At 51.6% G+C, this 56,654-nt stretch carries 57 protein-coding genes (1 of these 57 only partly in view); 28 read left to right on the top strand and 29 right to left on the bottom strand.

Annotated features, from left to right (window positions below):
* Window positions 1-67: 67 nt before the first annotated feature.
* Window positions 68-1,600: a glycosyltransferase family 2 protein gene (locus tag PsB1_RS04580; protein WP_284359380.1), complete on the bottom strand. Its 1,533-nt coding sequence runs from the start codon at window positions 1,598-1,600 to the stop codon at window positions 68-70.
* 287 nt (window positions 1,601-1,887) lie between these two features.
* On the opposite strand from PsB1_RS04580, the gene sucC reads away from it, so the two are divergent.
* From sucC to PsB1_RS04560, 4 genes are all read left to right on the top strand, one after another.
* Entirely contained in the window at window positions 1,888-3,090 is a 1,203-nt protein-coding gene (gene sucC, locus PsB1_RS04575; RefSeq protein ID WP_284359379.1) for an ADP-forming succinate--CoA ligase subunit beta, read from the top strand.
* Window positions 3,091-3,173: 83 nt separating this feature from the next.
* Window positions 3,174-3,464 carry a hypothetical protein gene (locus PsB1_RS04570; protein ID WP_284359378.1) on the top strand — a complete coding sequence of 97 codons (291 nt, stop codon included), beginning with the start codon at window positions 3,174-3,176 and terminating at the stop codon, window positions 3,462-3,464.
* A gap of 105 nt (window positions 3,465-3,569) precedes the next feature.
* Window positions 3,570-4,340: a glycosyltransferase family 2 protein gene (locus PsB1_RS04565; RefSeq protein ID WP_284359377.1), complete on the top strand. Its 771-nt coding sequence runs from the start codon at window positions 3,570-3,572 to the stop codon at window positions 4,338-4,340.
* Between the two features lie 52 nt (window positions 4,341-4,392).
* A complete protein-coding gene (locus tag PsB1_RS04560; RefSeq protein WP_284359376.1) occupies window positions 4,393-4,854 on the top strand; it encodes a hypothetical protein in 462 nt (153 codons plus the stop codon).
* Between the two features lie 19 nt (window positions 4,855-4,873).
* On the opposite strand, the gene pdeM is transcribed toward PsB1_RS04560, so the two are convergent.
* Genes pdeM through PsB1_RS04545 form a run of 3 tightly spaced genes read right to left on the bottom strand, consistent with a single transcriptional unit; the run spans window position 4,874 to window position 8,675 of the window.
* Complete coding sequence (gene pdeM, locus PsB1_RS04555; protein ID WP_284359375.1) at window positions 4,874-5,593, bottom strand: ligase-associated DNA damage response endonuclease PdeM; 720 nt, start codon at window positions 5,591-5,593, stop codon at window positions 4,874-4,876.
* Window positions 5,594-5,601: 8 nt separating this feature from the next.
* The gene (locus PsB1_RS04550) at window positions 5,602-6,813 is read right to left on the bottom strand and encodes an SMP-30/gluconolactonase/LRE family protein (RefSeq protein ID WP_284359374.1); all 1,212 of its coding nucleotides are present in this window, start codon (window positions 6,811-6,813) and stop codon (window positions 5,602-5,604) included.
* An 11-nt stretch (window positions 6,814-6,824) separates the two neighbouring features.
* Window positions 6,825-8,675 (bottom strand): ABC transporter transmembrane domain-containing protein, encoded by a 1,851-nt coding sequence (locus tag PsB1_RS04545; RefSeq protein ID WP_284359373.1) that lies wholly within the window; start codon window positions 8,673-8,675, stop codon window positions 6,825-6,827.
* Between the two features lie 216 nt (window positions 8,676-8,891).
* On the opposite strand from PsB1_RS04545, the gene PsB1_RS04540 reads away from it, so the two are divergent.
* A complete protein-coding gene (locus PsB1_RS04540; RefSeq protein WP_284359372.1) occupies window positions 8,892-9,875 on the top strand; it encodes a cysteine synthase A in 984 nt (327 codons plus the stop codon).
* A 132-nt stretch (window positions 9,876-10,007) separates the two neighbouring features.
* The gene (locus tag PsB1_RS04535; protein ID WP_284359371.1) at window positions 10,008-10,787 is read left to right on the top strand and encodes a sulfite exporter TauE/SafE family protein; all 780 of its coding nucleotides are present in this window, start codon (window positions 10,008-10,010) and stop codon (window positions 10,785-10,787) included.
* A gap of 1 nt (window position 10,788) precedes the next feature.
* On the opposite strand, the gene PsB1_RS04530 is transcribed toward PsB1_RS04535, so the two are convergent.
* Genes PsB1_RS04530 through hisB form a run of 6 tightly spaced genes read right to left on the bottom strand, consistent with a single transcriptional unit; the run spans window position 10,789 to window position 14,365 of the window.
* Window positions 10,789-11,310 carry a GNAT family N-acetyltransferase gene (locus PsB1_RS04530; protein ID WP_284359370.1) on the bottom strand — a complete coding sequence of 174 codons (522 nt, stop codon included), beginning with the start codon at window positions 11,308-11,310 and terminating at the stop codon, window positions 10,789-10,791.
* Window positions 11,307-11,639, bottom strand: coding sequence for a phosphoribosyl-ATP diphosphatase (gene hisE, locus PsB1_RS04525; protein WP_284359369.1), 333 nt, complete (start codon window positions 11,637-11,639; stop codon window positions 11,307-11,309). Before hisE ends, PsB1_RS04530 begins: the two co-directional genes overlap by 4 nt.
* A gap of 11 nt (window positions 11,640-11,650) precedes the next feature.
* Entirely contained in the window at window positions 11,651-12,418 is a 768-nt protein-coding gene (hisF, locus tag PsB1_RS04520; RefSeq protein WP_284359368.1) for an imidazole glycerol phosphate synthase subunit HisF, read from the bottom strand.
* On the bottom strand, window positions 12,415-13,137 hold the full coding sequence (hisA, locus tag PsB1_RS04515) for a 1-(5-phosphoribosyl)-5-[(5-phosphoribosylamino)methylideneamino]imidazole-4-carboxamide isomerase (protein ID WP_284359367.1): 723 nt from the start codon (window positions 13,135-13,137) through the stop codon (window positions 12,415-12,417). Before hisA ends, hisF begins: the two co-directional genes overlap by 4 nt.
* The gene (hisH, locus tag PsB1_RS04510; RefSeq protein ID WP_284359366.1) at window positions 13,134-13,754 is read right to left on the bottom strand and encodes an imidazole glycerol phosphate synthase subunit HisH; all 621 of its coding nucleotides are present in this window, start codon (window positions 13,752-13,754) and stop codon (window positions 13,134-13,136) included. The genes hisA and hisH overlap by 4 nt, the downstream gene beginning before the upstream one ends.
* Window positions 13,755-13,762: 8 nt before the next feature.
* Window positions 13,763-14,365 (bottom strand): imidazoleglycerol-phosphate dehydratase HisB, encoded by a 603-nt coding sequence (hisB, locus tag PsB1_RS04505; RefSeq protein ID WP_284359365.1) that lies wholly within the window; start codon window positions 14,363-14,365, stop codon window positions 13,763-13,765.
* A gap of 277 nt (window positions 14,366-14,642) precedes the next feature.
* Between hisB and PsB1_RS04500 the strand changes: the two genes are divergently transcribed.
* The 3 genes from PsB1_RS04500 to hslU are packed head-to-tail and all read left to right on the top strand — an operon-like array spanning window position 14,643 to window position 18,236.
* Window positions 14,643-16,328, top strand: coding sequence for a putative bifunctional diguanylate cyclase/phosphodiesterase (locus PsB1_RS04500; protein WP_284359363.1), 1,686 nt, complete (start codon window positions 14,643-14,645; stop codon window positions 16,326-16,328).
* A 49-nt stretch (window positions 16,329-16,377) separates the two neighbouring features.
* Window positions 16,378-16,941: an ATP-dependent protease subunit HslV gene (gene hslV, locus PsB1_RS04495; protein ID WP_284359466.1), complete on the top strand. Its 564-nt coding sequence runs from the start codon at window positions 16,378-16,380 to the stop codon at window positions 16,939-16,941.
* Window positions 16,938-18,236, top strand: a complete 1,299-nt coding sequence (gene hslU, locus PsB1_RS04490) for an ATP-dependent protease ATPase subunit HslU (protein WP_284359362.1) — start codon at window positions 16,938-16,940, stop codon at window positions 18,234-18,236. Before hslV ends, hslU begins: the two co-directional genes overlap by 4 nt.
* A gap of 347 nt (window positions 18,237-18,583) precedes the next feature.
* Here hslU and rplS read toward each other — a convergent pair whose 3' ends face one another.
* Together rplS and trmD are read right to left on the bottom strand one after the other, a co-directional pair.
* On the bottom strand, window positions 18,584-18,961 hold the full coding sequence (rplS, locus tag PsB1_RS04485) for a 50S ribosomal protein L19 (protein ID WP_284359361.1): 378 nt from the start codon (window positions 18,959-18,961) through the stop codon (window positions 18,584-18,586).
* Between the two features lie 127 nt (window positions 18,962-19,088).
* Window positions 19,089-19,784: a tRNA (guanosine(37)-N1)-methyltransferase TrmD gene (trmD, locus tag PsB1_RS04480; RefSeq protein WP_284359360.1), complete on the bottom strand. Its 696-nt coding sequence runs from the start codon at window positions 19,782-19,784 to the stop codon at window positions 19,089-19,091.
* A 117-nt stretch (window positions 19,785-19,901) separates the two neighbouring features.
* Between trmD and PsB1_RS04475 the strand changes: the two genes are divergently transcribed.
* From PsB1_RS04475 to PsB1_RS04460, 4 genes are read left to right on the top strand one after another with little or no spacing between them, the layout of a single operon-like run.
* Window positions 19,902-21,314, top strand: a complete 1,413-nt coding sequence (locus tag PsB1_RS04475; protein WP_284359359.1) for a Mur ligase domain-containing protein — start codon at window positions 19,902-19,904, stop codon at window positions 21,312-21,314.
* Window positions 21,314-21,955, top strand: a complete 642-nt coding sequence (locus PsB1_RS04470; RefSeq protein WP_284359358.1) for a LysE family translocator — start codon at window positions 21,314-21,316, stop codon at window positions 21,953-21,955. Before PsB1_RS04475 ends, PsB1_RS04470 begins: the two co-directional genes overlap by 1 nt.
* Window positions 21,956-22,007: 52 nt before the next feature.
* Window positions 22,008-22,550, top strand: a complete 543-nt coding sequence (locus PsB1_RS04465; protein ID WP_284359357.1) for a TetR/AcrR family transcriptional regulator — start codon at window positions 22,008-22,010, stop codon at window positions 22,548-22,550.
* Between the two features lie 17 nt (window positions 22,551-22,567).
* Window positions 22,568-23,344, top strand: a complete 777-nt coding sequence (locus tag PsB1_RS04460; RefSeq protein ID WP_284359355.1) for an SDR family oxidoreductase — start codon at window positions 22,568-22,570, stop codon at window positions 23,342-23,344.
* A gap of 72 nt (window positions 23,345-23,416) precedes the next feature.
* Here PsB1_RS04460 and PsB1_RS04455 read toward each other — a convergent pair whose 3' ends face one another.
* Window positions 23,417-23,866 carry a hypothetical protein gene (locus tag PsB1_RS04455; protein WP_284359353.1) on the bottom strand — a complete coding sequence of 150 codons (450 nt, stop codon included), beginning with the start codon at window positions 23,864-23,866 and terminating at the stop codon, window positions 23,417-23,419.
* Between the two features lie 228 nt (window positions 23,867-24,094).
* On the opposite strand from PsB1_RS04455, the gene PsB1_RS04450 reads away from it, so the two are divergent.
* Window positions 24,095-25,918, top strand: coding sequence for a cation:proton antiporter domain-containing protein (locus tag PsB1_RS04450; protein WP_284359352.1), 1,824 nt, complete (start codon window positions 24,095-24,097; stop codon window positions 25,916-25,918).
* A gap of 823 nt (window positions 25,919-26,741) precedes the next feature.
* On the opposite strand, the gene PsB1_RS04445 is transcribed toward PsB1_RS04450, so the two are convergent.
* The 7 genes from PsB1_RS04445 to bchF form a co-directional block, all read right to left on the bottom strand.
* Entirely contained in the window at window positions 26,742-27,293 is a 552-nt protein-coding gene (locus PsB1_RS04445; RefSeq protein WP_284359350.1) for an isopentenyl-diphosphate Delta-isomerase, read from the bottom strand.
* Window positions 27,294-27,424: 131 nt separating this feature from the next.
* Window positions 27,425-28,252, bottom strand: coding sequence for a putative photosynthetic complex assembly protein PuhE (puhE, locus tag PsB1_RS04440; RefSeq protein ID WP_284359348.1), 828 nt, complete (start codon window positions 28,250-28,252; stop codon window positions 27,425-27,427).
* 46 nt (window positions 28,253-28,298) lie between these two features.
* Window positions 28,299-28,760: a photosynthetic complex assembly protein PuhC gene (gene puhC / locus PsB1_RS04435; RefSeq protein WP_284359347.1), complete on the bottom strand. Its 462-nt coding sequence runs from the start codon at window positions 28,758-28,760 to the stop codon at window positions 28,299-28,301.
* Between the two features lie 101 nt (window positions 28,761-28,861).
* On the bottom strand, window positions 28,862-29,575 hold the full coding sequence (gene puhB, locus PsB1_RS04430) for a photosynthetic complex putative assembly protein PuhB (protein WP_284359346.1): 714 nt from the start codon (window positions 29,573-29,575) through the stop codon (window positions 28,862-28,864).
* Window positions 29,572-30,354, bottom strand: a complete 783-nt coding sequence (gene puhA / locus PsB1_RS04425; RefSeq protein WP_284359345.1) for a photosynthetic reaction center subunit H — start codon at window positions 30,352-30,354, stop codon at window positions 29,572-29,574. The genes puhB and puhA overlap by 4 nt, the downstream gene beginning before the upstream one ends.
* Before the next feature lie 17 nt (window positions 30,355-30,371).
* Window positions 30,372-31,838 (bottom strand): BCD family MFS transporter, encoded by a 1,467-nt coding sequence (locus PsB1_RS04420; protein WP_284359344.1) that lies wholly within the window; start codon window positions 31,836-31,838, stop codon window positions 30,372-30,374.
* On the bottom strand, window positions 31,835-32,623 hold the full coding sequence (bchF, locus tag PsB1_RS04415; RefSeq protein ID WP_284359343.1) for a 2-vinyl bacteriochlorophyllide hydratase: 789 nt from the start codon (window positions 32,621-32,623) through the stop codon (window positions 31,835-31,837). The genes PsB1_RS04420 and bchF overlap by 4 nt, the downstream gene beginning before the upstream one ends.
* Window positions 32,624-32,949: 326 nt before the next feature.
* Here bchF and PsB1_RS04410 point away from each other — a divergent pair, with 326 nt between their 5' ends.
* From PsB1_RS04410 to PsB1_RS04385, 6 genes are all read left to right on the top strand, one after another.
* Complete coding sequence (locus tag PsB1_RS04410) at window positions 32,950-33,876, top strand: cobalamin B12-binding domain-containing protein (protein WP_284359342.1); 927 nt, start codon at window positions 32,950-32,952, stop codon at window positions 33,874-33,876.
* Window positions 33,877-33,970: 94 nt separating this feature from the next.
* Window positions 33,971-35,401 (top strand): transcriptional regulator PpsR, encoded by a 1,431-nt coding sequence (gene ppsR, locus PsB1_RS04405; protein WP_284359341.1) that lies wholly within the window; start codon window positions 33,971-33,973, stop codon window positions 35,399-35,401.
* Between the two features lie 152 nt (window positions 35,402-35,553).
* A complete protein-coding gene (gene chlG, locus PsB1_RS04400) occupies window positions 35,554-36,468 on the top strand; it encodes a chlorophyll synthase ChlG (protein WP_284359340.1) in 915 nt (304 codons plus the stop codon).
* The gene (locus PsB1_RS04395; RefSeq protein ID WP_284359339.1) at window positions 36,465-37,868 is read left to right on the top strand and encodes a BCD family MFS transporter; all 1,404 of its coding nucleotides are present in this window, start codon (window positions 36,465-36,467) and stop codon (window positions 37,866-37,868) included. Before chlG ends, PsB1_RS04395 begins: the two co-directional genes overlap by 4 nt.
* Complete coding sequence (locus tag PsB1_RS04390; RefSeq protein ID WP_284359338.1) at window positions 37,865-39,052, top strand: geranylgeranyl diphosphate reductase; 1,188 nt, start codon at window positions 37,865-37,867, stop codon at window positions 39,050-39,052. The genes PsB1_RS04395 and PsB1_RS04390 overlap by 4 nt, the downstream gene beginning before the upstream one ends.
* A gap of 10 nt (window positions 39,053-39,062) precedes the next feature.
* The gene (locus tag PsB1_RS04385) at window positions 39,063-39,350 is read left to right on the top strand and encodes a hypothetical protein (protein WP_284359337.1); all 288 of its coding nucleotides are present in this window, start codon (window positions 39,063-39,065) and stop codon (window positions 39,348-39,350) included.
* Window positions 39,351-39,558: 208 nt separating this feature from the next.
* Here the strand turns inward: PsB1_RS04385 and PsB1_RS04380 are convergent, their stop codons facing one another.
* From PsB1_RS04380 to purQ, 6 genes are read right to left on the bottom strand one after another with little or no spacing between them, the layout of a single operon-like run.
* Window positions 39,559-40,596, bottom strand: a complete 1,038-nt coding sequence (locus PsB1_RS04380; RefSeq protein ID WP_284359335.1) for a 2'-deoxycytidine 5'-triphosphate deaminase domain-containing protein — start codon at window positions 40,594-40,596, stop codon at window positions 39,559-39,561.
* A 58-nt stretch (window positions 40,597-40,654) separates the two neighbouring features.
* Window positions 40,655-41,509, bottom strand: a complete 855-nt coding sequence (locus tag PsB1_RS04375) for a TIGR01459 family HAD-type hydrolase (protein ID WP_284359334.1) — start codon at window positions 41,507-41,509, stop codon at window positions 40,655-40,657.
* The gene (locus tag PsB1_RS04370) at window positions 41,506-42,459 is read right to left on the bottom strand and encodes a histone deacetylase family protein (RefSeq protein ID WP_284359333.1); all 954 of its coding nucleotides are present in this window, start codon (window positions 42,457-42,459) and stop codon (window positions 41,506-41,508) included. Before PsB1_RS04370 ends, PsB1_RS04375 begins: the two co-directional genes overlap by 4 nt.
* A 4-nt stretch (window positions 42,460-42,463) precedes the next feature.
* Complete coding sequence (locus PsB1_RS04365; RefSeq protein WP_420887879.1) at window positions 42,464-43,468, bottom strand: quinone-dependent dihydroorotate dehydrogenase; 1,005 nt, start codon at window positions 43,466-43,468, stop codon at window positions 42,464-42,466.
* Window positions 43,468-43,815, bottom strand: coding sequence for a DUF952 domain-containing protein (locus tag PsB1_RS04360; protein ID WP_284359331.1), 348 nt, complete (start codon window positions 43,813-43,815; stop codon window positions 43,468-43,470). The genes PsB1_RS04365 and PsB1_RS04360 overlap by 1 nt, the downstream gene beginning before the upstream one ends.
* A 9-nt stretch (window positions 43,816-43,824) precedes the next feature.
* Window positions 43,825-44,487, bottom strand: a complete 663-nt coding sequence (purQ, locus tag PsB1_RS04355; RefSeq protein WP_284359330.1) for a phosphoribosylformylglycinamidine synthase subunit PurQ — start codon at window positions 44,485-44,487, stop codon at window positions 43,825-43,827.
* Window positions 44,488-44,601: 114 nt separating this feature from the next.
* On the opposite strand from purQ, the gene PsB1_RS04350 reads away from it, so the two are divergent.
* Genes PsB1_RS04350 through PsB1_RS04340 form a run of 3 tightly spaced genes read left to right on the top strand, consistent with a single transcriptional unit; the run spans window position 44,602 to window position 47,578 of the window.
* Window positions 44,602-45,426, top strand: a complete 825-nt coding sequence (locus tag PsB1_RS04350) for a DUF547 domain-containing protein (protein WP_284359329.1) — start codon at window positions 44,602-44,604, stop codon at window positions 45,424-45,426.
* Between the two features lie 2 nt (window positions 45,427-45,428).
* Window positions 45,429-46,157: a TVP38/TMEM64 family protein gene (locus PsB1_RS04345; protein ID WP_284359328.1), complete on the top strand. Its 729-nt coding sequence runs from the start codon at window positions 45,429-45,431 to the stop codon at window positions 46,155-46,157.
* A complete protein-coding gene (locus tag PsB1_RS04340; protein ID WP_284359327.1) occupies window positions 46,154-47,578 on the top strand; it encodes a dihydrolipoyl dehydrogenase family protein in 1,425 nt (474 codons plus the stop codon). The genes PsB1_RS04345 and PsB1_RS04340 overlap by 4 nt, the downstream gene beginning before the upstream one ends.
* An 83-nt stretch (window positions 47,579-47,661) precedes the next feature.
* On the opposite strand, the gene pgi is transcribed toward PsB1_RS04340, so the two are convergent.
* Window positions 47,662-49,284, bottom strand: a complete 1,623-nt coding sequence (gene pgi, locus PsB1_RS04335) for a glucose-6-phosphate isomerase (RefSeq protein ID WP_284359326.1) — start codon at window positions 49,282-49,284, stop codon at window positions 47,662-47,664.
* A 214-nt stretch (window positions 49,285-49,498) separates the two neighbouring features.
* Between pgi and PsB1_RS04330 the strand changes: the two genes are divergently transcribed.
* Window positions 49,499-50,932, top strand: coding sequence for an aldehyde dehydrogenase family protein (locus PsB1_RS04330; RefSeq protein WP_284359325.1), 1,434 nt, complete (start codon window positions 49,499-49,501; stop codon window positions 50,930-50,932).
* A 96-nt stretch (window positions 50,933-51,028) separates the two neighbouring features.
* Here PsB1_RS04330 and PsB1_RS04325 read toward each other — a convergent pair whose 3' ends face one another.
* Together PsB1_RS04325 and PsB1_RS04320 are read right to left on the bottom strand one after the other, a co-directional pair.
* The gene (locus PsB1_RS04325; RefSeq protein ID WP_284359322.1) at window positions 51,029-52,930 is read right to left on the bottom strand and encodes a ribonucleoside-diphosphate reductase subunit alpha; all 1,902 of its coding nucleotides are present in this window, start codon (window positions 52,928-52,930) and stop codon (window positions 51,029-51,031) included.
* 401 nt (window positions 52,931-53,331) lie between these two features.
* Window positions 53,332-54,579, bottom strand: a complete 1,248-nt coding sequence (locus PsB1_RS04320) for a serine hydrolase domain-containing protein (RefSeq protein ID WP_284359321.1) — start codon at window positions 54,577-54,579, stop codon at window positions 53,332-53,334.
* 86 nt (window positions 54,580-54,665) lie between these two features.
* Here PsB1_RS04320 and PsB1_RS04315 point away from each other — a divergent pair, with 86 nt between their 5' ends.
* The 4 genes from PsB1_RS04315 to PsB1_RS04300 all read left to right on the top strand — a co-directional run.
* Window positions 54,666-55,022 (top strand): hypothetical protein, encoded by a 357-nt coding sequence (locus tag PsB1_RS04315; RefSeq protein WP_284359320.1) that lies wholly within the window; start codon window positions 54,666-54,668, stop codon window positions 55,020-55,022.
* 29 nt (window positions 55,023-55,051) lie between these two features.
* Window positions 55,052-55,372: a heavy metal-binding domain-containing protein gene (locus PsB1_RS04310; RefSeq protein WP_284359319.1), complete on the top strand. Its 321-nt coding sequence runs from the start codon at window positions 55,052-55,054 to the stop codon at window positions 55,370-55,372.
* Window positions 55,373-55,385: 13 nt separating this feature from the next.
* Window positions 55,386-56,030: a uridine kinase gene (udk, locus tag PsB1_RS04305; RefSeq protein ID WP_284359318.1), complete on the top strand. Its 645-nt coding sequence runs from the start codon at window positions 55,386-55,388 to the stop codon at window positions 56,028-56,030.
* Window positions 56,031-56,563: 533 nt separating this feature from the next.
* A protein-coding gene (locus tag PsB1_RS04300; protein WP_284359317.1) for an EF-hand domain-containing protein crosses the window boundary here: on the top strand, window positions 56,564-56,654 show its 5' portion. Its footprint extends 404 nt past the window's final position; 91 of the gene's 495 nt are visible here — the first part of the coding sequence; its start codon is at window positions 56,564-56,566; the stop codon falls past the right edge of the window.

The following is a 56,654-nucleotide window of genomic DNA, read 5'->3' as shown; positions in this document are numbered from 1 at the left end:
ATTTGCACTGGACGTGCTCCCCACCATGAGGTGAATGCAAATCCCAATGCGCTTAAAGTTAAAAGACCTAACGTGATCGGCCAATCCAAATTCCAAGCCCGCCCTTTAGGTTCCAAGTGGAGGCACGGGCCGACCTATTGGCCCTAGCACTTTTACCATGTTTGGTTTTGTCCCAAATTGATGGCGAAAGATAGATCCGCCACAGCGCGCGACACAGAGCAGGAATTTGGCAGGCTTGATACAAGGGGAACATGAAGCATGCACTCAACAGACTAGTACGGCCATCGCGATGCAGCGCCACCAATCCGACGCCAAGTTGGAAAACCATCATGAGCGAAAACCAAAAGGCAGGTACCTGCCATTTGCCAGCATGGATCGACGCCAGTGCCAATAACCAAGATATTAGCACCAATGCAGCGCTCAGCGGACCACTCCCAAGGCCAAAGAGAAATGCAAATAGGCCACGAAGTCCTAATTGGCTGGCTAACACAATCGGTCGACGTAGATGCAGGCTGACAGTTTGGATGTGACCTTGGATCCAACGACCCCGCTGTTTAGTCCACCCACCTAGAGTGGGAGCACCCTCTTCATAGGTCGGCATGTTAATCAGGGCAGCGCTTAAGCCCAGTCGGGCAAAGCGTACACCAAGGTCGGCATCTTCTGTTACATTATATGGATCCCAGCCCCCAGCCCGGCGCAAATGATGCACTGCAAAATGGTTGGATGTGCCACCTAAGGGGATAATGCCAGCAAATTTTGTGAGAGCTGGCAGCACCACTAAAAACCAGATCGCATAATCCAGGGCAAATTGACGCGTAATCCAGCTTTCACGAACATTCCAAATGACCAAGGGGGCCTGCACAACTGCTAAATTGGATTTGCCAGTGCGAAAGGCGTTCCAAGCAGCGATCAGCTGATCGGGATGTGGGTGGTCTTCGGCATCATAGACGGTCACGAAACTGCCTTGAGCAAAGGGAAGGGCAGTTTGCAGGGCTTTAGGTTTGGTTCGCGGCCCACCTTTGGGGACACGTATCACACGGCATGGCAGGTACGCACGCCATGTCTCCAGAACGCTTAGGGTTTCTTGGTCATCGGCCTCACAGGCAAAGATCACATCAAGCTTATTGACCGGCCATGCCAAGGCCTTAAGGGATTTGACCAAGCTTGGGACGCAATCTGCCTCTTGATAGAGCGCAATCAATATCGACCAGACGGGATAGGCGTGCATGGAGATGTCCAATCTATCTGGTGACATCTGGATACGTCGACGGCGGACTACGAAATGGGTCAAGCACGCCCATAATCGAAACAGCCCAAACCCTGCTGAAAGGCTAAAGATACAAAAACCAAGCAATACCAGAAAATGCGGCCATACAAAGCTTAAGCAGGATAAGATGACCATAAGGATGATCATAGTTGCGCATAGCCGACCTGCCGGGCGCGCCGCCGATAGTAGCGGGTCTTTTGCGGTCAACGAGCATAAAGCTGCAACGCTGGCTTTGCGAATAAGTACGGGATTTGGGTCTGTCCTAAGCGGTCCGGCCTGAACTTGGGGTTGAGGCGAAAAACCATTTGACTCTGGTTGAAATGGATAATTCATGCTGCGCCAACCCGATCGGAAGGAAAACGCACACTTCCTTTTCAAACTTTATCTTTATAAATCCAAGATCAAACCTAAATAGTCTATATATTATAAGTTGAGTCACCTAACAAAAACCTTATTCCCCCCTCCCCGAACAAAGATGATCGGGGCAAAAGCAAAGGCGACGTCACAGTTTGCTTGGTTTGCGGTTTGGGGGCATTACGTATGGAACAAGCGGTTGCACAGCACTGCATGCGTGCGTAGAAACGGCCTTATCCATATGTTGCATAGAAGGACGCTTATCAATGAATGTTCATGAACATCAAGCCAAAGAGGTCCTTGCCAGTTACGGCTTACCCGTGCCTCCAGGCATTGCGGCGTTCAGCGTTGAAGAAGCCACGGCAGCAGCCAAAAAACTCGGCGGCTCCATGTGGGTGGTTAAATCCCAGATCCACGCGGGTGGCCGGGGAAAAGGCAAATTCAAAGAATTGCCGCCTGAAGCCAAAGGCGGGGTTCGCCTTGCCTCCAATCTAGACGAAGTCGCCGCCCACGCCAAGGATATGCTGGGTCATACCTTAGTAACCGTCCAAACCGGACCAGCAGGCAAGCAAGTGCAGCGCCTTTATATCGCTGGTGGCGCGGATATTGCGCGCGAATTATATCTATCGGTTCTGGTAGACCGCGGCACTGGCCGGGTTGCTTTTGTGGCGTCAGAAGCTGGCGGCATGGACATTGAAACCGTGGCCCATGATACGCCTGAAAAAATCTCAACCATCGTGATCGACCCGGCTACTGGCGTTACCCCCGCCAATAGCGATGCGGTAGCAAAAGCCCTTCATTTAGCGCCAAGCCAAGCTGATAAATGCCATGATTTATGCGTTAAGCTTTATACCGCTTTCACCAAGGGCGATATGGAAATGTGCGAGATCAATCCATTGATTGTTGAAAAAGACACAGGCCACTTGGTCTGTCTTGATGCGAAAATGAGCTTTGATTCCAACGCCGAATTCCGTCACCCCGAATGGGCTGCAATGCGCGATTTGACCGAAGAAGACGAAAAAGAAATTGAAGCCTCCAAATATGATTTGGCCTATATCGCTTTAGAAGGCACCATCGGCTGTATGGTCAATGGTGCAGGCCTTGCCATGGCCACGATGGACATCATCAAGCTTTATGGAGAAGAGCCTGCCAATTTCTTGGACGTTGGTGGCGGTGCTACCCGCGAAAAAGTGACGGCAGCCTTCAAGATCATTACCGCTGACCCGGCGGTAAAGGGCATTTTGGTCAATATCTTTGGTGGCATTATGCGCTGTGATGTCATTGCTGAAGGCGTGGTTGCGGCCATTAAAGATGTAGGACTGAAAGTGCCATTGGTGGTGCGTCTTGAAGGCACCAATGTGGAATTGGGCAAGAAAATCCTACGCGATAGCGGCCTTGCCGTTGTCCCAGCTGATGATCTGGCCGATGCTGCACAAAAAATCGTTGCAGCGGTGCGCTTGGCTGCTTAGGCCAGTGCCCGTTACACATCTCGGCCGCTTTGCACGCGGGATATTGGGGATAGGAAATAGACTTTTAGGGCCAAATAGTTTATGTGTACCACAGGATATGTGGAGCACATAAGTCTAAGACCAAAAACATCACTTTGGCAGTCGATGAAGAAGTGCATCAGCGTGCGCGCGTGATCGCTGCAATCCGTCGGACCAGTGTTAGTGAATTGGTACGTGGCTTCTTAAAGGGACTGACCGAAACTGACGTGTCGGGTGAAAAAGACGAAGCGCGCGAGGCTCTATTGAAACTGATCGACCAATCCACAGGTCGTATGGGCGATTGGCGGCCAAGTCGTACTGAGACTTATTCTGGGAATCCTCGCTTTGACAAGTGAGATCTTCCTAGACACCAATTCTATTGTATGCCGCGCTGGGAATGGACGTTTAACTTCTGTCAGCGCCAACTGGCACTTTTAGTAGGCGCAGGTTAAAGGGGCGGGATGTCGTCAGAGATCTCGCCCAAGTCCCGCTCAAAAAGCCACCCACAACCCCTTGATATTTCCGTTGTGGTGCCGGTCCATAATGAGAGTGGTGCTGTTGGTGACCTTGTGAGCGAAATCGCAGTGGCGCTCGATGGTTATGCCTATGAGATGATCTTTGTGGATGATGCTTCAAAGGATGATACCCACGCCAAACTCATCACATTGAAGGAAAAATTTCCGGCGCTTCGCGTGTTGGCGCACCGAAAAAACGCGGGCCAAAGCCGCGCGATCATGAGTGGGGTTTTAGCCGCCCGCGCACCCGTTATTGGCACGTTGGACGGGGATGGTCAAAATGACCCCTCAGATTTGCCCAAGCTATTGCGCCAACTCAATCGGGCTGATGCACCAGGGGGTCTTGGCTTTGTCAGCGGGCGACGCGTTAAACGTCAAGATAGTCAGGCGAAGAAAATAGCGTCAAGTCTTGCCAATTGGGTCCGCCAAGCTTTGTTACGTGATGGCGCAGATGATTCTGGATGTGGCATTAAAGTGGTTCGCCGCGAGCTCTTCGTACGGCTTCCCTATTTTGACCATATGCACCGCTATATGCCCGCACTTGTTATGCGCGAAGGGGCCCTGGCAGAATATGTGGTCGTCAATCACCGTCACCGCACCACCGGGGCTTCGAAATACACCAATCTTGGCAGGCTGGTCGCAGCCCTTTCTGATTTAATCGGGGTCATTTGGTTGACCAGCCGACGCCGCGATTTTGGCCATGTGGACGAAAGCTGAGAGTGGGTTCACTCTGGTCGCTTTATGGTCCGTGACTGGGTGATTCGCACGCATGCCTATCGTTCGACGTCTTTTTGAATTGGTACCGCTTTTGGCGATTCCAATTGGCCTCTATGCCCTGTTAGCGACCATCACAACCACCACGCGCGGGGCCGATGTTTTTGTATTGGCGCTGGCGCGCAGCGCCTTTGTAGTGGCCCTCCCATCGGGTGGCGTTTGGACCATTACTGGGGGCGACTTATTGGTGGCGATGGGCCTTATCATCTTTTTTTTCGAGATGACGCGTGGGGTTGGGGCTTCCCGCCAACAGGTGTTCCGCCACGGCTTGGCGATCTTGCTCGCCCTTTTATGTGCGTTAGGTTTTTACAAGCAGGCATCATTTGCCACCTCGACTTTCTTTCTCTTAACCCTGATGTGCTGGCTCGATATGATTGGTGGCATCGTTTTGAGTGTCGCCAGCGCCTCAAGCGCAGGTCTTGGCCATGGAGTAGACCATCACGATTATCGCAATTAGTGGCCAGCCTGCGCCTGAACTAATGAAAGCCGCTTAGCCGCGCTTGCGAGATGGCATGAATTTTGGCTCTTGCCCCTTTGCCACTTGGAACCAGGGCTTGGACCTTGCTTTTAAACAGGCCAGCGAAAGCGGGGTCAGCAATGTTTAGTCCGCCCGTAAATGCGCCAAAGGCTGGCATGATCAGGCTGCGCCCATCGGTGACAAAGCAGCGCCGCCGCACACTGGCCCCTCTTTTCCCAACAACACGGGCGCACGGGTGCAAATGGCCCGCGACCTCGCCCGCTGTCTCACCCGTTGGTTCATGACGAAACAAGAGGCCATCATGGACAAGCTGCGCACAGCGCAGCCCTGCCAGCCAGTCTGGGGGTGCCGGATCGTGATTGCCTTCAATCCAGATGGTTGGGATATGGGTCACCAGGGCTTGGAGCGCCGCTTTGTCGCTTGGGGCCAAGCGCGCGCCCGCATCCACATCATGAAAACTATCGCCCAAAGCGATCAGGGTCTTAGGCGTCAGTCGATCCATCAGCCGCTTTAAGCGGTCCAGCGTCTCGGCGGTATCAAACGGCGGCAACATCAATCCGCGCCGCGCAAGGGCAGAGCCTTTTTCAATATGCAGATCCGAAACAATCAGGGTTTGGCTGCGCGGCAGATAAAGTCCCGCTTCGGCTAAAGCGACAACTGGGGTTTGGTGGAGGACAAATCCAAGTCCAAAGCCGGGGCCAGTGCTGGTATCGGGCATGATCGGCTTTATTTGGGCGCGCCCGAAGCGCCCGTTTTAGCGGCTTTTTCGGCTTCCTTGGCCAGTTCGTCGCGTTCGGGATCCAGTAAGCGCTGGGCAGGATGGCTTTCTGATTGTTTCCAGACTTTGGGCAATTGACAAACCCGAATGCCTTTTTCAAACACACTGCCCATGATCAAAAGCTCGCCCTCGCGCACCCCAACCGAGGCAGCCGAAAACCCATCGCTGCCGTCTTTGAGATAAACCTGATCTACTTTGCCACCCTTGCCGGATGGGGAGGGTTCTAAAATCAAAACCTGGCTCGGTGCAGTTTGCTTAGCGTCTCTGGCGTGGCGAATAAAGCTTAGAAGTTTTGGATGGGCCGCCATCCAAACCGTGCCGTCGGGCTCAACGTCCAGATTATCAATGCCAGAGCCGATGAGAGCCGCGTCGCGCTGCTTAATCGCGCCTGAGCTTGGGTCACGGTCATAAAGATAGACCGCCCGGCTCATTGTTCCGCTGGCATAGAGGGTTTTGCCGTCCGGAGATAGGGCAACAGAATTGGCAAATCCAATCCCGCTTGCCAGTTTGGTACCTTTGATGCCATCAAAATACCAGATCGCACCTGTGCGATCAGTGCCAGTGATGAGGTTGAGGGCTTCGGACAGCGAACCTTGCTTGAAGTCGGTTTCACTCGTTGCATAGAAGCTATTTTCACTCGTGGCGGCAATATCATTGATCCGAGTCAGGCCTTCTATCGCCACCGTACGACGCAACTTTAATGTGCCGTCGCTTTGTTGATCATAGATTTCTACCGTGGTTCCTGTTGCGTCATAGGCTCCGCGTGAGTGGTTAACGACCATGATCGTGGTCTGTCCGGTGGCTGATTTGTATAAGGAGATGCCATGGGGATGGAAAGCCTTTGGCTGCCCATTAGTAAGATCAACACGGGCGATATCCTGCTCTATGTTCGCTAAGGATATGCCATAAATTGCCCCGCGTACGGGCTTACCACCCGTTGCGCTTCGCCGGTCATCGGAAGCCACAAAGAGACGGTTTTGTGCCCGATCAATCGCAAAATCCTCCGAACCAGGCATCCCACCGACGTCCCGACAGCTGCCCTCAAACACTGGCACAAGCGTAGTGAATTCTCCTGACCGTGCGGCGGTGCGAAACCACGTGTAAGAAAGGGTGGAAACCAAGATCACACCGGTCAAAACTAGAATTTGAGAGCGTTTCATGGGTCAGTCTTTCACGCGAACATTTGGGGTTCAAACTGCAATTTGGCCAAATGGGCGTAAAGCCCACCCTTGGCCACCAAGTCGTAATGGGTGCCTTGCTCCACGACTTGGCCTTTATCTAACACAATGATCCAATCGGCACGCTGAACCGTGGCTAGGCGGTGGGCGATCACCAAGGTTGTTCGATTGGTCATGGCCTCATCAAAGGCCTTTTGCACCAAGCGCTCGTTTTCAGCGTCCAAGGCGCTGGTGGCTTCATCGAGTAGCAGGATTGGGGCGTCGCGCACCAAGGCCCGCGCAATGGCGAGGCGTTGGCGCTCCCCACCCGATAAAGCACGCCCACGGTCGCCTATCGCTTGATCATAGCCTCCAAGGCGCGACAGAATAAAGGGTTCTGCCTCGGCCCGGCGAGCGGCTTCTTGGGCCATCTTGGGTGTGGCGTAAGGATTCCCAAATAAAATATTGTCCATAGCTGTGCCCGTGAACAGATCTGGATTTTGTGAAACATAGGCAAAACGATCACGCCAGCTATCTGGCCCTAAATCGCGGGCATCGACGCTATCTAAGGTAATTACGCCTGAACTAGGGTCATAATAACGCAGCAATAGCCTAAACAAAGTGGACTTACCCGCCCCTGATGGACCAACGATCGCAACCGTTTGGCCAGGACGAACTTCAAAACTAACCCCGATCAGGGCATTGCGGTCGCTGTCACTAGGATAGGCAAAAGTGACGTCCTTAAACCTTACCCAGCCAAGAGATTCGGTGGGGAAGCATTTAGGCTGAAGGGGTGCGGCAATATCTGGAACTTCATCAAGAATTTCCGATAAGCGTTGGGTGGCTCCTGCGGCCTTTTGAATATCGCCCCACACTTCCGCTAATGCCCCAACCCCAGAACCTGCAAGCAGCGATAAAATAACAAATTGGGTTAAGGCACCTGGCGTCATGTTGCCTTCGAGCACCGAACGCGTGCCTTCCCACAACACAAAGGAAATCCCGCTAAACACAATGCTGATCGCCAAGGCCGTCATCACACTGCGCGCCGCAATCCGTCTACGCGCAGCAGTAAAGCTGATTTCTATCGCTTGGCGAAACCGGCCACGCACATAATCGACCCGCCCAAAAGCCTGAACCGTTTCAATCGCATCAAGGCTCTCTGAGGCTTCTGCCGCCGCTTCAGCGATGCGATCTTGCGCAGAGGTCGACAGGTTTCGTACGCGCCGGCCAATGGTGAATAAAGGGACTAAGACCAAGGGGATGATCAAAAGCACCATCAGGGTCAGTTTAAAACTCGTAACCACCATCATCGATAAGCCACCGGCCAACATCACCAAATTGCGGATTGCGATGGAAGCAGATGAGCCGACTAATGAATCGATCAAAGTCGCATCAACAGTCAGGCGCGAGAGCGCTTCACCTGTGCGCACGCGCGCAAAATAAGAAGGCGATAGGCCGATCAGTCGGTCATAAACATCGGCGCGCAAGTCAGCTACCACCCGCTCTCCCAGCTTGGTGACAAAATAAAAGCGAGAAGCCGCAAAAATTGCCATGCTCAAAGCCACCCCGACCAATAGAAGAAACCACTGGTTAACGGCTTCAGGGGTTGCGGTGGCAAACCCACGGTCTACCAAAGCACGCGCTGCAACGGGCAGGGCCAAGGTAGCGGCGGCGGCAAGGATTAAAAAAATTGCAGCGGCAGCTACATCTATTGGGCGGCGTTGAATATAGGGAATGAGACGGAGAAGGGGCCTCAAGTCAGAGCTACGGCCCCTCTTGGTGGCGGCTTCTGCAATCAGTTCAGCTTGTAAGGCACCCCGACTTGGTCGGTCTGGGCTCACGCGGTTAGCGGCGGTATCGGTCATGGGCGACGGGTTAGCACGCGCCAGCGCATGGTGAAAGTTTGACGACAGTTAAATTGATACTGAGTTGCGCGTTTGACTTTGATGCATTCATCCTCTCAGCTAAAACACATGCTTTGAGGTTGACGGTTTACGCCTTGTCCAGCCCATGATGGGCTAGGCCCTTGGTTTATTTATGGGTAGCGGCCGATAAACACCTAAGCCAATGATAGGAACATCATGACTATTTGTGCCCGCTCCGTCATTGATCTCATTGGAAACACGCCTTTGGTGCGGCTGAAGGATGCCAGTAAGGCCACAAGTTGTGAGATATTGGGTAAAGCGGAGTTTTTAAATCCAGGCCAATCGGTGAAGGATCGTGCAGCATTGGGTATCATCCGCGATGCCCAGAACCGCGGCTTACTCAAGCCCGGTGGACTTATTGTTGAAGGCACCGCTGGCAATACAGGTATTGGGCTTGCCATGGTCGCCAATGCTCTGGGTTATCGCTGTAAGATTGTGATGCCCAAAACCCAATCGCTAGAGAAAAAGGATGCTGTGAAACTCTATGGCGCGGAATTGATGGAAGTTGACGCCGTCGCCTTTACCCATCCCGATCATTATACTAAAATTTCTAAGCGAATTGCAGAAAGCGAAGGTGGGTTTTGGGCCAACCAGTTTGATAATATCGCCAATCGCCAAGCCCATGAGGACACGACAGGTCCTGAAATCTGGGATCAAACTCAAGGCAAGATTGATGGATTCATTTGTTCGGTTGGCTCAGGGGGTACTTTGGGCGGAATCAGTCGCGCACTTAAGGCGCGAAACCCTGGGATCTCGATCGGCATCGCCGACCCAGGTGGGGCAGCCTTATATCATTGGTATAAGCATGGCGAGTTGCGGGCGGACGGCACCTCCATCACAGAAGGTATCGGACAAAGTCGGTTAACAGCAAATCTCGAAGACGTCAAAGTGGATTATGCCTACAGGGTTGAGGATCAAGAATGGCTAACAGTCTTGTTTGACCTTGTGAAGCACGAGGGCTTAGCGATTGGTGGCTCGGCAGCACTTAATGTAGTTGGGGCAATACGACTGGCAGAAGAATTGGGTCCGGGCAAAACCATCGTCACTATTTTATGCGATAATGCGAGCCGCTATCAAAGCAAGCTGTTCAACCGTGCCTTTTTAATCTCAAAGAATCTGCCTGTTGCTGATTGGCTTTAGGGCTTATCCATAAGTCTTCTGTCTGGCATCTATTAGGATTTCTCACGACTGGTTGAAGCTTGCGATTGTCGCTTAACATGATGATGACACTTATAGGGTCCAACCGACCAGACTTGGCGTGAAGGAAGTCCTTTGATTGAGTTTGTGGCACATCAATTACAAGTAATTTGGCCGTTTGTTGCCGTTGGATTTGTCGCGCAATTGGTCGATGGGGCTTTGGGCATGGCGTTTGGCGTCATCACCAGCACGCTTTTGGTCAGCATACTTGGCATGCCACCGGCGCGGGCTTCCTCTATGGTTCACATTGTTGAAATTTTTACCACCGCAGCTTCAGCCATCAGCCATACACTGCACAAGAATGTCAATTGGCACCTGTTTGCGCTTTTAGTGATACCCGGCATGATTGGCGGCATAAGTGGGGCCTATATCTTATCCAATATTCATGCCGAGACCTCACGACCCATCGTTATGACCTATTTGGCCTGTATTGGTGTTTATCTGCTATGGCGGGGCTGGCGGATGTCAAAACAGCAAATACATCGAACTGCTAAATTCGCGGCCCCTTTAGGGCTAGTCGGCGGCTTTTTGGATGCGGTAGGTGGGGGTGGTTGGGGGCCTGTTGTGACCTCAAACCTCCTTGTTCAAGGCAGTGAACCGCGCATCACCATTGGCACTGTCAATACGGCAGAGTTTTTCTTAACTGTAGTCATTTCTGCGACTTTTATCGTTACCCTTGGTTGGGAAGCCTTTACGCTTGCCACGATTGGCCTGATTATTGGTGGTTTGATGGCAGCACCCTTTGGTGCTGTTTTGGCCAAGCGTATTCCTGCCAAACAGCTGATGTTCTTGGTGGGTGTCGTCTTGACGTTAACGAGCCTCTATTCGCTGGCACGCGCGTTAAAGCTGGTTTGAGTTAAAGACCTAAGCGCAGGATGCGCTCATCATCTATGGTATTGCCGACTTTGAAATCATAGGATCCAACTGTCTCAAAACCATAGTGACGATAAAAGGCGATGGCCCGATCATTATAGGCCCAAACCCCAAGATAAAGGGCGGGTACTTTAGAAGCTTTCGCCCATGCCAAGGCACGCTCCATCAAACGGTGTGCTAGTCCCGTCCCTTTTTGCGCAGAGGCGACATATAAACGATAAAGCTCTATCGCGGTGGGTTCTGCGGGCTGATAAGGCAGGCTCATCGGGCCATAATCGATGAACCCGACGAGTTCAGCGGCCAAATACGCAACCTCAATCCTACGTTCGGTTTCTGTCAAATCGGCCAGCGTCCGTGTGATACTAAAGCGCTCTTCTCGAAAAAAATCTTTATCCTCTGGTGGATAAATATGGCCAAATGTATGCATAAAGCTCTGCTCGCCAAATGCCGCCAATGCAGCAGCGTCAGCCACTTGAGCTGGGCGAATATCGATCTGCTCACTCATGACGGAGTTCGACTTGCCTTTTCTTCTAACCCAGAGCGTCCAATTCTTGCCACTATAACCCCTACCACATCTGGCCCACTAATCCCACGTGACGCCAAAGCAACGCCGAAATGATAGAGGAGATCGGCAGCCTCGTGCGCTACATCGGTAGCGGAACCACTCACCAGCGCCAAGGCTAATTCTACCCCCTCTTCGCCCAGTTTTTTTGCGCAATGAGCTGTGCCCTGACCTATAAGTTTTGCGGTGTAACTGGTTGAAGGATCCGCTTGGGATTTGGTGTTGATTTGTTCGAGCAACTGGTCCAGCGCTTGGCCTAATGTTAGGGTCATGTATGACTTCCTTAAAACGGAACTCGAACCGGGGCACCCGCTTTGGCAAGGGCCTTGCGTGCTTCTTCTAAAGAATAGGTACGAAAATGAAAGATCGACGCTGCCAAAACAGCATTGGCGCGACCCACTATAACGCCCTGCACCAAATCATCGAGGCTACCCACCCCACCTGAGGCGATGACAGGGACACTAACCTGATCAGCAATCGTGGCGGTTAAGGCCAAATCATAGCCTGATTTCGTACCATCCTTATCCATTGACGTAACAAGAAGCTCACCTGCCCCACGTGCCACAACATCTTTGGCAAAGGCGATTGCATCGATCCCAGTTGGCTTACGCCCTCCATGGGTGAATATCTCCCAGCGATCTTGGGCCACTTGTTTGGCGTCAATCGCAACCACCACGCATTGCGCCCCAAAGCGGCGGGCGGCAGCAGTCACAAGGCTAGGATCGTTGATCGCAGCTGTATTGATCGCCACCTTATCTGCGCCTGCCAGCAATAGCGCTCTAAAATCATCGGTTGTACGCACCCCGCCACCGACCGTTAGGGGCGTAAAACAAACCTCTGCCGTGCGCTGTACGACATCCAGCATGGTGCCACGGCCTTCATGACTTGCGGAAATATCCAAAAAGCAGATCTCATCGGCACCTTCTGCATCATAAAATTGGGCTTGCTCGACCGGATCACCTGCATCGCGTAAGCCCTCAAACTGTACGCCTTTCACCACACGACCATTTATGACATCTAAGCAAGGAATAATGCGAACTTTCAAAGTCATGAGGCCAGACTCAAAGCCTCATGAGGATCAATGAGCCCGTCATAAAGCGCACGGCCAAGGATTACGCCGGCGACGGGCTTTCCAACCCGCGCTTTAAGAGCAACGATATCTTCAACCCCGGCAAGCCCACCAGATGCAATCACATCCATCCCAACCGCATCGGCAATAGTGCCAGTGAAGTCGATATTGATCCCGGATTTGGTACCATCGCGGCCCACGTCGGTGACAATTAATGCACTCACCCCGACATCTTCAAACTGGCGGGCAAGGTCAAGGGCAGCCAAATCCGTGGTCTCAACCCAGCCTTGGACGGCCACCATGCCGTCAATCGCATCAATACCAACGGCGACTTGCCCTGGAAATGCGCGCACAGCATCGCGAACGAACTGAGGGTTTTTTGCCGCAACCGTCCCCAAAATCACCCGCGTGACCCCTAACTTTAATGCCGTTTCTATGGCTGCAAAATCGCGTATACCCCCGCCCAATTGTATGGGGAGATGTGTATGTGCGCGGATGGCAGCGATGGCTTCGTGGTTAACCCCTGCACCAGACAATGCACCATCAAGGTCTACAAGGTGCAAATAGCCAAACCCCATGGCTTCAAAACAGGCGGCGCGTGCACCAGGATCGGTATCGAACACCGTCATTCTGGCAAAATCACCTTTCACTAACCGCACAGCTTGGCCGCCTTTTAGATCGATCGCGGGATAGAGGATCATAGCTTGAGCCACTCTTCCAATAACAATAAGCCAGCTTTCTGGCTTTTTTCGGGGTGGAATTGAACCCCAAACAAATTGTCTTTCTGGATCGCCGCGGCAAAGCGCTCCTCGCCATAGCTGCACCAAGCTGCAACTTCTGAGGGGTTTACAGCTCGAAAGGCATAAGAATGGACGAAATAGACATCTTGAGGTCCATCCCATGTCGCCATAAACTGACAATCAGAACTGGGCTCAGCGCGGTTCCAACCCATATGGGGAATTTTGAGCTGTCGATCGCCGGGCTTTAAGACCGAAACAACACCCTTGATCCAACCAAGACCGGGCGTCGTCCCAAATTCAATACTCATCTCAGCCATCAATTGCATGCCAACACAAATGCCTAGAAAAGGGACACCATCAACCATAACACGGGCTTCTATTGCAGCTCTTAGGCCTGGAACTCCTGCCAAATTTGCCACACAATCACCAAAAGCCCCAACCCCTGGTAAGAGGATCTGATCGGCCCGAGTGATGAGGTCTGGATCGGCCGTGACCCGTACATCACGTGCCCCTGCGGCCTCAAGTGCCTTTTGCGCTGAACGTATGTTACCCGATCCATAATCAATCAGTGCCAGCATTGTGTCGCTTACAGCACACCCTTCGTTGACGCCAAGCCACCTCCAAGGCGGGGGTCAATCTCAATCGCACTACGCAGGGCGCGCGCTAAAGCTTTAAAACAACTCTCGATGATATGGTGGGTGTTTTGTCCATACAAAGTCTCAACATGCAAACATAAACCGCCATGGCTTGCAAAAGCATGGAACCATTCCTTGAACAATTCAGTGTCCATATCACCGACTTTAGGGCGCTCGAACACCACCTGCCAAACCAGATAAGGGCGGTTTGCCAAGTCAATACAAGCCCGACTTAGGGTTTCATCCATAGGGACATAGGCGCTACCAAACCGCTTGATGCCAGCAAAATCACCCAAAGCCGCCTTGATCGCTTGGCCCATGACAATGCCCGTATCCTCCACCGTGTGGTGCATATCAATATGCAGATCACCTTTTGTGTCCACGGATATGTCCATCATGGCATGCTTGGCGAAACTTTCCAGCATATGATCGAAGAAGCCGATACCCGTTGAGACTTGGGCCAAGCCAGTGCCGTCCAAATTCACCGTAACCGAGATTTGGGTTTCCTTGGTGTTGCGATGAATGGTGGCGGTGCGCACGAGCTTCCCTTTCACTTGGGCTTGTCTAAGGCGGGCTGAAGTCAGCTTAAACTCTCACACCATAATGCTAAGGCGTAGTAAAGGAAACCAAGGTGTGACCTTCAACTGCCTTGGCCTTGTAACCATTCGGTTAAGCGGACGTCAATCTAATCATGGCAAAAGAATAATCGTTTGGCCTTGCAGCTATCCTTAGGGCCAAGTTCGGACCCAGTAGGCGTGTGTATCAGTGGGAAGCTGGCTCGATTATCTTAGACAATCCCTTGCTGGGAAGCTAACTCTGGCATTTTTAGCCTTGAGTAGCCTTAGTGCCCTATGTGGGGGTCTGGCGTTGGTGTACATCTTTGGCCTTGAAGCCAGATTGGCCTGGCCACTTGGCTTGGCTATACTTGCGCTATGCTTGGCATCAACCATTTTTTTCTTCTTGGTATCGCGCATCTCTCATACCTTGGTCGAAATGACCCAATTCGCCCAGGACACCAATCTCCAGCGCCTTGATAAGCGTGTGAATGTTCAATCCGGCGATGAATTGGAGCATCTAGCGAACTCACTTAACCGCATGGTGTACCGCTTAGACACCTCCATGAAGCGCATTCAACAATTGGCGTTTGTAGACAGCATAACCGAATTACCAAACAGAGAACGGTTTCGCTTGGAAACCGAAGAGGCTTTCAAATCCAATTCTGCCCATGATTTAGTGGGTGCTGTTATATGTTTTGATATCGACAAATTTATCCGGGTACAAGAAACATTGGGGCAAATCGCTGGCGAGGGATTGCTAGGACAAGTCGCTGAACGTCTAACGGCTGCGGTTCTGGCGTCCGACCGAATGGTTAGGCTTCAAACTAGCCTGACGCGCCCAGCTCTATTAGCCAGAACTGGGATTTCTGAATTTTCTGTTTTATTGCCCGATATTCGTGAACCAACCCAAGCAGGTCGATTTGCGCAATTGGTTGCGGCGGCCCTGCGCCAACATTTTGAGCTTGGTGTTCATCGCATTGTATTAGGGGCATGTGCTGGGATTGCGATTTTTCCCCAAGATGGTGAGAGTGGTACGGAGATCCTGCGTTCAGCGGATTTAGCCCTTAGTCATGCGCGTACAGACGGGCCCAATCGCTGTGTGTTTTTTACCCGCAATATGAACCAACGCGCCTTGGAAAAATTAGTGCTTGAAAGTGACATCCGTGCTGGAATTGAACAAGGTCAATTCATTACTTTTTTTCAGCCTAAGGTCGATCTTGATAGTGGCCGCATCCATGGCTGTGAAGCTTTGGTGCGTTGGAACCACCCGACCCATGGCTTAATCTCGCCATATAAATTCATAGAAGCGGCTGAAGAAACTGGCCTAATTATGCCCCTTGGCGATTATATCATGCGTGATGCTGCGAAAAAAGCGGCTGGTTGGTTGCGCCGCGGGATTGCCGTTCGGGTAGCCGTTAATGTATCAGCGATGCAGTTTAGTGAAGACACTTTCACGGCCAAAGTTCTCCATATCTTGGCTGAAACCGGACTTCCAGCATCCTTGTTTGAGCTGGAAATTACCGAATCAATCGCCATGAGCAATCCAGAGCGTGTCATTCGCTTGTTAGAACCTCTTCGTCAAAAGGGCGTGCGGATCGCAATTGATGATTTTGGTACTGGTTATTCCAATTTGGCCGCCCTTACGCGCATGCCGTTCGATATATTCAAAATTGACCAAAGCTTTGTCACGGCACTTGGCAAAGATGGTAATGCCCCTACCATGATTGAAACAATCATTGCTATGGCAGGTGGGCTCAATTACGAAACCGTGGCAGAAGGGGTTGAGACCCACGAGCAGGCCGCCTTCTTAAAAACCCGTGGTGCAACCCTGGGTCAAGGATTCTTATTCGGCGCGCCTATGGCTTCTGACGCCTTTGAGGCACATGCCCGTACTTGGGCAGTCAGGATGGACGAATCCTTCTTACAGCTCGCTTCGCACGAACATCATTCCTCCAATTAAGGCAAGTCCGCGCCTTGAAGTTATCTGAAACAGACGCCATACCTAAATGATGAGCGATTTTGAACGTCTAAGTGCCAACTGGCGCGGTACAACCATTTTGGCGGTACGAAAGAATGGGCATGTCGTGGTGGTTGGCGATGGACAAGTCTCGATCGGCAATACCGTGATGAAGCATGGCGCACGTAAGGTACGGACGCTTGCAGGGGGTAGTGTCCTGACAGGATTCGCTGGGGCCACCGCTGATGCGTTTACCTTGTTTGAGCGACTTGAAGCAAAATTAGAGCGTTTTCCAGGCCAATTGTTGCGGGCAAGTGTTGAATTGGCCAAGGATTGGCGGACGGACCGATACCTACGCCGCCTTGAAGCCATGTTAATCTGTGCCGATTTGGAAGGCACCTATGTTCTCACTGGAACTGGAGACGTATTAGAGCCCGATCACCCAGTTGCAGCCATTGGCTCTGGTGGTGGCTATGCTCTCGCCGCTGCTCGCGCACTTTACGAGCAAGATTTGGATGCGGAAACGATTGCCCGCAAAGCCATGTCGATCGCAGCCGACATGTGCGTTTTCACCAATGCTCATTTGACCCTTGAACAATTGGTCCCAACCCCATGACCGATCTTTCTCCCCGCGAAATAGTATCTGAATTGGATCGTCATGTCATTGGCCAAAACGATGCCAAACGCGCAGTGGCAATTGCACTTAGAAATCGTTGGCGACGAAAGCGCCTGCCCGAACGTCTGCGCGATGAAACGACGCCCAAAAACATATTGATGATCGGACCCACAGGTGTGGGAAAGACAGAAATTGCACGTCGATTAGCAAAACTTGCCGGCGCACCCTTTGTCAAAGTAGAAGCCACCAAATTTACAGAAGTTGGCTATGTTGGACGTGATGTGGACCAAATCATTCGCGACTTGGTTGAAGCTGCGATCCATCTGGTTCGTGATCGCCGGCGCAAGGACGTTCGTGCAAAAGCTGAAAGCCTTGCCGAAGACCGCGTGCTGGATGCATTGGTTGGTCAGGGGGCTAGTCAGGGTACACGTGAAGTTTTTCGCAAAAAGCTTCGTGAGGGACTATTGGCGACCAAGGAGATCGAGCTCGATTTTGAACTCACTTCGCCCACTACAGCGATGATGGACTTTCCAGGTGCTCCGGGGGGCATGGTTGACCTTGGCGCGATGTTACAAAGCCTATCGGGTGCAAAAAAGCGCACCCGCAAAACCACAGTGGCGGAAGCCTATGAACCTTTGGTTACCGAAGAGAGTGATAAACTACTCGACAAAGATTCCATGACCCAGGAAGCTCTCTATCTGGCGGAAACCGAGGGCGTTGTGTTTATCGATGAAGTCGACAAAATCTGCGCCCGCGCTGAACGCCAGGGTGCAGATGTCAGCCGCGAAGGAGTACAGCGCGATTTATTGCCTCTGATCGAAGGCACAACCGTATCAACCAAGCATGGCGCGATTAAAACCAACTTTATATTGTTCATTGCATCTGGTGCCTTTCACGTTGCTAAGCCATCTGACCTCCTACCTGAATTGCAAGGTCGCCTACCCATTCGCGTCGAACTTCAAGCCCTCACGCGCGATGATTTCCGCCGAATTTTGACCGAACCTGAAGCCAGCCTCGTTAAGCAATATATTGGCTTGATGGACACTGAAGGTGTGAACTTGATATTCACGGACGATGCCATCGATGCGATCGCCGATGTCGCGGTTGGGGTCAATACAAGCGTCGAAAATATCGGTGCACGCCGCCTCCAGACGGTCCTTGAGCGCGTGCTGGATGATATCAGCTTTCATGCTACCGACCGTGGAGGTGAAACCATTGAAATTACTGGGGCTTATGTGCGAGAAAAGGTAGAAGGTTTGTCGAAAAACTCAGATTTAAGCCGATTTGTGCTGTAATTCAGCTCACATATTTGGTCAAAACTTGTCGACATTGTACCTAAGATGATGTGACTCCTAGGACTTAGCCGCCAAGTTAGCCGACCAATTGGGTCACCATTCTGTTTAATCTTATGAGGGAGAACGGCACGCACTATCACCCCATCAGGATGACGTTGGGTATTGAGTTAGGGAAGGCGTTACCTCAGGCTGTCAAGGTTAGAGGCTACCCACATGGAATCAGTCTAACGTCAATCGGCTATAGCTTATTTGCATTCCAACACAGCGAATGAAACTTCATTCAGCAGAGATAAAAACGGCGACTAAATGCCTGAGCCTTCCTATTCATCTTGTAACTCGCCTTAAGCTTAGTCAGAAAAGCCGCGACCGTCTGTGCGTTCGGCGATGCGTGCGGACTTACCGCGGCGATCGCGCAGATAATAGAGCTTTGCGCGGCGAACCTTACCTTTACGTACCACAACGATTGAAGCCACATTGGGGGAATGCAGCGGGAAAACGCGCTCCACGCCTTCGCCAAAGGAGATTTTGCGAACGGTGAAATTGGCATTGATACCGCCACCTGCGCGGGCGATGCATACACCCTCATAGGCCTGAACGCGTTCACGATCGCCTTCTTTGATCTTCACATTGACGCGCAGGGTGTCACCTGGCGAAAATTCTGGGATTGCTTTGCCTTCAGAGACGCGAAGCACCTCTTCGGCATCGAGTGTTTCGATGATATTCATGTCAGCTCACCTTGCACGATTCCCACTTAAGACCTTGAAACTAGATCAAAAGCTCAAGAAGGCCGCGGCATTTTTTTTGTCAAAGAGAACTTTGAGGTTGAAAGAAGACGCGCCTTTATACGAAGGATCAGTCTTTGTCACCCTTATAAACTGCCCAAAGGTCGGGTCGTCGCGCCTGAGTGGTAGCCAGAGATTGGCTTTTTTTCCACGCGGCGATCTTGGCATGATCCCCCGACAGCAAAACCTCTGGAATCGCTTGGCCCTCAAATTCGCGGGGCCGTGTGTATAAAGGGTGCTCTAATAGGCCCGCCTCAAAGCTTTCTTCGCCAAGACTTGCCTCATTACCCACCAAGCTAGGCAACAGACGAACGCAGGCCTCTACAAGCATTTGGGCAGGCAAATCACCCCCAGTAAGTATAATGTCACCGACGCTGATTTCTTCTAAGGCGCGCTCGGTAATCACACGCTCGTCCAAACCCTCAAAACGGCCACAAAAAAGCACCATACCAGGGCCTTGTGAAAGTTCACGCACACGCTTTTGGGCAAGGGGCTTTCCGCGTGGAGTCAGATAAATCAAAGGGCGTTTGTCTGCGGGGACATCATCAAGGGCGCGCGCCGCAACATCGGGCTTAATCACCATGCCAGCACCACCGCCAGCTGGTGTATCATCGACTTGCTGATGCTTTCCGATGCCAAATCGACGCAGATCCACAACATCCAAAGTCCACACCCCAGAGGCCAGTCCGCCACCCACAAGGGATACCCCAAGCGCGCCGGGCCAAGCAGCTGGGGTTAAAGTAATAATGGAAACAGCAAACGGCATGAACATATCTTAGCCTAAGCTTAAACATGTGCGAAACAAGCACACACAGAAGTGGCAACTGGAGTCGCGCACACTAAGGCCCGTGACGGATCAAGAATCGCACGATAAAGGGGCACGATGCATATATATTTTCTGGGCATTGCAGGCGCGGGCATGAGCGCATTGGCGTGCTTGCTTCAGTCCCAAGGTCACGAAGTATCGGGCTCTGATGATGGAGTCTTTCCCCCCATTTCATCCTATTTGGACAAAGCTGGGATTGCCTACAAAACAGGATTTGATGCCAAGAGCCTGCCTGATCACATTGATGCCGCCATCATCGGCACTTCGGCCAAGCTGCGTTTAGCCACAAACCCGGAATTCAAAGAGCTGATGGCACGCGGCGTGCCCTGCTACAATTTTGCCACCTATCTGGGTGAAATCACAAAAACGCGCGAAAATCTGATCGTGGCAGGGAGTTTCGGCAAAAGCTCGCTTACCGCCCTCATCGCCTTTCTACTGGTACATGCAGGCAAGGATCCCGGCTGGTTCATTGGCGCAATCCCTCTGGATTTGCCCGAAACCGGCCATGCGGGATTGGATCCCCTCTTTGTAGTGGAGGGCGACGAATATGTGATAAGCCTTGAAGATCATCGATCTAAATTTGAACTATATGAGCCCGCCCACGTCTTGATCAGCTCAATCGTGCACGATCACATCAATATGTTTCCGACCATGGCGGAGTATGAAGCACCGTTTCAGAGGCTGATCAATAGAGCTAAGCCAACAGGCCTCCTTTTAGCTTGTTACGCTTATGAGCCGGTCCGCCGCCTGATCGGGGACAAAGCAGCCACCTGGTACGGCTTGGCACCTAATCCTGGCTATTATGCTGCTGATATCCAGATCGGCCCGATCACTCACTTTTCTTTGTGTCGGCCAAACGGCGAAAAAATCAAGTTGAAAACCGAACTTCTGGGCCTTCACAACATTGAAAACCTTATAGGCGGGTGCGCCTTTTTGCTGGAGCGCGGGCTTGTGACGCAGGCCGAACTCCAAAGTGGCGTGAAAGCGTTTCGTGGCGTCGCCAGACGGTTAGACAAAAAGACCAAAAGTTCAATTGTTCCCGTTTACGAAGGCTTTGGATCATCATACGAAAAAGCACGCTCTGCGATTGAGGCCGTCAAACTGCATTTTCCCAATCAACCTATTCAAGTCATATTCGAGCCCCATACTTTTTCTTGGCGTGATCCAAGCGCAATCACCTGGTATGACACGGTGTTTGAGGGCTGCGACCATATCTTTATCCTGCCGCCGCCCAAGATTGGCGACAACAGCTCCTCGCAACTCAGCTTAGATCAAATTCTTGCGCGCGTGCGGGCAAACGGGATCATGGCTTCAGGTATTGTGGATACACAAGCCTTTTCTAAGGATTTTACCCAAGGTTTAAAGGGTAATGAAGTTATTTTGTTTTTATCTTCAGGTCCCCTAGCAGGCCTCGCCGATCACCTACCACCTATGCTGGATGCACACTTTGGTACAAAAGATTTGGACTGATGCTGCATTGGCCGATTGATCCCCATATTTACGGTTCTTTTCTCCTGATCATGGCTGGCATGGCAGTCTCCCCCGGGCCTGCTAATCTCTTTGCCCTTGCCACGGGACTGGCCAGTGGGCCACGTGCAGGTCTGGTAAGTGTTCTCGGAATGAATATTGCTTCATTACTTTGGTTTGTCTGCGCTGCCTTGGGTCTTGGCATTTTGAAAAAACTCTTTCCAGCTGCGTTTGCGTTTCTGGCCATCGCGGGTGGCCTTTATCTCGCCTGGCTCGGCTTTAAGGCGGTCCGCAGTGCCCTGGACCCACAGATGCAGGGCTTTAATCTCACCGGACAAGGCGCTGGCCGCAATCCACTGAAGGACGGCTTTATCGTGCAGTTTTCCAACCCAAAGGCACTTGTGTTTTTTACCGCCGTGCTGCCGCCTTTTGTCGATCAGGCTAAGCCGATCATTCCCCAGCTTGTGATGTTCGCAGCCGCCACCTTGACCTTTGACGTGCTAGCAATGTCCATCTATGCCTTGATGGGTGGGCTCTTGGCTGTCCGCTTTAGCGAACCCCGCTTCGCGCGCGGCTTTGGTGCCATAGTGGGGTTGGTGCTTTTAAGTACCGCAGCCCTGATGCTACTGCGTACACAGGCTTGAAGTCTTGAGCAAACCAATTCATTGAATAAAAATTCATTGATGGGAGTATCCTTTGAAGCGGCGATCTCCACGCCCTATTGAAGACATTGAGGATAGACTATTACGGGCCGCGACTAGCCTAGGCGACACGCTGGACAGTATCTCCATGCCCACTCTTGCTCAAGCGGCCGACTGTGCGGTGGGCACACTCTATCGCATCGCCCCATCTAAAACCTTTTTAGCTAAACTTTTGCATCAAAGAGCTCGCGCTTTATTTGAGGCCGCGCTTTTTGCCCCTTTTCCAGCCCGGCTAAGTTTGCTGGAACGCTATAATCTGATGTGGTCGCGTTTAACTTCTTTTGCGCTGGAAGAGCCAGATATTGCCGCCTTTTTGGCAAGGTCACCCATGCCTGCCTCCAGCGCTTTCATGAGGGCAAGTGCAGTCTTTGCTCGTGACGGTCGTGCTTTGGGGGTGTTTGGGTCGTTCAACAGCGAAGAATTAGCAGCGCTGATTTGGGGCCCAATCTCGGCGCTCTTGCGTAACCGTCAGTGTTCAGCTCAAAGCTTAGATCGACTAGGAAGCGCAATCTGGGGCAGCTTATGCCACCAATCATGACAAGAGGGAAAATGACCATGACAGGACGAATGGTTGGTAAAAAGGCGCTGATCACAGGCGGCGCTCAAGGGCTTGGCTCGGCGATTGCGACAATGTATGCCAAAGAGGGCGCGCACGTGGTGGTCACCGATCTCAATGGCGAGGGCGCGCAAGCAAGTGCGGCGGCAATCAACTCGGTTTATCCTGGTCAGGCAACCGCCTTGCAGCACGATGTATGCTCGGAAGCGCAATGGATTGAGATCGTCCATCTGGCAGACAAGGCGATGGGTGGTCTCAATGTCTTAGTCAATAATGCGGGTATCGGCAGCTTGGGATCGGTTGAGTCAGAAAGCTATGATACTTGGAAAAAGGTAATGTCGGTCGATGTGGATTCGGTGTTTCTGGGTTGCAAATATGCTCTGGGTGTGATGAGGCCGCATGGTCCAGGTGCCATTGTCAACATATCTTCCATCGCTGGTCTGATCGCCGCCTCCAATTATGCAGCCTATAATGCCGCCAAAGCAGCGGTTTGGTTGTTGACCAAATCCGTGGCCTTACATTGCGCCCGCAAAGTCCCTGGCTTCCGCTGCAACTCTATCCATCCGTCCTTTATCAACACACCAATCCTAAATGGTATTGCAGGCGCGATAGCCTCACAGGAAGAGGCCCACACCAAGCTCGCCCGTCAGATCCCTTTAGGCCATATCGGGGAGCCTGACGATGTGGCCTATGCCGCCGTGTATTTAGCCAGCGACGAAAGCAAATTTGTAACGGGGGCAGAACTCAAAGTTGATGGCGGCATTTCAGCCATGTAGTGGCAAAACTATGATCTAAACAATTGATTTTATGATTTTATCTAGTAATTGTGCGCTTAAACTAAAATCACCCTATCGCAAAATCACAGACAATAAGACTAGACGTGCAACACCTGCACCCAAGACCGCATCGGTTTTAGCTTGCAATTTTTGTCCCAATATTACAGCATCTGGAACACGACCTGGAATGATGAATCTATTGGCGAAATCTTGGGTGGTGCCGCGCCATTCGGCCTGCAAAATCGGCATGCTTGCCTGTGCTTTATCGCGCTTAGCAAATTCAGCAACCACAATTGCAAGTTGAACTTGGAGCACCGCGACAAAACGGTATTTCTGCATCACATTAGATGTGATTTGACTTAGCCCCAAAAACCCTGAATCATTTCCTGTACCCTTGGGCTCAGCCTTTTCGGCCGCATACACATTTACCCAAAGTGACAAGTCCCAACCCCCTCCTATCGCGACGCCTAACGCGACCTGACCAAGCCTACGTCTGCTTAGATGCATGAGTTGCTTTTTCATGGGTATCGACCTGTTACAGATGCCAGAAAACAAGGACTAGAGCATTTAAACCTCAATGAGGCAAGATAGGAGATATCTGTGGTCATCCCTTCCTAATTACGACTGTTGTGCAGAAATCCAGCTTGTCTCACTTAAGATCATTATAAGGTTACGCAGATCTAGTATAGGCTTCCTTCATAACCAGACTGAACCTAATATTGGTTAGGGACACATAGAGAGGAAACAGGTTTGGCGACTTTTATTGACATCGCAGCGTTTAAAGAGCCTGTTATCATCTTAAGCGCTGCTGCGATTGTTGTACCCCTGTTTCATCGCTTTAAAATCAGTCCAGTTCTTGGATTTATATTGTGCGGTATCCTGCTTGGACCCTCAGGCCTTGGTGGACTTGTGGACAATGTGCCATGGCTGAGCGCCTTTACCATCCAAGATCGTGCTTCAATTGCGACCATGGCTGAGTTCGGCATCGTGTTCCTCCTGTTCGCAATAGGTTTAGAATTATCATTTGAGCGTTTGAACCTAATGCGAAAAGTCGTCTTTGGATTGGGGAGTGTTCAAATTGTCATTTCAGCGCTGGTGATTGGGGGTTTTTGTTATTTCGCCCTTAGAATATCTGGTGTATCAGCTGGCGTACTCGGCATTGCACTTGCCTTATCTTCCACGGCCATTGTCTTACAAACTCTCGCGGAGCAAAAGCGCCTCTCAAGTGCCACTGGGCGGGGTGCATTCGGGGTTTTATTGTTTCAAGATTTAGCGGTCGTGCCCATATTGTTTGCATTATCCATGCTTGCGCCAGATCGATTGGGTTTAGGCACTTTTGGTTTGATTCAAAGCTTGGTTGTGGCACTTCTTGCTGTGGTATTTACCATCGTCGTGGGTCGGCTCGTACTACGGCCACTTTTTCGTCAAGCAGCGCGTACCAAAAGTCCAGAAATCTTCATGGCGGCGTGCTTATTGGTTGTGATTGCAACATCACTAGGTAGCGCAGCGGCCGGCTTATCTATGGCGCTTGGTGCATTTGTTGCTGGACTTTTGCTTGCAGAAACAGAGTATCGCCGCGAAGTTGAAACCACCATTGAACCCTTCAAAGGCTTGTTATTGGGCGTATTTCTGGTCTCAATAGGCATGAGTGTGGATAGCGCGAAAATTTTTGAACGCCCGCTTGAAATTGCCCTCTCCATCCTTGGTCTCATCGGTGTAAAGACAGCCATCATTGCAGGATTTGCGCCTTTTTTTGGTATTAAGCGCGCATCGGCTTTCAAGGCAGGGTTAATGCTAGGTCCTGGTGGGGAGTTTGCTTTTGTCGTCCTTGGCCTAGCTGTTACTGAGAAACTTATTTCCCCAGACCAAGCCGATTTTGCACTCTTAGTAGGTGCAGCCTCTATGTGCCTGATCCCGTTACTGGCAAACTATTCACTTGCGCCGACTGGGCATAAACCTAGCCAAAACGACAGTGAGTTTAAACTGGCAAGCGAGGCCAGTCAAAGCGAACAACCCCATGTCATTGTAGCAGGTTACGGACGGGTTGGCATGGTATCTGTGGATTTATTGGCCGAGCACACTATACCTTATGTCGCTATTGATTCTGACCTCGACCGGGTGCAACGGGCCCGCAAGATGGGGCGAAAAGTGTATTTTGGTGATGCGTCACGCGGCGAATTCCTGCGCGCTTGCGGGATTGATCGCGCACGTGCCTTGGTTGTCACCATGGACGGCGGCGCGGCGGTCGATCAAGTGGTGAAAGCTGCGCGCTTAGAACAACCTGATCTACCAATTGTTGCGCGCAGCCGCGATGGTGCACACGCGGTCCATCTTTATAGCCTTGGAGTACGCGAGGCTGTGCCTGAGGCTTTAGAGGCAAGCCTGCAAGTGGGCGAAGCTATTCTGGTCGAGGCGGGCGTCCCTATGGGGCAAATTTTGGTTGCCATTCACAACAAACGCGCCAGCATGCGGGCGGCCCTGCTTGAAGCCTCCACCGCCGCAACACCTTCTGAACGCATGCGCGTCCTGCGCGACCAGCATCTTCAAGCCATGAGTAGGGTTGGTAAGCAATAGGCTTGGTTGCGTCCAACGAATTGGTCCCAAGTCTATGTTTTATAAGCTGTAACAGCTTTAGGCCATGCCCAGCCTGCATTTTAGCCCTTTTCTGATAGTGCCTAAACAATCTTAAGGTATCAATCCCCCGTTTTCGCATGCCTTATGATAGATCTAACTTTAAGGCTTGAAAACGAGGTCAATTGGCGCAACATTGAACAGATGAGGCCACATTTAGTTCAATGCTGCCTTTTGCCTAGCGTAAATGGACGGCGGGTTCGCAGCCAATCTAGTCGTGAAAAGATTGTTACAGCAGTACTCGTGCTGATCGAAGCTGGTGATATGACCCCTCATGCAGCAAAAATTGCCGAGACTGCCGAAGCCTGTTGCGTTCAGTTTTTCGTCATTTTGAAGACATGGAAAGACTTTATCAGGAAGTCGGTGATTAGGTTATGCAGAGATTCAACCCATAATTCGCAGTGAAATTCCTAGTGCACCTTGGCAGGAGCGCATGGAAAATCTAGTTACCACCGGACGACCATTTTTGAACATGTTTACCCATTTCGCTTGTCAGCCTTTAATAGACGTTGTCATTACCAATTCCTGAGAGATGACTATACCAAATATATCCAACGCGATCATCGTTCGGTGGAATTGATTTTACCCGCTTCTGTTTTGGCGAATAATACCACAATCCATTGTTTACAAGAGATTTTTAGCTTGCACAATTGGCATGTTCTACGCCATGAACAAGCCTTATCGATTGAAGACGCGCGCGACGAGATCATACATGGGTTGCGTACCTTGTTAGCTGATCCGATAGGCTAGATTATTTTCTATGTGCTTAGGTGACCTGCAAACCCAATTCGGCCCAGCGCGATAAATAAATCCGTAACCATGGTGCATAAAACGCAGGATTCTGAATGGCGTCGGATTTGAGGGCGTCAATATCGACCCAACGAACTTGGGCGACTTCTTCAGACGCCAGTGCAACAGCCACATCTGTGCTTTCAACATTAGCAAAAAAAATGTGAACCCTCTCATGCTCAATCAGATTATTGGAGACGTGCGCCCGATACTCAATCATGTTGGCAGGCGTTAGCGGCAAGTTTAAGCCGATTTCCTCTCGCAAACGTCGCTGGGCACTTATACTAGCAGGCTCCTTCCAATAGGGGTGCGTACAGCACGTATTGGCCCATAGCCCCCCGCAATGATATTTGGAGGCCGCACGTTGCTGCAAAAGTACTTCACGCCCACAAAAGACAAAAACCGATACCGCCAAATGCAATACGCCTTGTTCATGTGCAGCCATCTTTTCGATGGGCACCAAAGCGCCATCCCTACCGATGGCAGATATGATCGTGCTTGACTGGGTTGCTTTCAAACTGAGGTTCATCACCGTCCTCTCATGGCTGGTTATTGGCATGAATGGTCATAAATTTATAGCTGGTGAAGCGTGTGCACCTCATGCAAACATGATAACATTCTATAGCTTGTCGTGACCCGTTGCGGGTATTGAACAAAGGCTTATTCACTAAATCTTTGTTTGGGCTTTTGGTCCTCGCGATGTGCATCATGCTTGTTTGTCTGTGGCTTAAGGGGGGCGGCCCAGCGCCATAACGTCGCATCCGCTACTGGCAAAACCATAAAAAAGTGCTCAAGAAGGGCTAAAGCCGTTAAGGTGAACAAGACCAAATAGCCCGTTGCCATCCCTGACCCTTCAACCGCACGATCGGCTTGTATCATTAGCCATGCAGACAATGTCAGCGACAAGATAACCGAAACCGGCATCAGTGCATTCATCCCCCGCTTAGGCAGATAGGATTTTAGATGCTCAAGATGGGGAGGGAAGAATTCATCAGTTAGATTAGGCACTCCTAAAAAAATATTCAGTTTTGCACTGATACGCATGGCAAAGAGAATCCCAAAAGTCCACGCAGCAAAGGGATTAGCCTGTCCCCAGGTCAGCCCAATCAGCGCCGCTAAAGTCAAAAACAGTGCAATTTCATGATGGATGACCGTCAAAGTGGCATATTTGAACCGCTGCCAACCCTTTGCTTCAGAAGGGCAAGGCGATGGTCGGGGCCCGGTTATCTTGCCCATCAGAAAGCTAGCTTCATGCCAACCCCAGATCAAAAGCGCACAACCTGCAGCACAATAAGCCGCCTGGGGGGTATCTTGTGGGGCAGTGATGATCACACCACCCATGGCCACAGCAACAACCAAAGCAAATGCAGCCAGCACGGTGCCATAATGTTTGGCGTGAACCCGTACCAAAATCAAAATCAGCCCAGTGCTAAACCACCAAGCAAAGACGGTGGTGATAATGGGTAAGGCAAGCTGCGCAATACTCATACGAGTTCCATCCTAACCATCGAGCTTCAAAATGGCTTCACGGTGCTCACGGTGATTTGGCTGCCTCAAACAAGCGCATAAAGGCAGCTTCATTGGTTGGCCCAAAAGCATTGAGGTTAATCTCTTTGCCCGTTGTCGGATCTGAAACAATCAGGCGTTTATTCGCATAATGTGAAAGTTTAAACGGTATTTCAGGGCCGATTTTACGCGCTTTACGATCGCGAACCAAACCGCGCATCACCGCGCGCATAAATGCGTCCTCACCAGAGTGAATAGTCAAAATCAGCTGGCCGGTGTCGGCATTATGAACTAAAATTCTACCATCGGCTTGATCGGCGAAAAGCAAATTGAGCTCTTGGACAGCTAATGGCATCACACGGGCACCATCAACCGACTGATTCAAATGTTGATAGCGCCCATAAGCCGCGGCCACGAGGGAGATAACCACCAACCCCCCCGCTGCAATTAAAGCGCTTCTAGGGAAGGGTTCATGGTCAATCGCACTCATTGGTTGGTTCCCTTGGTGATGTTAAAGATCGTTTTATGTCTCTGTTAAATCATGGCTATGAAATCGGCAGGTTCGCCTAATTAAGAGATGAACCCAAGAACCTAAAACGCGCTAGCCGTGACGTCGAGTGCAGGGCATGGTGTCTTGTTTCGCTTGGGTGTGTTTGCTTGAGAAGCTGGACGGGCCGGTGTGCCCATATCTAGGACGCTGACATGATCTTGCGCCCCATCGTGAGCGTGTGCTTGGCGCAAACAATCAGCCAAGATCGGCGCGACCTCAGCGGCATGACGCAGACACCTGAATGTAGGCTGGGGGGCAGCAATATGGCCAGGTCGGGCGTGTGGCCACAAAAGAATAACTGAAATCTTATTGGGTTTGACCAATTGGATGGCAAGATCGCCACTTCCATCCGATTTGGCGTTAAGGGCCGCGCTTTCAATAATTTTATAAGGTATATTGATGGCCTTGGTCAGAGCAGCACCAAAGCGCATGACCACCCGGCGATTGGTCAGCGTATAGACAGTGGTCTTACTATTGAGATAGGCAAGGCCCAGAAAGATTGCAATGCCAACCAAACCAATTGGAGCAACCCATAGGGCTGTAACGATCGCGTTACTGAGAATTTGGCCTTGGCTGACCCCATCAACAATACGCCACGCCATTAAGGCCATGAAATAGAGTGCGACCCAGTGCACCCTAAATACCCGCTTGGCCATCAAAATCCAATCAGGCTCGCCTTGCCACACGATGGTCTCTCCTGGTGGCAGGTCGCGGGGAAGACCGCGAACGGGTTCATAATCATGCTCCACACTCATAGGGCAGGCTCCGAACGAGCAGGTGTTGCATAAAGATAGCCAGCACCAAAATAGCCAACGATCTTTTCTTCTTCAAGCAAGGTGATCTGATCAGGGTTCGCCAAGGTAGGAGCGCCTGCAACTTGACTGCCCAGCACAGCATCCAAGCGCACACGATTTAGGTTTTTCTGCACCACACACATGGTCATAGGTACCAGTACGTGCTTGGCAGTTCTGGCTCTAGACGCGATTTCCACTTCCAAATAACGAACTAAATATTCCGAGCGATCAACCCAAATGTCAGATATGACGCCGGCGGAAACACCATCTAAACCAACCAAGCTGAAGCCACGTAAATCTGGATCCTTTTTATCGATTGAGTAATCGGTGGCAATCCGTAATGGCGCTAAGCGCGGTGTGCCATGGAACGTCATATCGGGCTTATCGGCGCGTATGGCATAAGATCCTGGCCCAACACCTGCCTTCAATGGATCACCGACAGGTGCCAGTGGCGAACCAGACCAAGGAGCGGTGCGCTTATAGGATTTAACATGACTGTCGCGCACAAAATCAGGCTTAGTGAGCTTAGTCCCATCTGAGAGATGATAGGATTTGGGCAGAGCACGAAAAAAGATGCCAGGGGTTGGCTCTAACTCACCCGTAACATCATGCTCCAATGGAAAGCCTTCGCGGCGTCCCTCGCGCAACAAGTATAGAATCAATGCGACAAACAAACCAAAAAAAACGTAAAGTACAATCTCGGTTATATCCACAGTCCCCGCGAAATATTGGTTATACATGTCTCTTCTCCGTGGTGTTAAAGGGTCGGAAATTCAGCGAGTCCAAATCGGGATCCGCCTTCGTTCATATTTGGGTGGGTTTGAGGTTCAGATACCGCCTCTGGAGCATGCTTCGCCAACGGCCCTATGGCGATCAAAGCGGCAAAAAGGAGGCCAATTTCTAAATGATAAACAATGCCATAACTAGCTGCAGGCCCAACCATTGCCGGCCCCAAAAGACCTGCTTGAACCAAGTGTGATCCAACATCGCGCAAGCCACCGCCGATAGCGATGCCTAGTCCCGCAGCACTTGCCTGGACACCACCCCATGCCCCAAGTGCTAAGCCAGATTGGTGACCGCCTTGCGACAACGCCATGGCTGCAGTCAAGGTCCCTACCGAAAACAAGCCACCCCCCAGACCAATGCCCATAACGCCAAGTCCAAACAGCGGCGTGGCCCCGATCGCACCCGAGACAATCACGCAAGCAAAAGACATCACCCCGATCAGGGCACCATATCCAGCAAGACGATGCGCTTCACCTTGACGGTTCAATTGATAGGCTGCAATCGCAAAGCCCACCAAAGTGCCTCCCGCCCAAAAGGCGGTCAGCATGGTTGTTGAGCCCACATTCATACCCAATACTTCGGCACCGTAAGGTTCAAGCAAAACATCCTGCATTGCAAAGGCAGCAGCCCCAAGGCCGGTTGCAACCAAAAGGCGCAACGTGCTGCCATGTTGGATCATCGCCCGCCATTGATCCTTAAAGGCCGGGCGCGGCAAATGCGGGGCGGTAAGTTCGGGATTACGAACTTCTTGTTTCCATACGGCAACAGTGTTGAGCACCATGGTTGCCACAGCCGCACCCTGTATAACTTGGATGAGGCGAATGGGGCCAAAATCAACCAATAGGCCGCCAAGCACTAAGGACGAAATCAACATACCAACCAAGAGCATCACATATAAAAGCGCCACTACCCGCGGGCGCGTTTCCAGTGTTGCAAGGTCGGTGGCTAATGCCAGGCCCGCAGTCTGGGAAGTATGCATACCTGCACCCACCAACAAAAAGGCAAAAGCAGCACTGATATGCCCGATCACAACGGGGCCCTGCCCATTGCCCGACAAAATCAAAAGCGCAAAAGGCATGATTGCCAATCCGCCAAATTGCGCAAGCGATCCCAAAAAGATGTAGGGCAACCGCCGCCAACCCAAATAGGATTTGTGTATGTCTGATTTAAAGCCAATCAACGCGCGTAGCGGTGCAAATAAAAGTGGCAACGATACCATAAGAGCAACCAAAGTTCCGCTAACACCTAATTCGACCATCATGACCCGGTTGAGCGTCCCAGTTAGCAAAACGGCAGCCATACCAGTTGATATTTGAAACAAAGACAATCGCAATAGGCGGCCAAGGGGGAGTTCTGGACTTGCAGAATCTGCAAACGGCAAAATGCGCACAATGATTTTGCGCCAGGCAAGCTCATTATGGGTGGCTAGTCCATTCATGATATCAGGCCCGCCCATTGCTTGTTGGGAACCAGATCTTCCCTTGCGGCTTGCTCAGAAGCAGGATGCTCCAAGGCGAGACTGGTGCAGCTGTGGTGAGATTTTTGCCCTTCCAAACGCGCTAGGCGGAGCTTCCATAAAAATTGGCCCGCATTGATCACATAAGTAGCATAAGCAACCATAGCGATGAACATTTGCTGCTGCGGTGTCCACCAACCCAACACCAAGGCCAAGACATATAGTGTCTGCAAGGCGAGGACCAACATCGAAAAAACGTCTTCCCAAAAAAATGCTTCCGCAAACAGCCAAGCATCAAATACCACTTTTTCCCAGATCGAACCGGTGATCATAATGGTGTAAAGGAGGGCCGTTTTTACAAGGATCGACATGGTCGCTAGACCATAGCCTTGCCCAGTAACCATATAATGCCCGATCAAACCCAAACTGATGAGAAAAACCAAAAATTGAATTGGGGCCAAAATAGCTTGGACCAAGGTCCATTTTGATGCATCCCGCCTTGCCCGCTGGGCAGGCGTATAAAGGGGCTTATGAATCTGGTTTGCTGGCTTCGCACTCTGCCCATAAATGTCCCACATGGCAGGAGCGCCTCTGTCAGCGTTTAGCTCAGGATACAAAATGCAGTGACCCTCTGCGGGATCACCCACCAAAGTCGCCTTCGGTTTAGCTTGGGGAAATGTCGCATCTTGCTCTATCGCTCTTGCAAAATCGCGCTCGCAAAATGGAAGCGAACCCTTTGATTCTGCGATCTTATGCAAGGAAAACATCCTAAAACTCCAGCAAGGTGACGCACTTTCGCCGCACGATCTTGTGCAGTTTCGCATGCCTCCAGCTATTGTCAAGTTATTTGGACGCCTAAACAAACTGACACTTTTTGCTTCAAAGTTAAGAAATTCGCAAATTGCATCTAGGCGATCTTAAATCTTCGTGTAAGCTTAGTCGGCCAATTGCTGACAAGACTATCTCAATAGCCGCAGCCTTGGCTGGGATGACTCACCACATGGCACCCAATTTAGGGGCGGCGCGGTGAGTGGGCAGCGCGTAGCTGGGCGCGCAAGAGACGGTGTGACTCCGGATGAATTGGGAGATTTGAATGCCCACCACGATAAGTATGGAGCATGTTGATCCACGGACCTTAGATCATGAAGACCTTAACTCTCACACCAACAGCGCTTGGCGTCTCAATGATCCCAATCCAAGCCAGTCTGAAAATCCTTCCAAACATACGACCATAACGGCGTTATTGGCCAAGATGGTGGAAGGCAACATCATCCCACGCCTAATGTTGGCCCATAAACCGCCTATTGAACACATCACCTCAAACTTGCTTAAACGAACCCCAATCGATCAGCTCGCCGTGGAAAATCTCGTGCGTATGATTTTGATCCAGGAGGTTGACGATTTAGAAGTCTCCATGTTGGCATATCTTAGATCGGGCATGCGTTTGGATGAAATCTATGTGGACCTGATGGCCCCCGCAGCGCGACTTCTTGGGTCAATGTGGGAAATGGATACGGTATCCTTTTCCGATGTCACCATTGGCTTGGGTCGCATGCACACTTTGTTAGCGCGACTGAGCGAGGCTTGTCGGCATGATTATGCCATGCGCCCCGATGTGGCGACTGGCCTTTTTGTAACCCCTGTTGGCGAATTACATAGTTTTGGTATCCGCATGGTGGACGAATTATTTGCCCATGCCGGTTGGCGCACGTTATGTGAGCCCAATGTTTCGATCCAAGACGTGTTAAACCTTGTTAAATATGAGGCCTTTCATGTCTTAGGCATTGGCATAGGTTCAGCGGCACAAGTCCCTTTTGTAACTGAGTTAATTAGCAAAGTTCGTGAAGCCTCTGCCAATCCCACGCTTCATATTATGGTGGGTGGGCGCTATATGACTGAGCGACCTGACATAGCAACCTATGTGGGTGCTGATTGCTCAGCTAGGGATGGTCGTGAAGCTATCGCAATTGCCGAAACACTTCTATATGAGCATAATAAGTTTAAGTTACGCTGCCAGTAACCAACGGCATGCTATCGTCTTTGCTGAAGAAGTCCTATAAGTGCACCCACTCGGGCTTGAGCGGCAAGCCTGCAACAAGGTTCTTAACTCGCCCATGGAACATCTCCACCCCAATCAGAACTTTGGCCCCTTGCTGCAGCCAGCAGCTCTTGGGGACCTAGAGGCTTCGGTTGCGGTAAAAGTGTTGGCAGCAGGCGGCGATGTCGCGATGATATTAGACCGCGATGGGGTTATTTGCGATGTAGCTGTTGGCAATACCGACCTGCAATTGGATGATTTTGAGGGTTGGGTGAATAAGCCTTGGCTCGACACAGTAACCCAAGAATGTCGCCCTAAAGTCAAAGAAATGTTGCGTGATGCCGCGGAAGATAAAGCCATCAGATGGCGGGAACTCAATCACCCCTCTCGACGAGGCGATAGTGTTCCGCTTCGTTATGTTGCCCTTGGAGCAGGCGAGGATGGTCGCATCATTGCGATAGGGCGCGATCACCGCGCCGCTTCAGTTTTGCAACAACGCCTGCTTCAAGCTCAACAGTCGATGGAGCGGGATTATGCGCGTATGCGTCTATCTGAATCGCGCTATCGCATGTTGTTTCAATCAACCGGTGAAGCGGTGCTAGTGGTCGATGGCGCAACGCGGCGTGTAAGCGAAGCTAATATAGCGGCAGATCGGTTAATAGATGGTGATGGTACTTTGGTAGGAAAGTCATTCGCCAAGCTTTTTGCGTCCCAATGCCAAGACGATGCTGCCTCACTGCTTTCGATTGCGCAGGCCACTGCCAATCAATCTGGCCAACAAACTAACCTGATTTCAAATGGGCGCATGCTTCAAGTCACGGCATCCTTGTTTCGACAAGATCGGTCAACGCATTTTTTGGTGAGATTGCTTCCGGCCAATCCATTGGAGCCCGCACTTGGTGACGCTTCACAACGTGTGCTCAAAGCGATCAATCTGTTACCAGATGGCTTTGTTGTAACCGACCATGAATTGACCATACTGACGCAAAATATTGCGTTTTTAGATATGGTGAACCTAGCTTCTGCTGCACAGGCTCAAGGTATTTCTCTATCGCGCTTTCTGGGCCGTCCAGGTGTTGACCGCAATATTCTCCTCGAAAACTTAACCAAGCACGGAATGGTGCGAAATTTTCCGACTGTGGTACAAACCCAATTTGGCGAAGTTGAAGACGTCGAGATTTGCGCAGTTTCAGTTGCCGAGGGTGATAGCAGCTTTTTTGGTTTCAGTATTCGCCGCGTCAGTCGCCGGGATGTGGAGCGTGGGCCTCCAAACCTAGAGATTGTCCGCTCTCCTGCTGATATGAGTGAACTGGTTGGGCGTGTCTCATTAAAAGAAATAGTGCGTGATACGACCGATTTTGTTGAACGTCTGTGCATTGAAGCTGCCCTTGAACTAACTGGAAATAATCGCGCCTCAGCCGCTGAAATCCTTGGTGTTAGCCGTCAAAGCCTTTATTCCAAACTTCATCGCTTTGGCATTGGAAATTTTGAAGACGATGGCCAATAAAGACGTTGCCAATATAGGCACTTGGGCTTTATCCATTCCTGACATTCTGCCGATTTAAGATCGAAGGAATTGCGGACTTTGCGACAACATAAGCCCGGCAACACGTGTCGAATTTAATTGACACTTTTGTATGTCCAACATAGGTTTCAGCTATGCATGAAACCTTGGCCCCAGCACAGCGATCCGGTTTTCCGGCCCCTTTGGCGGTGTTGGAATTGTTCAAGCCCATTACTTGGTTCGCGCCTATGTGGGCCTTCATGTGTGGGGTCGTCTCCTCTGGTGCCCCTTTTTCTGAAAAATGGCATTTAGCCTTGGCGGGCTCTATCCTTGCGGGCCCGATGATCTGTGCCACAAGCCAAGCTGTGAACGACTGGTATGACCGTCATGTCGATGCCATCAATGAACCCAATCGGCCCATTCCATCTGGTCGTATTCCCGGACAATGGGGTCTATGGATTGCCATAATCTGGACATGCGCCTCCTTAGCCTTTGCTGCGACTCTGGGCATCTGGGTATGTGTCGCCGCAACCTTGGGGATTTTTCTGGCTTGGGCCTATAGCGCCCCACCGTTGCGCCTGAAGCAAAGCGGGTGGTGGGGTCCTGCTGGGGTGGCATTGTCATATGAGGGCATCACTTGGTTTACTGGGGCTGCGGTGGTGACCCAAGCCTTGCCCGATCCAAAGATTCTTATCCTCGCAGGCCTTTACGCTTTGGGTGCGCATGGGATCATGACACTCAATGACTTCAAAGCCGTGGAAGGTGATCGCCAATTGGGCCTGCGTTCTTTACCCGTGATTATGGGCGTGGATAAAGCTGCGCGCTTTGCATGTGCAGTCATGGCATTGCCCCAGATCATAGTTGTAGCGCTACTTGTCCACTGGGGATTACCCTATCATGGGGTAGCCGTTGGACTGGCCTTGGTGGCCCAATTTGGATTAATGCGTCGTCTCTTAAGCGACCCACTCAAACACACACCATGGTATAATGCGACTGGCACCAGCCTTTATGTGTTGGGCATGCTGGCCAGTGCAATCGCTGTCGGATCAAGCCTAGGAGGACATCCATGAACGCGGTCACCTATCAACCGCTCGGCTGGCTGGGCATCGTCCGTCTTGGTCTGGTGCAGGCAGCATTAGGTGCGGTCGTGGCAATGACAACCTCAACGCTGAACCGGGTTATGGTGGTTGAAATGGCGCTGCCTGCGCTCCTTCCAGCAGCTTTGGTTGCCCTCCATTTTGCCGTTCAAATTACCCGACCACGCTGGGGCTATGGCTCGGATATGGGTGCCCGTCGCACGCCCTGGATCATTGGCGGTATGGCTTGTTTGTGCCTAGGCGCTTTGGGTGCGACGGATGGGGCTTTGATGACAGCGAACACGTCGATCTTGGGTCTCCTTGTTTCGGTTGTGGCCTATGTGATGATTGGCATTGGGGTTGGCGCGTCGGGCACTTCCTTGTTGGCACTTTTAGCAACCCGTGTGACCCCCACGCGCCGCCCGGCGGCGGCGTCCATCACTTGGATCATGATGATTGTAGGCATTGTGATATCCTCAATTGTCGTTGGGGCGCTAATCGAGCCATTTAGCCCACAAAAACTAGCCTTCGCCGCAACTGGGGTTGCAGGTGCTGCCTTCTTGATCACGCTCTTTGCAGTCCACAAGGTTGAGTTGGCACCTGGCGAAATTTTAGAGGCCAATGAACAAGAAACGCTTGATGAAGCTGGAGCAGGAGACGAACCAAGCTTTTGGCCAGCCATCAAAGAGATTTGGGCGGACCCTTTAGCCCGTCATTTCACCATCTTCGTTTTTGTCTCCATGCTAGCCTATAGCGCCCAAGACCTCATTCTTGAGCCCTTTGCCGGGCTGATCTTTCATCTAACACCAGGACAATCCACCCAAATGTCGGGCTTACAAAACATGGGCACGTTACTTGGCATGGTGCTGACCGGTGCTTTGGGCGGCCGTTTTACAAAAGCTGCCGCTACCGACACTGGAAACAACAAAACCTCGTCAAGCTGGATGGGGCCATGGGTTACGATAGGCTGCATCGGTTCCGCATTGGCCTTGCTTGGCCTTGCCTGTGCCGCAAAAATCGGCACAGCCTGGCCTCTCAAACCAAACGTCTTGGCATTGGGCTTCTTTAACGGCGTGTTTGCGGTCTCTGCTATTGGCTCCATGATGGGGTTGGCTGGCATGGGTCAAAAATCCCGCGTAGGCATGCGGATGGGCATTTGGGGCGCGGCGCAAGCCATCGCTTTCGGGCTTGGTGGCCTATTGGGGGCTGCGGGTGTTGACGGTTTGCGCGCAGTGTTGCCGTTTAATGGTCAGGCCTTCTTTATTGTGTTCACCCTTGAAGCTTTGATGTTTCTCTTCGCTGCCTATCTTGCCATTCGCCTTGCACCAAGCCCCAAGGCAACCCAACGCAGCGATCCCGATCTTGGATCTCTCTCTTTAGGATTAAAGCCATGACCAAACAGTCTGAATTTGATGTGGTTGTTGTTGGTGGTGGTCCCTGTGGAGCCACCGCTGCTGATGATTTGGCAAGGCAAGGCTACCGGGTCGCCTTAATGGACAAGGCTGGACGCATTAAGCCATGTGGCGGGGCCATTCCACCGCGCTTAATGCGCGATTTTGATATCCCAACCCATCTGTTGTGCGCGCATGCGACTGCCGCGCGTATGATCGCGCCCAGCGGGAAAACCGTGGATATGCCTATTGAGAATGGCTATGTTGGCATGGTCAACCGCGATACATTTGACGAATTTTTACGTGAGCGCGCCAGCGCGTCTGGCGCGCAGCGCATCCGTGGTGAGTTTAGTACCATTGAACGCACAGCAGATGGCCAAAGCCATGTGCATTTTGTGAATGAGACCGGTACTGCCCAAAGCATCCGTGCGCGCTACATCATTGGTGCCGACGGCGCGCGCTCCAAAGTCGCCAAACAAAATATCAAAGGAGCGGGCAAAATCCCCTGCGTTTTCGCATATCATGAGATCATCAAGATCTCCGATCATGTGATGGCCGACTACGACCCCAGCCGCTGTGACGTCTATTATCAAGGCCATTTGTCGCCTGATTTTTACGCCTGGATCTTCCCCCACGGCGATACGGCCAGCATTGGGGTTGGTAGCGCGCACAAGGGCTTTTCTTTACGCGGTGCCATCAAGGATTTGCGCGCCGCTTCTGGCTTTGCGACTTATGAAACTGTGCGCACGGAAGGTGCTCCAATCCCCTTAAAGCCGCTAAAAAGATGGGATAATGGGCGCGATGTCTTGGTGGCTGGCGATGCCGCCGGTGTGGTTGCACCCTCTTCTGGTGAGGGTATTTATTATGCGATGGCATGTGGTCGTGAAGCCGCCACTGCCGTCACTGAAGCCTTAAAGGCCGGTAAAGTGTCCGCCCTAAAGCACGCGCGCAAGCGCTTTATGAAAGCCCATGGCAAAGTGTTTTGGGTTTTGGGGATCATGCAGCATTTTTGGTACCGCAATGACAAAAGGCGCGAGAAATTCGTCCAAATCTGCGCGGACCCAGATGTCCAATATCTGACCTGGCAGGCCTATATGAATAAGGAATTGGTGCGTGCCAAACCTGCGGCACATGCTCGTATTTTCTTCAAAGACATGGGGCACTTACTGGGTCTTTCGCCTACATGAGACGCCATTGATGCTTGAGGCGAGCCTGTCTTTTCTAAACGCGATCTTCGGCTCGGGCTTAGCGGTTGATCTGGCCCTCATCGTGCTTTTGATCGAGTTTATCTATCTGGCGCTCAAGGGCAAGAATGGCACACTGAAGTCGCGCGCATTTGCTCTTGTTTTAGCGCTTGGACCCGGTGCCTGTATAATGTTGGCGCTGCGCGCAGCACTGACGAATGCCGGTATCGTCTGGGTTGCGCTGTTTTTGGCTTTATCCTTGCCGTTACATGTAGGCGATCTGGTTAGCCGCAAAATCTAGGCGCACGTTTTCAGAGCGGGGGGTTGTTTGGATAATGCCCCTTCAGTCCGCTTCGCGGCCAGCTACCCCGTTTGCGGGTGCCCCAAAGGCGGTGAAGGGGCATGGCCCAAGGGGGAAAGTTCAAGGGCCAAGGGACTAGGACTCGCTTTTGGTGCCCATTCTGGCCCAAAACAGCCGCCTGATCTATCGAGTGGTAGATCCACAAACCCTAAGACCACGCTTCAAACAATTTCGACAGTTTCAGGCCCTGCCCTTGGTAATGACTGCCATTTTCGCCGTAAAACGCGTCGGGTGGCGCGGATAGGGGCTCGTAAATCAAGCGGGCGACCGGCTGATTATGCTCCAGTACAAAGGGTACATCACGGCCGCGTACTTCTAAAACACCGCGTGCGCCTCGGTCATTGCCGCGTTTTGCGCCAAAACCTGGATCGAAAAAGCCTGCATAATGGGCACGAAACTCCCCCAAATCCTCTGCCGTTGCTACCATTTCCGCCGCAATATCCTCAGGGATCGAAAGGCCCGGCTGGCTGGCGAGAATGTAAAATTCACCCGGATCCAATACCAAGGTCCCATGGTGCGCGGTTAAAGGCTCAAACCAATCGCGCGGCGCGTGTTTCCCGATTTTAGCGAGGTCAAGCAATGGCGCATGCCGACGGGCACGGTAGCCGATAATCGGACCTAATGAGGCATGGGATAAATCCAGATTAAGATCGTGGCGCTCTAATGTCGGGGTGATCCCCTTCTTCAAGCGTAATTGCGTCAAGCGGTCGCCCGGGCGGACCAGAATAGAAAAGGTGCGTGGACAAATTTCGACCCATAATGGCCCATGATAGCCTGCGCGCACGCGGTCAAAACTGGTTGCGCCATCGGTAATAACCCTTACAAAAACATCAATACGCCCGGTTGAGCTTTTGGGGTTGGCCAAAGCATTCACGAGTTCAGGTAAGGCCAAGCTTTCTTGCAGGGGGACCAGATAGACGCACCCCGTTTCAAGTACACCTCCGTCGCGCAGATTCAATTTATGCAGCACCAGATCACTCTCATCCAAGCGCTGCGCAACACTTCGCCCAGCACCTGGCAAAAAGCTAGCGCGGATCCGATAAGCATAATCACCCAGTCTAAGATCAAGGCTGGCGGGTTGAAATTGGGTGTCGCAAAAAGTGGTCGGTGCGCTGATGGCACCTTGCTTGGCCAAAGCATGTAATAGGTTGTCGGGCAAAACGCCGTCTGAAATGGAATCGATCATGGATTTCCCATAGCGGGTTTAGCGATACTTCTCTACGCCCATCTGCGTCCTTACTGGGCTAAGCCAATTCGCCCATAGCCCACCTTGTTTGAACCTGATAGACATTCATAAAAGCCTCAACTTTTTGCGCATCAAGGCCATCTTCATTGCTGAGCTCAGTGGCATGGATACCACCTGAGACAAACAAGCAATCGAGCTTTTGGGCAAACGCGCCTGCTACATCAGTCTGCACCCCATCACCAATGCATAAGATGCGATTGTGCGCACAATCTGAACCTGCGATTTCGTGAGCCTTTGCAAGTGCAAGCTCATAAATGGGCGCATAAGGTTTACCCGCCATGATGACGGGGCCACCTATCTCCTCATAGATATCGGCCAAGGCCCCGGCGCATGGGATCAGATGACCACCAAATTTTACCACGCGATCTGGATTGGCGCAGATAAAGGGCAGATTGCGGGCGGCAAGGGCCAACAATTCCTCCCTATAGCTATCGGGCGACTCATGAAGTTCATCGCGTAAACCTGTGCAGATCACATAATCGGCAGTCTCGATGGACTGAAAATCCACAGGCAAGCCGTCATAAAGGCCTTCATCCTTGGACGGGCCAATCTTATAACCACGCGGCCCACGCTTTTGAATTTCCGCGCGCGTTGCATCGCCAGATGTGACAATCCCATCCCATGAATCACGCCGAACACCTAAAGCCTTAAGTTGATTTGGAATTACCAGAGAGGGACGCGGCGCGTTGGAGATCAAAATGACCGGCTTTCCATCTGCACGAAACCCCGCCAAAGCATCACATGCAGTTTGGTAGGCGGTGCGCCCATTATGGATGACCCCCCACACGTCGCACAAAACGGCATCATAATGATCAGAAATCTCGGCGAGGGCGGAAATGATTCGAACGGTCATGAGCTGGCATTACTGCGTCTTGCCCCTTGGGTCGAGAATGGCGTCTGCGCCAGATAATCGGCGGCGGCATGAAATACAAGCGCGTGACGGCGCGCCAATGTGCCTACATCAACACCATATCCCCCGCCCAAAACCGTAACTAAAGCGATCCCTCGACTGCGCACAGCTTCGATCACAAAGCGCTCACGCGCCATCAGGCCCCCATCGGTCAAGGCTAGTTTGCCAAGTCGATCGTCCTTATGAGGGTCAACCCCGGCAATATAAAACACCAAATCGGGTTGAACCCGGTCGAGGAAGTTTGGGAGATGTTGGGCCAATGTGGTGAGGTAAAAGGTATCATCGCAACCCTCGGGCAAGGCCACGTCCAAATCCGACGGCGGCTTTACCAAGGGCCAATTGGCCTCACAATGCATCGAAAATGTACTCACTTCTGGTGTGTTCGCAAAGATCAACGCGGTTCCGTCTCCATGGTGAACGTCTAAATCTATCACCAAGCATTGGCGCAACTGCCCTTCAGCCATCAAAACCGAAGCTGCAACAGCCACATCATTGAACACACAAAAGCCTGCACCTTGATCCCTACTGGCATGATGGCTTCCGCCCGCACTGTTACATGCAAGGCCTTGGGCTAAAGCTAAGCGCGCGGCCAAAAGGGTACCTGCTGTCACAAGACGCGCTCGCAAAATCACCTGCTTGGTAAGATCAAAGCCGATCCTCCTGACCAAAACGGGGTCTAAATTTCTGGTGAGGACTCTATCGACATAAGTAGGCGTGTGAGCTTGGATGAGCTCATCGCGCGATATGGGCTCAGGCACATGAAAGCTATGGGGGACAAGCCCATCCTGGATCAGTAACTCAGCTAAAAGCCTGAACTTCTGCATCGGAAAGCGATGCCCATCTGGGGTATCGGCGGTGTAATCGCTATGATGAACAATCGGCAAATGGTGCATGGCTTCACCCAGTTCTTAGGCCATCCTTGATCCGTTGGACCAAACCCGGGCCTTCATAAATCAGGGCTGTATAAAGCTGAATGGCGTCGGCACCTGCCTCAAACTTGGCTTGCGCATCTTGTGCACTGGCGACCCCACCCACCCCAATCAGGGGCATCGCGCCACCTAAAGCCCCCTTAAACTCGGCCAGTAAACGGGTTGATTTTTGAAACAAGGGCTTACCCGAAAGTCCACCGGCTTCACCGCGGGCGCTAGAGCCCAGTATGTCTGGGCGCTCAATTGTGGTATTGGAGACAATCAAGGCATCGATTTTGTGAGCAATCACGGTTTCACTAATGGCGCGCACTTCTGCCTCATCCAAATCGGGAGCAATTTTTAGAAAAACTGGCCGCTTGCCATGCGCACGGGTCTGGATTGCCGCCATGGCCATCACTTCACCCAGTAATTCTTCCAAAGCCGCTTTTGTTTGAAGGGCGCGCAGGCCCGGGGTATTGGGGGAGGAAATATTGATCGTCACATAGGCGGCGTGCAGCCATACCCGGCGCATACCTTCCACATAATCTTTGATGCGGTCCTCGCTATCCTTATTGGCCCCAATATTGGCCCCAACAATCCCAGGCCGCGCCCAACGTGCGCGCAAACGGTTCACAAAAGGGGTCAGGCCATCATTGTTAAAGCCCATTCGATTGATGACGGCGTGGTCTTCAGGCAAGCGAAACAAGCGTGGCTTTGGATTACCCGCCTGCGGCCTTGGCGTCACGGTGCCGCACTCAACAAAGCCAAAGCCCGCCGCCAACATGGCATCGGGAACTTGGGCATTTTTATCAAATCCTGCGGCTAAGCCTATGCGATTGGGAAGCTGTAGGCCTGCTAAAACGATAGCATCTTCAGGCTGATCCTTAGGCGCTTTAGGACCCCAGCCTGATTGCAGCGCTTTGATGGTGGCTTGATGGGCGGCCTCTGCAGGTAAAATGCGTAGTGCCAGTGTGGCACCCTTATACAGATCGATCATGGGAAATCAGTCGGCATATCATGGTGACCTGACGCCAAAACCGACAGATCGATGCATTCTATTACCGCCTCAAACGGGATCGAACCATAGCAATGGGGAAATAGCGCGCCATCGCGAGAGGCTTCCCAAAGTACTTTGTCGCCTAAGGCCCCTAAATCAATCGTGGCCAATACCAAGTCCGCTTGACCGCGAAACCAAGTCTCAAGGGTAGTGCGCACTTGATGGCGGGCGGAAAGATGGATGAAGCCGTCGGTCTGATCCAAAGCGGAGCCGCTATAAACCCCCGTCGCTTTAGCGTGATCCCAATCGGCGCGGCGTTCAATCTTATAGCCAAATTGTTCCATAAGGGCACCTCAAGCGGCCTTCAGTAAACTTTGAAACACCAAAGCGCCATCCGCGCTGCCTAAATCGGCTTCAAAAGCGCGGTCAGGATGGGGCATCATGCCCAAGATCCGACCACTCTTATCGGTAATGCCAGCGATCTTGCGCAAGGATCCGTTCACGTCATCGCAATAACGGAAAGCGACACGGTCCTCCTGCTCTAATTGGTCTAAGACACTATCTTCGGCAAAATAATTGCCTTCGCCATTGCCGACGGTCATGCGCGCTGTGCGTTTGCCTCCAAAAGCACGCGTGAAGGGGGTGGTGGCATTGGTCACTTCCAGCTCAACCGGCTTACAAACATATTTGAGGCTGGCGTTGCGCAAAAGTGCGCCCGGCAATAAGCCCGTTTCACACAAAACTTGAAAGCCATTGCAAATCCCAAGGATGGGAATGCCTGCGTTCGCTGCATCCACCACAGCACGCGTCACTGGGCTCAAAGACGCCATAGCGCCACACCGCAAATAATCGCCATAAGAAAACCCACCGGGCAAAACAATCAGGTCCAAGCCCTTGGGTAGGCAGGAATCCTTATGCCAGACCATAGTCACTTCTGCCCCAATACTGGTTTTCAAAGCGACCTTGCAGTCGCGATCACAGTTTGAGCCGGGGTAAATAATGACAGCAGCTTTCATAGCCTTGTCCCTAAAAGGTTTTGAAAGAAAGGTGAAGACCATTGGATCATATGGCACTGTGTCACTGTAACCCCTCACTGTCATGGGTGGTTACAATCGGTTAGATTGAAAAGAATGATTATGATTTCGCGCCGCCATATCCTCGCAGGGGCCGCCCTATTGACTACAACTCCTCATCCTTTATCCGCCGCTAAAGGACAATCGGATTGCGATGCCATTTGGGACCGACTGTTGAGCACCTATGTTCATGGTGACGCGCAAGAAATCAACCGTGTCGATTATGCCGCTTGGAAAGCCAACAAAGATGATTTAAAGGCTTTAGATGGGGTGGTTACAGGCTTTGCTGCCTTGCCCATCTCATCTTTGACTAAACCCAATCAATTCGCACTTTGGGCCAATCTTTATAATGCATTGACGCTCCAAGTGGTGCTTTCTTTCTATCCGATCAAATCCATTCGAGAGATTAGGCCCAGTTTGTTGTCGATTGGGCCTTGGAAGCAAAAATGTGTGAACGTAGAAGGTATGGACCTATCCCTCGATGATATAGAGCATGGGATTTTACGCAAAAACTGGGCAGATCCGCGCGTGCATTATTGCCTCAATTGCGCCTCTGTAGGTTGCCCGAATTTGCAACGCCGCGGCTGGCGCGCCACAAGTCTTGAAGCCGATTTGGATGCCGCTGCGCGCACCTTTATCAATAGTGCGCGGGCGGTCCGCATTGTTGGCCCCAAACAACTGCGCCTTTCATCTATATATCAGTGGTTTAAATCCGATTTTGGCAATAACCAAGCCGGGATTTTAGACCATATTCGCCGCTATGCTGCACCAAGTCTTGGCGCCCAACTGACACATGTGCGCATCATAGGCTACGATTATGATTGGTCGATCAATGCGACCAAGGGCAGGGCCAAGAACGGTCTTACGATCTGGGGGAATTAATCGTGCAGCATGTAAAAAGGTTTGGGCCTTTGGCCTTGATCGCGCTCCTCCTTGTGTTCGCCATTTCTATGGGCTGGCACAAGTATTTGTCCTTAGATGTCTTAACCCAGCAAAGTGCGCATCTGCGCTTATTGGTGGAAACCAAGCCTTGGCTGGTGATTGGCTGCTATGTGGCGATTTATATCCTCGCAACCACCATTGCTTTGCCCGGCGCAATCTGGATTACCATTGCTGGCGGGTTTTTGTTTGGACCGATGCTTGGCCCATTTTTAGGGCCAATTGTTGCCACGGCTTTAGCCTCCACCTCAGCAACGATTGGGGCGACTATGTTGTTTTTCGCAACGCGATCGGCACTGGGAGATGGCCTGCGGGCGCAGGCGGGGGGCTTCATTGATCGGCTTGAAAAAGGCTTTCAGGAAAACGCCTTTGGTTATTTGTTGACCTTACGATTATTGCCCGTCGCGCCGTTTTTTGGCATTAATCTGGCTGCAGGATTTTTGGGCATACAATTGCGTACTTTCATCTTAGCTACAGCGATTGGCATATTACCCGGTTGCTATGTGTATGCCTCTTTGGGTAATGGCATTGAACATCTGCTTGAACAAGGTCAAAAACCGGATTTGAAAATCATCTATAGTCCAGAAATCCTTATACCCTTATTAGGCCTCGCCACCTTGGCCCTATTGCCCAGCATTTGGAGATTTGTTCAATCAAGGTTGAAGCCATCATGACGCAACAAACATTTAACGTCGACGTTTGCGTTATAGGGGCGGGTGCAGCTGGACTCTCCGTCGCGGCAGGGGCCGCCCAACTTGGCTTGTCGGTGGTTTTATTTGAAGCCGGTGAAATGGGTGGCGATTGCCTCAACACTGGCTGTGTGCCATCCAAATCTTTGATCGCTGCGTCAAAGATTGCGCATAACATGCGCCATGCCGCTGAATTTGGTCTCAAAAATGTCAAGCCCGTCGTGGATTGGAACAAGGTTCGCAACCATGTCGATGGGGTGATCGCGACCATCGCTCCGATCGATAGCCAGGAGCGATTTGAAAGCTTGGGCTGTTCAGTTGTACGTGAACATGCAAACTTTATCAGCCCGCATGTTTTGGAAAGCCCCTCTGCTCGGGTTAAAGCGCGCCGATTTGTGATCGCAACGGGCGCGCGCGCAGCCATACCGCCAATCACTGGCCTGCATGAAACACCCTTCTTGACCAATGAAACTGTGTTTACTCAAGATTCTCTGCCTCACAGTTTGATTGTTTTAGGTGGCGGTGCAGTTGGGGTAGAATTGGGCCAAGCTTTCGCCCGTTTAGGGACGTTGGTCACCATTGTTGAGGCGGCAAATATCATGGGACCACAAGATCCCGAAGCCGTTCAAGCCGTGCGCACCAGCCTGCAAGCCGATGGCATTAAGTTACTTGAAGGGGCCAAAGCGGTGATTGTTACAGGCGATACAGACCAAGTTAGCGTCACGCTGGAGGATGGCAGGGTGTTGGAAGCGCAGCGCTTATTGGTGGCGGTAGGCCGCACTGCGCGGGTGGAGAATTTGGGCCTTGAAAAGGCTAAAGTCGTCTATTCCAAAAAAGGGGTCGAAACCGATCAACACCTGCGCAGCATATCTAATCCCCGCGTCTGGGCGGTTGGCGATGTCGCAGGCAAAGAGCAGCTGACCCATGCTGCAGGCTTTCAGGCCAGCGTCTTTATTCGCAATGCATTGTTTAAAGCACCAGCCAAGGCGCAGGTTTCCCATATGCCCGCCGTAGCCTATTGCGAGCCCGAACTGGCCCGAATTGGCCTAACCGAGATCGAAGCCTATCAGCAATTTAAGCGCGATGTCATGGTCACCAAGGCCGAGTTTAGCGACAATGACCGGGCCCAGACTGAGCGCACCACAACGGGCTTTTGCAAGCTTGTTATCGGAAAGGGTGGCAAAATCCTTGGTGCGACCATTGTTGGGGAAGGTGCTGGGGAGGCGATTCAACTGGTCGGGATGGTGATGGCCAATAACCAAAAAGTGGGCGCATTGACCAATTTAATCTCGCCCTATCCAACACGAAGCGAAATCGTCAAACGCGCTGCTGGTGCTTATTTTACCCCCCGATTATTCTCCGAAAAAACCCGCAAATTGATCAGATTTTTAAAAAATTTCGGCTAAAGCGGCTGTTCGTGATTGACGCCCCCTGATGTATACTTGGTTGATGGTTTTGCATCCATAGCCCCAAGGCTGGTGCACCAAAGCTAGATTTTATTTTCCCCAATAACGCGCCAAGCCCGAATGCGTTCAATCATCGCGGTGCTAGAGGGGTCGCGTTGTGGGCTTGCACCCAAGCACAGATCATGGTCGATTTCGCTAGCAATCACTTTTCCAAGCTCAACCCCCCACTGGTCAAAGGAATTAACCCCCCATAGCCTGCCTTCAACAAAAGCGCGGTGCTCACAAAAGGCCAGATAAGCGCCAAAATTAAACGGGGAAAGCTGTTCCATCAAGACAAAGCTGGAAGGCCGATTACCTGAAAAAACCCGGTGCGGTGCCAAGGCTTCAATCTGTTCAGGGTTGGCACCGGCTTGGCGCATTGAATCGGTGACCTCTTTAAGGGATTTGCCATGGGTAAGGGCTTCGGCTTGGGCTAAAGCATTGGCCAAGGTCATGCGCGTGCGTTCTGGCGCATTTTCTTGATCATTGGCCAATGCAATGAATTCAACCGGGGTTACATCTGGACTTTGATGGAGGTGTTGGAAAAAAGCATGCTGGGCATTAGTGCCCTCCGCACCCCAGACGACCGGGCCAGAGGTCGCAACGGCCCGACCGTCTAAACCTACCGATTTGCCATTGGATTCCATCTCTAATTGTTGCAGAAATTGGGGCAAAAGTCGCAAACGTTTGGCATAAGGAATAATCGCGCGGCTCTTATAGCCCATGCATGTGCGGTTCCACCAGCCAATCAAGCCTGCCAGGACAACGGGGTTTTGGTCAAACTCAGCGGTCTCAAACAAAGTGTCCATGCTGGCCGCACCGGCATGCATTTGCTCGATCACTTCTGAGCCCAAAGCGATCTCGCAGCTTAAACCCACCGCTGACCACAAGGAATACCGGCCGCCCACCCATTCTTTAAAGTCAAAAACCCGGTCTGGCGCAAAGCTTGCTTGCGCTGTTTTGGCCGGGGCCGCACTGATCGCCACCAAATGCGCGCTATCATCAGCACCAATGCCTGCTCGTAACCAAGCCCGGGCGGCTTTGAGGTTTTCGAGTGTTTCTATCGTGGTGAAGGTTTTTGAGACGCATAGAATCAAAGTTTCGCGCGGATCAAGGCCAACCAGAGCCGCTGCTAGTTCGCCAGGCTCAATATTGGCAGCAAAGCGCAATGTGATGTCAGTGCCTTGGGTAGGGGCCAAGGCTTCATAAACCAGGCGCGGCCCAAGGTCAGAGCCGCCAATGCCCAAATGCACAATGGCCTTAAAGGGCCGCCCGTCCTTGGCCGTGATGGTGCCAGCGCGCACGCCTTGTGCAAAGCGGGTTGCCGCTGCTTTACCGCTACGAACAGCATCTGAGATCGCTTCGCCCTTGGCGTAAAAATCGCGCGCTGGATGGCGCAGGGCCATGTGCAGGACAGCGCGATCTTCGGTCGAATTAATGGCTTTGCCAGCAAAAAGATCGGTGCGCGCTTGTTCAAGGCCAATAGCTTTGGCGTGGCTCAAGAGAGCATCTAAATCAGCTTGGCTGAGCTTGGCGCGCGAGAAGTCAAAATATAGACCCTTTGCTTCGGTGTTGAGGCGAGCATGGCGGACGGGGTCACCCAGAAGGCTGGCCAATGAAATATTGGCAGCGGCTTCACCGCGACGGAGCAAATCGGAATGGGTCATAGCGATCCTTTGCCAAGGCTAAGCGACCTTGTCGAGGCCTTGGACGAATGTGTTTTAGCAAAGAAGCTAAGCGATAAGACAAGCCAGATTGATTGGCACGGTCGGAAGACACAAGAATCGTGTTTTGCTCCCTCGCCATCGTCCAGCGATGTTGGTATGGGAAAGCGTCTATCAAGCCCCAACCAAGTGGGCAGCAAGCACTCGGGAGTCTGCCATGATCGAACGCAAGCAATTTTACATCGATGGTGCATGGGTTAACCCCACCACCCCGCGCGACCATCACGTCATTAATCCCGCGACAGAAGAAGCAATTGCGGTGATTTCCTTAGGCGCTGAAGCCGATGCCGTGAAAGCCATTTTGGCCGCGCGTGCAGCTTTCGCAAGCTATAGCGAGACCAGTTATGATGAGCGGATTGCTTTGCTTGAAAAAATCATTGCGCTTTATTCAGCAAAACTGCCTGAGATTGCGGTTGCGATCTCCCAAGAAATGGGCGCGCCAATGTGGCTGGCGACAGGTGCGCAAGCCCCATCCGGGCTTGGTCAGTTGGCGGGCGCGCTTAAAGCGCTCAAAGAATTTAGCTTTGAGCATTCGCGCGGCAATACGCGTATCCGCTATGAAGCGGTTGGCGTGTGCAGCCTGATCACCCCTTGGAATTGGCCGATGAACCAAATCGGCTGTAAAGTCGGACCAGCTTTGGCGGCTGGCTGCACCATGGTTCTAAAACCATCTGAATTAGCACCTTTGGACGCCATGATTTTGGCCGATATCATCCATGAGGCTGGTGTCCCTAAAGGCGTGTTCAACCTCGTCAATGGCGATGGTCCAGGCGTCGGGGCAGTTTTAGCAACCCACCCGGAAGTGGATTTTGTCTCCTTTACGGGCTCCACTCGCGCCGGGATTGAAATTGCAAAAGGGGCCGCCCCCACCGTTAAGCGCATCGCGCAGGAATTGGGCGGCAAGTCGCCCAATATCGTGCTTGAAGATGCCGATCTGCAAAAAGCCGTCTCGTCGGGCGTCATGCAGGTCATGACCAATTCGGGCCAATCCTGTAATGCACCAACCCGCATGTTTGTGCCACGCGCTAAATTGGATGAGGCCAGCGCGATTGCTAAAGCCACCGCCGAATCCGTGGTGGTTGCAGACCCTGCTGGCGACAAACGCTTTGCGATAGGCCCGCTCGCCAATGGTCGCCAATTTGAAAAGGTCCAAGGCCTAATTGAAATCGGCATGAAAGAGGCGGACTTAGTTGCCGGCGGCTTGGGTCGCCCTGAAGGCTTCAACAAGGGCTATTTTGTTCGCCCAACCGTTTTTGTCAGCCAAACCAATGACACCACGATCGCACGCGAAGAGATTTTCGGCCCGGTTTTAACCATCATTCCCTATGACACCGAAGCAGACGCCATCGCGATGGCCAATGATACGGTCTATGGCCTCTCTGGTTATGTGCAGTCTGAAAACTTGGATCATGCGCGCGCTGTCGCCAAGCAAATCCGTGCCGGCATGATCCATATTAATGGTGCCAGTACCGATACGGCCGCACCCTTTGGTGGTTATAAGCAGTCCGGCAACGGCCGCGAATGGGGTGATTTTGGCCTTGAGGAGTTTTTAGAAGTCAAGGCTGTTATGGGCTATGGTGCTGTCGCTTAAGGTTAGCCCCCATGTCCCTCCGGAAATCCCAAGCCGCCCCTTTATTTCAACATAATCGCTCTTAGCCCAGCCCCTTTTTCGCGAATACTGCCGTTGTTACTGACACGCCAAGCATTCCTCATAATCGGTCGGGGCACTGTTGGTCATATCCACAACCTCGTCACCTTTATTGGCAGAGCCAGCAATCTGGGCGCGCTGGATCGATTTAGAGCGGCAATAATACAAGCTCTTGATGCCCTTCTCCCAAGCCGACCAATGCAGCATATGCAAATCCCATTTATCGACATCACCTGGAATAAAGACATTCAAGCTTTGACCTTGACAGATAAAGGGGGTGCGGTCTGCTGCCAATTCAATCACCCAACGCTGATCGAGCTCAAACGCTGTTTTGAAAATGGCTTTTTCCGTGGCATCTAAGCATTCTAAATGCTGAACTGAACCTTCATTTTCTAAAATCGATGTCCAAATCGCATCCGTGTTGAGACCCTTTTGCTCGAGCACCTTTTCCAGATAGGGATTTTTAACCGAGAATGAGCCCGAAAGCGTCTTGTGGGTGTAGATGTTGGCGGGAATGGGCTCAATGCCAGCACTTGTCCCGCCGCAAATGATGGAAATCGACGCGGTTGGCGCGATCGCTAATTTATGGGTGAAGCGCGCCATAACGCCTTGTTCGGCAGCATCGGGGCAAGGCCCGCGCTCTTGCGCGAGCTTAACGGAAGCCGCATCAGCCCCTTGGCGCACCTGCTTAAAGATGCGCAAGTTCCAGCTTTTGGCCATCGCGCTTTCAAAAGGCACCCCTTGGGCTTGCAAAAAAGAATGTAGCCCCATGATACCAAGACCAACAGATCGTTCGCGGAAAGCCGAATAGGTTGCGCGCTCCATTTCATCCGGTGCACGCTGAATAAAGTCTTCGAGCACATTGTCGAGGAAGCGGAAGATGTCCTCAATAAAATCAGGCTCGTCCTTCCATTCCATATAGGTCTCGGCATTGAGCGAGGATAAGCAGCATACTGCCGTTCGATCCTTGCCCAAATGATCCTTGCCAGTGTGGAGCATGATTTCGCTGCACAGATTGGATTGGCGCACTTTAAAGCCCATTTTACGCTGGTGCGATGGCATGGCTTTATTGACCGTGTCCACAAACAAGAGATATGGCTCGCCAGTTTGTAAGCGCAAATCTAAAATCTTCTGCCAAATTTTTCGCGCTTTAATTGTGCGCACAACCTCGTTGGTTTTGGGGCTGATCAAATCAAAATCACCATCATGGCGCACCGCTTCCATAAATGCATCGGTGATATTAATACCATGATGGAGATTTAGGCTCTTGCGGTTGAAATCGCCCGATGGCTTGCGAATTTCCAGAAATTCTTCGATCTCTGGATGATGCACATCGAGATATACCGCCGCTGAACCGCGACGCAAAGAGCCTTGCGATATCGCGAGAGTCAACGAATCCATCACCCGAATGAAGGGAATAATACCGCTGGTATGGCCATTAGCCCCAATCTTTTCCCCTATGGACCGCACGCCCCCCCAATAGGTGCCGATGCCCCCGCCATTGGAAGCCAGCCACACATTCTCATTCCAAGACTGAACAATCCCATCAAGACTATCGTCGACCGAATTTAAAAAACACGAAATTGGCAAGCCGCGCTCAGCGCCACCATTGGACAAGACAGGGGTTGCAGGCATGAACCAGAGCTTGGATATATAATCATAGAGGCGCTGGGCATGGGCTATATCGTCCGCATAAGCGGTTGCAACTCGGGCAAACATGTCCTGATAGCTTTCGCCTTGTAATAAATAGCGATCTTCCAGCGTCGTTTTGCCAAAATCGGTCAACAGTGCGTCACGCGACCGGTCGACTTTAACGCTCTCAACAATACGCAATTGGACGGCCTTGGGCTTCCCGCGATGAACCACCCGCCGCGCGATCGCCGGCACTGTACTGGCGACAGCTTCGATGGCATGTGCCGTGGCTGCGTCTTTCCCAATCATACTTCTTGCTCCTCAACTCTTTGCCGACCAGACAGCCGTTCAAGACATCCGATTCCCACGCTTTTGAACAGCCCCTCATGCGATCGAATCATCACATTGCGCAGACATCATCCAAGACAGCTTAGCCCATATCCGCCTCGCGGTTTGTCACCAAAGCACGAGATCTGCAGCCCCAAAATAGTGACCTAGTTACGCAATCAAAATCCAACGAATCAGATGGTTTCTATAGATTGCGCCCACCCCCATAGTAAGACACCATATATAGTGGATGAGCCACCCTTAGGCGGTCAATGGGGTAAATCACCGAAAATGTATTTTTCAGTTAAAGACTTCTTAACACGGTGATGATGGTTGGATGAAATCTTCATGAAGATGAACATTTCATCTCGCTCCATCACGACTTAGCGTTGATGAGGTGGCTTTTGCATTCTTTGGCTTGGAAAAACATCAACAAGGGGTTGCAGCCAGCGACCTAAAGCATCCCAACCCACATCCTCTTGCATCAACCCGAGACGGACAATCACCAGATCTTTTGATGGAATGACGCCAATCCACTGGCCTTGAAAACCATGTGCTTCGAACGCATCATAAGGACCCTTTTTCAAAATGCCCTGCTGATTGGGCAGGCTTAGCCACCAATGGGCACCATAAGATGTTGCCCTTTGCGCTTTTGTTGGGGTTCGCAAAAAGTCGACATAACCTTTTGGCAAGATGCGCTTTCCATCCCAGACCCCATCCCTTAAGTGCAAAAGGCCAAAGCGCGCCCAGTCTTGTGCGGTGGCATGAACGAAGGATGAGGCATAAAAATTTCCAGCTAAATCAAACTCAACTGCGACAGTATTCATACCAATCGGGCGAAATAACCGAGTATACATAAAATTACGCAAAGCGATCTGACCGGTGGGATCGTTTAGATTACGCGTAGATACCGCGCGCGCCAAAGCCGCAGATATAAGATTGGTGGTACCAGACGAATAGCGCCAATGCTCACCTGGCTTGAACTCTAATGGCCGATCGGCAACATAGGCCACAATATTTTCACGCCCGGGCCCAAACAACATTTTTGCTGCATCGTTGGTAACTGGATCATGATAGCCGTCTTCACGCCACCGCAACCCATCGGTCATCTGCAAAGCTTGACGGATTGTAATGGCGCGGCGCGGATCACCATCCGCCCATAATGGCTCGTTCAAAGGCTGATCCAAACCCATCTTACCATCACCGATCACGATACCAACTAGACTTGCGGTGACACTTTTAGCCATTGACCAGGAAATCAATTTAGAGCGCTCATCAAAACCCTTGGCATAACGTTCTGCCACAATCTTACCGCCTTGGACGATAATGACTGCACGTGTCTCTCCCAAAGGTGTATCCGACGATCCAAAGGCCTGTTCAAATTGCGCATCAATCACCTTTTGCGCGGCGCTTGCTACCTGGCCCCGTGGCCAATCCTTGGTTGGGAAAACGACACCATCAGGTTGGGCTGGCAAAGGCACCAAAGGGTCATTTGCGACAATGGTCGTTTGCACCTTCGTGCCATCTTGTGCCACCACAAAAGTGCCAAGCCCCAGTCCCAAAAGCACAGTCAGCAATAGGCCAACCCCGACAGGGTTAGGACATATGTTAAAAAATCTGCCTAAACGCATAGCGCGACACATCTTTAGCCTCTAGATGATCAAGTCGGACCAGATTAAGCTGAACCGATCAACCCTCTTATAAGGTGCTGTGGCTCGTGCGCAAACTGCCCTCTTTTTCCACGATCATTGGCGTCCTTTTAATCGCCATTTTTGCGATCGTCATGGTCATAGGTTATCAAGCGCGCAAATATGGTCAAATTGGTGCAGGCTATATTGCACATCAAATGTGTAGCTGTCTTTATGTGCAAAACCGCGATGAGCAATCGTGTCGCGCTGAAATTGGTAACCAGATGGACCGCGCCCAGATCGTCTATCTCGACGAGCGCGTTATCGTCAATTTCTCTGGCCTCGATCAAGCAGAAGCGAGGCTTAAGCCTGGCTATGGCTGTAATGTGCAAGATTTTGTCGGCTCAATGCCTGCTGCAGTACTCACAGAACCAACGGCGGATTAGGGGCTTTGGCCATTCAGAAAGGATGCACTATGATTGTAACCACCACCGATATTGTTGAAGGACGAAAGGTCGTCCAGTATCTTGGCATTGTCGCAGGTGAAGCGGTAATAGGGGCCAATGTGTTTCGCGATCTGTTTGCAGGCATTCGTGATGTGATCGGTGGACGCAGTGGCGCATACGAGCAGACCCTGCGAGAAGCGCGTCAAGCCGCCATTGATGAGCTGATCCTTGAAGCCAAAGCCTTAGGGGCAAACGGGGTTATTGGCGTTTCCGTAGATTTCGAAGGTGGCGTCCAACAAGGAACTATGATGATGGTTGCGGCCAGCGGCACAGCCGTTCTACTGAGTTGAAAACAGCTCATCCATGCCTTTTCTTGTGGCCATTGCTGGGGGATCAGGTTCAGGCAAGACAACAACTGCTTTCCAACTGGTTGAGCTATTACGCCCCTTGAAAGCGCATATTCTGGCGCAAGATGATTATTATAAAGACAGCCGGACCATAGCGGGCTTTGACCCCGCAACCTATAATTTTGACAGCCCTGAAGCCCGCGATCATACATTGTTGGCCGCGCATCTTCAGGCTATTAAGGCCGATGAGATTGTGGAAGTGCCGATCTATGATTTCATCATTCACGGGCGACTTGAAGCGACCCATAGATTACCAAAGAGTGATATCATCCTGCTAGAAGGTACCCACACCTTGTGTGACAAGTCGATTATTGATTTGTGTGATTTAAAGATTTTCATTGATACACCCGATGATATTCGCCTGCTGCGTCGCTTTATACGTGACATACATACGCGCGGGCGAACGCCTGAAAGCGTGGCTGCGCAATATCTATCAACAGTACGCCCGGCCTATGAACGCTGGATTGGTCCCAGCAAAGCGTGTGCCGATCTGATTGTCTCCGGGGAGACAGGGGTGCAAGGTGATGGGACGCTACCCACGCGTGCTGCCAGCCAAATCGCACAAGCTATCCGCACTGCACTCGACCACAAAATAAACTGAGCTTAGGATAAATTATCTCAAGCCTGATGATTTTATTCTGTCCTCACCTTTCTGCCCATTCACTCCGCCATTGGGCATCAAACCATAAGGCCATTGAAACGGATCGTATGAATAAGGGTTCATGCATTTGAGTTGTATCTTATTTATATAGATAAATCAATAAGTTAATATATAGCACCGTTTTTTTATTATGATTTCGTTAATTTAAATGTGCTTATTTTAAGCAATAGGTATCCTAAACCATCACATTTTTGATGATTTGGGATCCTTATTCCCCTTAAACTACGGGAATGGGATTTCTGCAAAAGCGATACGATCACCAAAAGCCATCGTGAGGGCAATTTTCCCACATCCTTGGCGCATCGCCTGGGCTAAAGAGCCATTGGGCAGCGATCGTTGCAATGACCTTGGCTCATAAGTGCCAAAAGCAAGTTCTAACATCATGATTTAAAATAGTTTTGGCACATGTTGATCGGTGCCAAATCCGTGCTGGATCACGCGAAAGATCTAGGCACGTCTGAAAGGAGAGTGACATGCAATCGATGAGTGTAAACCCAATGCAGCGGCCAGACGCCACTGCACTGGCTGCATTACGACAAAAATTCTTCACCAAAGCTGATACCG

It is taken from the genome of Candidatus Phycosocius spiralis (assembly GCF_030158815.1).
Taxonomy (GTDB): domain Bacteria; phylum Pseudomonadota; class Alphaproteobacteria; order Caulobacterales; family Aquidulcibacteraceae; genus Aquidulcibacter; species Aquidulcibacter spiralis.
Note: the sequence above shows the minus strand (reverse complement) of the source record. Positions and strands in the feature narration are given on the sequence as shown.

What these genes read in the sequence shown, in the direction of transcription:
- PsB1_RS04475 (WP_284359359.1), top strand. Translation starts at nt 19,902, where the DNA reads ATGCATATATATTTTCTGGGCATTGCAGGCGCGGGCATGAGCGCATTG.
- puhE (WP_284359348.1), bottom strand. Translation starts at nt 28,252, where the DNA reads ATGAGTATTGCGCAGCTTGCCTTACCCATTATCACCACCGTCTTTGCT.
- hslU (WP_284359362.1), top strand. Translation starts at nt 16,938, where the DNA reads ATGACCGATCTTTCTCCCCGCGAAATAGTATCTGAATTGGATCGTCAT.
- hisE (WP_284359369.1), bottom strand. Translation starts at nt 11,639, where the DNA reads ATGACCCTAACATTAGGCCAAGCGCTGGACCAGTTGCTCGAACAAATC.
- PsB1_RS04330 (WP_284359325.1), top strand. Translation starts at nt 49,499, where the DNA reads ATGATCGAACGCAAGCAATTTTACATCGATGGTGCATGGGTTAACCCC.
- PsB1_RS04385 (WP_284359337.1), top strand. Translation starts at nt 39,063, where the DNA reads ATGCTTGAGGCGAGCCTGTCTTTTCTAAACGCGATCTTCGGCTCGGGC.
- PsB1_RS04545 (WP_284359373.1), bottom strand. Translation starts at nt 8,675, where the DNA reads ATGACCGATACCGCCGCTAACCGCGTGAGCCCAGACCGACCAAGTCGG.
- trmD (WP_284359360.1), bottom strand. Translation starts at nt 19,784, where the DNA reads ATGCCGTTTGCTGTTTCCATTATTACTTTAACCCCAGCTGCTTGGCCC.
- PsB1_RS04395 (WP_284359339.1), top strand. Translation starts at nt 36,465, where the DNA reads ATGAACGCGGTCACCTATCAACCGCTCGGCTGGCTGGGCATCGTCCGT.
- PsB1_RS04445 (WP_284359350.1), bottom strand. Translation starts at nt 27,293, where the DNA reads ATGAACCTCAGTTTGAAAGCAACCCAGTCAAGCACGATCATATCTGCC.
- PsB1_RS04350 (WP_284359329.1), top strand. Translation starts at nt 44,602, where the DNA reads ATGATTATGATTTCGCGCCGCCATATCCTCGCAGGGGCCGCCCTATTG.
- PsB1_RS04470 (WP_284359358.1), top strand. Translation starts at nt 21,314, where the DNA reads ATGCTGCATTGGCCGATTGATCCCCATATTTACGGTTCTTTTCTCCTG.
- hisA (WP_284359367.1), bottom strand. Translation starts at nt 13,137, where the DNA reads ATGATCCTCTATCCCGCGATCGATCTAAAAGGCGGCCAAGCTGTGCGG.
- pgi (WP_284359326.1), bottom strand. Translation starts at nt 49,284, where the DNA reads ATGACCCATTCCGATTTGCTCCGTCGCGGTGAAGCCGCTGCCAATATT.
- PsB1_RS04550 (WP_284359374.1), bottom strand. Translation starts at nt 6,813, where the DNA reads ATGAAACGCTCTCAAATTCTAGTTTTGACCGGTGTGATCTTGGTTTCC.
- PsB1_RS04420 (WP_284359344.1), bottom strand. Translation starts at nt 31,838, where the DNA reads ATGAATGGACTAGCCACCCATAATGAGCTTGCCTGGCGCAAAATCATT.
- puhB (WP_284359346.1), bottom strand. Translation starts at nt 29,575, where the DNA reads ATGAGTGTGGAGCATGATTATGAACCCGTTCGCGGTCTTCCCCGCGAC.
- hslV (WP_284359466.1), top strand. Translation starts at nt 16,378, where the DNA reads ATGAGCGATTTTGAACGTCTAAGTGCCAACTGGCGCGGTACAACCATT.
- PsB1_RS04370 (WP_284359333.1), bottom strand. Translation starts at nt 42,459, where the DNA reads ATGCACCATTTGCCGATTGTTCATCATAGCGATTACACCGCCGATACC.
- udk (WP_284359318.1), top strand. Translation starts at nt 55,386, where the DNA reads ATGCCTTTTCTTGTGGCCATTGCTGGGGGATCAGGTTCAGGCAAGACA.
- PsB1_RS04340 (WP_284359327.1), top strand. Translation starts at nt 46,154, where the DNA reads ATGACGCAACAAACATTTAACGTCGACGTTTGCGTTATAGGGGCGGGT.
- PsB1_RS04375 (WP_284359334.1), bottom strand. Translation starts at nt 41,509, where the DNA reads ATGACCGTTCGAATCATTTCCGCCCTCGCCGAGATTTCTGATCATTAT.
- PsB1_RS04410 (WP_284359342.1), top strand. Translation starts at nt 32,950, where the DNA reads ATGCCCACCACGATAAGTATGGAGCATGTTGATCCACGGACCTTAGAT.
- sucC (WP_284359379.1), top strand. Translation starts at nt 1,888, where the DNA reads ATGAATGTTCATGAACATCAAGCCAAAGAGGTCCTTGCCAGTTACGGC.
- PsB1_RS04460 (WP_284359355.1), top strand. Translation starts at nt 22,568, where the DNA reads ATGACAGGACGAATGGTTGGTAAAAAGGCGCTGATCACAGGCGGCGCT.
- PsB1_RS04560 (WP_284359376.1), top strand. Translation starts at nt 4,393, where the DNA reads ATGCCTATCGTTCGACGTCTTTTTGAATTGGTACCGCTTTTGGCGATT.
- PsB1_RS04360 (WP_284359331.1), bottom strand. Translation starts at nt 43,815, where the DNA reads ATGGAACAATTTGGCTATAAGATTGAACGCCGCGCCGATTGGGATCAC.
- hisF (WP_284359368.1), bottom strand. Translation starts at nt 12,418, where the DNA reads ATGACTTTGAAAGTTCGCATTATTCCTTGCTTAGATGTCATAAATGGT.
- pdeM (WP_284359375.1), bottom strand. Translation starts at nt 5,593, where the DNA reads ATGCCCGATACCAGCACTGGCCCCGGCTTTGGACTTGGATTTGTCCTC.
- PsB1_RS04580 (WP_284359380.1), bottom strand. Translation starts at nt 1,600, where the DNA reads ATGAATTATCCATTTCAACCAGAGTCAAATGGTTTTTCGCCTCAACCC.
- ppsR (WP_284359341.1), top strand. Translation starts at nt 33,971, where the DNA reads ATGGAACATCTCCACCCCAATCAGAACTTTGGCCCCTTGCTGCAGCCA.
- PsB1_RS04565 (WP_284359377.1), top strand. Translation starts at nt 3,570, where the DNA reads ATGTCGTCAGAGATCTCGCCCAAGTCCCGCTCAAAAAGCCACCCACAA.
- puhC (WP_284359347.1), bottom strand. Translation starts at nt 28,760, where the DNA reads ATGAGTGCGATTGACCATGAACCCTTCCCTAGAAGCGCTTTAATTGCA.
- bchF (WP_284359343.1), bottom strand. Translation starts at nt 32,623, where the DNA reads ATGTTTTCCTTGCATAAGATCGCAGAATCAAAGGGTTCGCTTCCATTT.
- PsB1_RS04310 (WP_284359319.1), top strand. Translation starts at nt 55,052, where the DNA reads ATGATTGTAACCACCACCGATATTGTTGAAGGACGAAAGGTCGTCCAG.
- puhA (WP_284359345.1), bottom strand. Translation starts at nt 30,354, where the DNA reads ATGTATAACCAATATTTCGCGGGGACTGTGGATATAACCGAGATTGTA.
- purQ (WP_284359330.1), bottom strand. Translation starts at nt 44,487, where the DNA reads ATGAAAGCTGCTGTCATTATTTACCCCGGCTCAAACTGTGATCGCGAC.
- rplS (WP_284359361.1), bottom strand. Translation starts at nt 18,961, where the DNA reads ATGAATATCATCGAAACACTCGATGCCGAAGAGGTGCTTCGCGTCTCT.
- PsB1_RS04540 (WP_284359372.1), top strand. Translation starts at nt 8,892, where the DNA reads ATGACTATTTGTGCCCGCTCCGTCATTGATCTCATTGGAAACACGCCT.
- hisH (WP_284359366.1), bottom strand. Translation starts at nt 13,754, where the DNA reads ATGCTGGCACTGATTGATTATGGATCGGGTAACATACGTTCAGCGCAA.
- PsB1_RS04390 (WP_284359338.1), top strand. Translation starts at nt 37,865, where the DNA reads ATGACCAAACAGTCTGAATTTGATGTGGTTGTTGTTGGTGGTGGTCCC.
- PsB1_RS04320 (WP_284359321.1), bottom strand. Translation starts at nt 54,579, where the DNA reads ATGCGTTTAGGCAGATTTTTTAACATATGTCCTAACCCTGTCGGGGTT.
- PsB1_RS04325 (WP_284359322.1), bottom strand. Translation starts at nt 52,930, where the DNA reads ATGATTGGGAAAGACGCAGCCACGGCACATGCCATCGAAGCTGTCGCC.
- PsB1_RS04455 (WP_284359353.1), bottom strand. Translation starts at nt 23,866, where the DNA reads ATGAAAAAGCAACTCATGCATCTAAGCAGACGTAGGCTTGGTCAGGTC.
- PsB1_RS04380 (WP_284359335.1), bottom strand. Translation starts at nt 40,596, where the DNA reads ATGATCGATTCCATTTCAGACGGCGTTTTGCCCGACAACCTATTACAT.
- PsB1_RS04530 (WP_284359370.1), bottom strand. Translation starts at nt 11,310, where the DNA reads ATGAGTGAGCAGATCGATATTCGCCCAGCTCAAGTGGCTGACGCTGCT.
- chlG (WP_284359340.1), top strand. Translation starts at nt 35,554, where the DNA reads ATGCATGAAACCTTGGCCCCAGCACAGCGATCCGGTTTTCCGGCCCCT.